This is a genomic window from Phaeovulum veldkampii DSM 11550, assembly GCF_003034995.1.
GTDB classification, from domain to species: domain Bacteria; phylum Pseudomonadota; class Alphaproteobacteria; order Rhodobacterales; family Rhodobacteraceae; genus Phaeovulum; species Phaeovulum veldkampii.
The window spans coordinates 1-55,768 of record NZ_PZKF01000009.1; the positions used below are offsets into that span (position 1 = coordinate 1).

Here is a 55,768-nt window from a genome sequence, read left to right on the forward strand (position 1 = left end):
GGGACCCAGACCGGGTCGTCAATGCCAAGGCCCACGAACCAGCGGAACAAGAGGTTGTATTCCATCTGCTCCATCAACTGCCGCTCGGAGCGGATGGAGAACAGGATCTGGATCAGGCTCGCCCGGATCAGCCGTTCCGGCGGGATCGAGGAGCGACCGAAATCGCTGTAGAGCGCCTCGAACTCGGCATCGAGACTGGCCAGGGCCTCGTTCACCACCTGCCGGATCTTGCGCAGCGGATGGCGCGCAGGGATGCGCCCCTCAAGATCGACATAGCTGAACAGCGACCCGCTCGTCTCGTCCGCCCCGCGCATTCTCACCCCCCAAAGCCTGCGGACGGTGAATCATGTTCCTCAAATCAGGCCAAGCGCCAACTTCTTCAGCGGCCTGCTAGGGGGCGGGGTTCAGCGTGGTTGGCGGATCGGGGGCGATGCGCGCGGCGGCGAACTGGGCGGCAAGGTCGATGGCGTTGCGCGCGTTCATCTTGGTCAGCACGCGTGCCCGGTGCACCTCGACCGTGCGCATCGCAATCTCCAGACGGTCAGCGATTTCCTTGTTCATCAGGCCCTGAAGCATCAGGGTCAACACCTCGCGTTCGCGCGGGCTGAGCGCGTCGCGCCGCGCGATCATCTCGTGCCGCTCGCGCCTCTCGGCGCGGCCATCAGCGTGCTTGGCCAGCGCCGCCAGCGCCAGATCGACGATCTGGTTGTCGTTGAACGGCTTTTCGACGAAGTCGAAGGCTCCGGTCTTGAGCGCCTGCACCGCCACCGGCACATTGGCATGGCCGGTCAGAAAGATCACCGGCGCGTCGCAGCCCGCCGCGCGCAGCCGTTCGAACGCTTCGGGGCCGGAAAGCCCGGTCATCCGTACATCCAGCAAGACGCAGGAACAGGCGGGCAGCGGAAGCGCGGCCAAAAACGCCTCGGCGCTGTCCCATTCCCGTGCGCCGATTCCGCGCGATGAAAACAGCCACGACAGTGCATCGCGGATCGCCGGGTCGTCATCGACGATATGCACGACGGCAGAGCCTAGGTCGAACGGGGTCATGCGGCCTCGGTGTTTGCGGCGGCGGGCAGGGTCAGGACAAAGACCGTGCCACCGCCGTGGTTGGGGTGAAAGACCAGATGGCCGCGGTGCAGTTCGGCAATGGTGCGGCAGATTTTCAGCCCCATGCCCATGCCGTCGGTCTTGGTGCTTGCGAAGGCGTCAAACAGCGTGTCGGAGATGGCAGGCTCCACCCCCTGGCCCTGATCGGCCACCGCAATCTCGCAGCCGCCCGGCAGGGCGCGCAGCGACACCGTCAGCACGTCGCCGCTGCGGCGACCGGGTGGCATGGCCTCCATCCCGTTGCGGATCAGGTTGATCAGCACCTGTTCCATCAGGATGCGGTCGGCATCGACGGCGGGGGCCGGCTCGATCCGGGTGGCAAGGCGCAGCCTGCGTTCGCGCGCATCGGCGGCCAGAAAGCCCACCGTATCGGTCACCACCTCTGCCAGCGACAGGCGGCTGAAGTTCGGCTCGCGCTTGTTCACCAGATCCTTGATCCGGCGGATGATCTGCCCGGCCCGCCCCGCCTGATGCGACAGCTTTTCCAGCGCCGGGCCCAGTTGCGCAGGGTCGGCCTGCCCGCGTGCCAGCAGGTTTTGCGCCCCTGCGGCGTAGCTTGCGATTGCGGCCAGCGGCTGGTTCAGCTCATGCGCCAGCGTCGAGGCCATTTCGCCCAGCGTGACCAGCCGGGCGGTGCGCCCAAGGCTTTCTTCCTGCGCGCGGGCCAGTCGGGCGGCGCGGCGGGCCTCAGTGGTGTCGATGATCGACCCCATCCAGCCGCGATGCTGGCCCTGCGCGTCGATCAGCGGGGCCTCATAGACCTGCACGTCAATCAGCCGCCCGTCGCGGTGGCGAAACCGGGTTTCAAAGCTTTGCGATCGGGCGCCGCCTTCAGCCAGACTGCGCTGGCGGGCCAGCGTTTCGTGCAGATGATCCTCGGACCAGTAGGGCATCGGCGGGCGCTTGCCCACCAGATCGGCGGCAGGCCAGCCGACCAACTGACAAAAGGCGGTGTTGACATAGAGCACCCGGCCCTGATGGTCCTTGGCGCGCAGGCCCACGGTCAGGCTTTCCTCCATCGAGCGGCGAAAGGCCATCTCGCCGCGCAGCCGCGCCTCGGCCCGGCGGCGGCGGTCGGTGTTGCGGTAAAGCATACCCAACGCCAGCACCGCAAAGGCCGAAATCGCCGCGATCCCCGCCAGCAGCAGGGTATTGGCGCCGGTTCCGCTGTGTTGATGCGGGCGAATGCGCAGCAGGATGCCGCGCAATGGCGGATCAAAGCTGATCGTATGGCTGGGCGTGTCGGCCCGGCTTTCGGTACGCGACCGCGCCACCAGCGCCGCGCCCCCGGCATCGACGAGTTCGACGGCGTATTGTTCGGCGATCCACCACGGAATGTGCCGTTCCAGCAAAAGCGAGAGCGAGACTGTGGCAACGATCAGCCCCTGCCCGCTGCCGCTGCGCAGCCCCAACGCGACGATGGCAGACCCGTCATCGCGGCGGATCACATCGCCATAGACTGGCCGCGACGAGGGCGCGGCGGCCAGCGCGCGCAGCGCCACATCGGCGGAGACGGCATCGCGCGGCACGGCGCGCAGCGGCCCCCCCCCAGCGTCTTGCCACACAAGCGACAGCACTTCGGGGTTGGTGACGATATGCAGCCGCGCGCGCTGATCCAGCGTCGCAGGCGCCACGCCGCCCGCCTCGTCCAGCGCCAGACGGGCCAGCATGTCTTCGTCGCGTGACAACTGGAACCGCAGTGTCTGTTCCACCCACAGCGCATCGGTGGCCAGTTGCGCCCGCACCTGCGCCGCTTCGCGCCCCTCCACGATCCAGGCCAGCGCGCCGACCAGACCGACCAGCGCCACGATTGCCACAAGGGGGATCACCGACAGCAGGTCGATCCGCCCTCGCGCGGCGGCTTCGGCGGCCCAGGCTTCGTTGCGATCCACCGTTTCGCCATCCCTCGTTGCGCCCGCCATTGCGGTTTTCCACAATAGCAAGGCAAGCCACGACATGACAAGAACGGCACAGTCCGCCCCGCAGGGGCAGCGGATATTTGAGGAGGATATCATGCTTACCCGTCGTTCTCTGGCCGCTCTGGCCGGCACTTGCGCCTTGGCGCTGTCGTTCGGGCTGCCCGCGCAGGCCGCCGACCCGATCGTGATCAAGTTCAGCCATGTCGTCGCCCCCGATACCCCCAAGGGCAAAGGCGCGGCCAAATTCGAGGAACTTGCCGAAGCCTATACCAATGGCGCGGTGGATGTTGAGGTTTACCCCAACAGCCAGCTTTACAAAGACAAGGAAGAGCTTGAGGCGCTGCAATTGGGCGCGGTGCAGATGCTGGCCCCCTCGCTGGCCAAATTCGGCCCGCTGGGTGTGCAGCAGTTCGAAATCTTTGACCTGCCCTTCCTGATGAACGGCTATGATGACCTGCGCAAGATCACCGACGGCGCGGTGGGCGCGGGCCTGATGGCGCGGCTGGAGGACAAGGGCATCACGGGGCTGGCGTTCTGGGATAATGGCTTCAAGGTGATGTCGGCCAACAGCCCGCTGCATACCCCCGATGATTTTCTGGGTCTGAAGATGCGCATCCAGTCGTCCAAGATCCTGGAGGCGCAGATGCAGGCGCTGAACGCAGTGCCGCAGGTGATGGCGTTCTCCGAGGTGTATCAAGGGCTTCAGACCGGGGTTGTCGATGGCACCGAAAACCCGCCGTCAAACATGTATACCCAGAAGATGCACGAGGTGCAGAAACACGCCACCGTGTCAAACCACGGCTATCTGGGCTATGCGGTGATCGTCAACAAGGCGTTCTGGGACGGCCTGCCCGAAGACGTGCGCGCCGGGCTGGACAAGGCGATGGCCGAGGCCACCGTCTATGCAAACTCCATCGCCAAGGAAGAAAACGAAAAAGCGCTTGAGGCGATGAAGGCCGCCGGGACCACCGAGTTTCATGACCTGACCGAGGAAGAGCGCGCCGAATGGGCAGCCACCCTGCGCCCGGTGCATCAGCAGATGGCCGACCGTGTGGGCGCCGATCTGATCGCGCAGGTCTACACCGAACTGGGCATCACGAACTGAACGGCGCGGCGGGGTCGCCCGCCGCCCGTTCCTTGCGTCGCGGGCCGCCCTTGTGTGCCCGCGGCGGTTTCCTTTCTCCTGCATCCGAGGGCGTGACATGGTTCTGCGCATCCTCGACCGCCTCGAAGAAATCCTGATCTCGGCGCTGATGGCTGCAGCCGTTGTGCTGATCTTCGTGGCGGTCGTTCACCGTTTCTCCATCGGCTTTGCAGCCGATCTTGTCGGCTGGGCCCGTGCCAACGATTACCCCGAATTGCAGGCGATGGCGCGCAGTGCCTTCAAATGGGTCAACGGCTTCAAGCTGACCTGGGCGCAGGAGTTGTGCATTTACATGTTCGTCTGGATGGCCAAGTTCGGCGCCGCCTATGGCGTGCGGTTGGGTATCCACGTGGGTGTGGACATTCTGGTTGAACGACTGTCGCCCGCCACCCGGCGCCCGATAACTCTGCTGGCCTTTGGCGCCTGTGTCCTGTTCACCGCCATCGTGGCCTGGATCGGCGCCGATTTCGTCTGGCATGTGAAGGTGAACGGCCAGACCTCGCCCGACCTCGAGGTGCAGATGTGGATCGTCTATCTGGCGGTTCCTGTCGGGTCGGCGCTGATGTGTTTCCGCTTCATGCAGGCGACCTGGCTTTATGCCACCACCGGCTTCATCGCGCACCATGACCACAGCCGCGTCGATGGGCTTGAGGAAGAAGCCGAAGACCTTGCCAGGGGTGGCCACGCATGACCGCGCTTGTCATCTTTGCCATTCTGGCGGTTCTGCTGCTGACGGGGATGCCCGTGTCGATCGCCCTGGGGCTGACGGTGTTCAGTTTCCTGTTCGCCATGACCGACATCCCGCTCGATTCCATCGCGCTGAAGCTGTTTACCGGCATCGAAAAGTTCGAGATCATGGCGATCCCGTTCTTCATCCTCGCCGGGAATTTCCTGACGCATGGCGGCGTGGCGCGGCGGATCATCCGCTTTGTCACCTCGATGATTGGCCATTGGTATGGCGGCATGGGGCTGGCTGCGGTGGTGGCCTGCGCCATGTTCGCAGCCATTTCCGGCTCGTCGCCCGCCACGGTGATGGCGGTGGGCTCCATCCTCATTCCGGCGATGGTGGCGCAGGGCTATCCGGTGAAATTCGGCACCGGGGTCATTGCCACATCGGGGGGGCTGGGCATCCTTATTCCGCCATCGATCGTGATGGTGATGTATGCGGTGGCCACCTCCGGCATGGTGGTGACAGGGCCTGACGGCGGGCCGATAATGTCGGCCTCAATCGGCACCTTGTTCATGGCAGGTGTGATTCCAGGGTTGATGCTGGCTACGATGCTGGGCGCCACGACCACCTACCGCGCGTGGAAGAACGACTATCCGCGCATGCCGCGGGCAAGCTGGCGCGAACGCTGGCGGGCCTTCCGCGAAAGCGTATGGGGCTTGATGCTGATCGTGATCATCATGGGCGGCATCTATGGCGGTATCTTCACGCCGACCGAGGCGGCAGCGGTTTCGGCTGTCTATGCCTTCGTGATCGCGGTCTGGGTCTACAAGGACATCCGCCTGCGCGAGGTGCCCAAGGTGCTGCTGACCTCGGCCGCGATGAGCGCGATGCTGCTCTACATCATCACCAACGCGGTGATGTTCGCCTTCATCCTGACCTCGGAACAGATCCCGCAGGCGGTCAGCGCCTGGATCGTGGACATGGGGCTGGGCAAGATCGGCTTCCTGATGGCGGTGAACATCATCTTGCTGGTGATCGGCATGGTGATGGAACCTTCGGCGATCATCCTGATCATGGCGCCGATCCTGTTTCCGGTGGCGATGAAGTTGGGCGTCGATCCGGTGCATTTTGGCATCATGCTGGTGGTCAACATGGAGGTGGGGCTGTGCACGCCACCTGTGGGGCTGAACCTGTATGTGGCCTCGTCGCTGTCGAAACTGGGGTTGACCGATGTGACCAAGGCGACCTGGCCCTGGCTGTTGACGGCGCTGATCTTCCTGATGCTGGTGACCTATATCCCCGACATTTCGTTGTTCCTGCCACGTCTGCTGGGAATGATGTAGCGCTTAGGCGCCGTGGCTGCGGTCATAGCCGTTCGGGGCCGGGGAAACCCAGCCCCGAAGCGTTTGCGGATCGGGGGCCAGGATTTCCACCCGCAGGGGATGGCAGGCGGCGGCATCGGACGAATGTTCCGCCGAACAATCTCCGCCGGGGCAGGCCGACAGCGCGCCCAGCAGGTCGATCTCGGCAAAGAATTCAAGGTAATCGCCGGGCCGCACCGGGCTGGCCTTCATGAAATATTGCCCGGTGTCGCGGGTAAAGCCGGTGCACATGAAGACGTTGAGAACGTCATGCACATGGCCCTCGGCCTCGGCCAGAGGCAGGCCGGTTTCGCGGGCCAGTGCGCGGGTCAGGTTGGAATGGCAACAGTGGTGATAGGTGTGCCCGCCTGACAGAAGATTGTGGGTGTAGGGGTCGCAGCGGGTGCCGATCACGTCATGGACGGACCCGCCGAAGGCATCTTTGCCATACCAGCCCAGCGTGTCGTGGGTCAGGGTCGCCATCGGTCGCAGAAAGGGGAAGGCTGACCACATCCGGTGCGCGGTCGTCAGATGTGTGCCGTGCAAGGCGCGGGTTTTGCCAGAATAGAAGCGTTCGCGCAGGTCGTGCGCGTTCCACAGGTTCAGATCGCCGACCTGCGGCCCTTCGACCGAATGGATGCGGAAGAAATGCCCCGCGGGCACACGGAAACAGGCGGCGTCGCGCGCGGGCACGATCACCTGCCTCACCGGGCGCAGGGTGGCGCGGGCGCTGGCCAGCAGGCCCATGTCGGGCTGCGGCAGGGTTTCGACCGGATAGCAGATCACGGGGTGAACGGCCCGGCGCCGGGCGGCATCGGCGGGGGCGGGGGCCTGCGCGGCAAGAGCGGCAGGGTCTGCGATCCAGCCTTCCAGCGGGTCGGCGCCGGCGGGGCCTTCGGGCCGGGTTAGCCCTGCGCGGTGTGCCCAGGCCGCCTGCGCGGCGCAGATCAGCGCATCGAGTGCATCACCCGTGGGGTCATCGGCCAGCGTCTCGGGCGCCTCGACGCGCAGCCCATAGTGCGCGGCCCCCTGCGGGCCGCACAGTGCGGCCAGAAGCCGAAGGCGCGCCTGCGCCTGCGCCGGGCTTTGCTTGCGGCGGTCGTCGGTCTTGTAGCTGTCCTTGCCGATCAGCCTGCGCGCCGCAGCCCCGGGATAGGCCTCCAGGGCCACCCGCGCCGGATCGCCTGCCGCAAGGCCCGGCAGGCTGACACCCGCCGCCCGCAATCGCGGTGCGCCCTCGGCAAACATCAGCCCCACGGGGGTATAGTGAAGGGTCTGCGGGCTGGCCGCCCCGCAGGCCCGGTCTGCGGCACGAAAATGCTGCCGGTCGCCTGCGGGGCGGTCGGCCTTGTAGGCCGCCAGCGCCGCGGCAAAGCCCTTGCGGCCAAGGGTTGCGACATGGTCCACATAGCCCACCCAATCGGTCGGCCAGCCGATGGTTTCGATCAGCCGCCGGGGCTGGCCAAAGGGAAAATCAAACCCCGCGACCCAAGGGCCGGGGCGGGCCAACAGCGCCTCAAAGGCGGCCAGATCTGTCAGTCGCTCCAGCCGCTGAAACTGCAGTCGGTCATTCTCCAGCCCACAAAAGGCCGCCGTGATCGGCTTGTGCCGCCCCGGCGCAGAGGTGAAATCGACCCCGATGATCTGCATGGCGCCCCCCTAGTGCTGGGGGCGTTCGGCCCATCCGGCAAAGACCCGCTCCAGCACCACAACGCCATAGTAAAGAACGATGCCCAGAAAGGCCAAGGCGATCAGAACCCCGAACATCAATGGATAATCCCCATTCGTTTCGCCCGATTTGAACAGCGCCCCAAGGCCCCGCCCGTGCGGTGAGACGATTTCCACCAGGTTGGTGCCAATGAAGGCCAGCGTGACCGAAACCTTCAGTGCCCCAAAAAATTCGGGCAAGGTCTTGGGCAGCGCGATCTTGCGGAAGATTGTCAGACGGCTTGCCCCCAGTGCACGCAGGATATCGCGGTATTCGGGTTCCAGCGTTGACAGCCCGATGCCGACCGACACCGCGATGGGGAAAAAGCTGATCAGAAACGCCATCAGCACCGTGTTGAAATCGTGCTGGCCGATGAACAAAAGCGCGATCACCGGCACCAGCGTTGCCTTGGGGATCGCGTTGAAACCCACCAGAAGCGGATAGAGTGCTGCGCGAGCCAGTGCCGAAAACCCCATCAACATGCCCAGAAACGTGCCGAAGGCCACCGCCAGCGCCAGCCCCGCCACCGTCCGCCACAGCGTCTGCCAGCCCATTTCCAAAAACATCGCCCGGTATTTCCAGAACGCCGGCCCCAGGTCTGATGGCGAGGCCATCTTGTAATTCGGCCAGCCGTTGACCCAGACGATAATTTCCCACAGACCAAGAAAGGCCAGAATGGCGGCAAAGGGCACCAGAATTTGCTGTGTCCGGCTCATCTAATGCGCCTCCCTGCCCTGGGCGATGCGGATCTGGTCGCGCAGCAGGTGCAGCATGTCGGTGGCTTCGGGGGTGAACAGCACGTCGATGCTGCGGTCTGCGGGCAGATCGACGTTCAACACATATTGCAGCCGCGCGGGCCGCCCCGACAGCACGATCACCTGATCGCCCAGAAACACGCTTTCGCGCAGATCATGCGTGATAAGCACGCAGGTAAAGGGTTCGGCCGCGCGCAGATCGCGCATGGTCTGCCACAGGTCTTCGCGGGTAAAGGCATCCAGCGCGCCGAAGGGTTCATCCATGATCAGAACATCGGGCTTGTGCACGATGGCGCGGCACAGGCTGGCGCGCTGCCGCATCCCGCCCGACAACTGGCTGGGGCGCTTGCCCTCAAAGCCCATGAGGCCCACCATTTCCAGCAGATGCAGCGCGCGCGCCTCACGGTCTGCCCGCGGCATCCGGGGGGCCACGATTTCCAAGGGCAGCATCACGTTTTCAAGGATGGTGCGCCATTCCAGCATCACGGGGTTCTGGAAAGCCATACCCACCGTCTTGCGCGGGCTGGTGACGCGTTCGCCATGCAGCCACACTGCGCCGGTGTCGGGTTTCATCAGCCCCGCCACCAGCCGCGTCAGCGTTGACTTTCCGCAGCCCGAGGGGCCGACGACGGCGCAGAATTCGCCCTCGGGCACCGAAATCGTCAGGTCATCCAGAACCTGAAGCGGCCCGGTCTTGGTGCGGTAGGCATGGGTCACGCCCCGGATCTCGATCAGATTCGTCATGGTTGCTCGATAGGTTCTGCCTCTGGTGGGCGTTCAGTCTATGGTCAGGCTGCCGTCTGTGGGCAGGTAGCTGGCATCGAAGTAGAGGCTCGCGTCGGGTTCGCTTTGGAAGGTGTAGACCGATTTCGTCTGCTCGATCGCCCGCGCCATGCGTTCGGCATCGATGCCGCCCATGCCGTTGGCCTTGACCCAGTCGGTCAGCACATTGTCGGCGATGGCCATTTCCAGCCGCTCGGTTTCCAGCGTCTTGTCAGCGGCGGGGTTGCGCTTGATCAGCGCATCCACAGCGGCGCCGGGGTCGGCCACGGCATCCTTCCACCCCTTGGCCACGGCGCGGATAAAGCCCGTCACCGCCGCCGGGTTGGCCTTGGCGAAATCGGTGTTGACGATCACCACGTTGCCATAGAGCGCCACGCCATGATCGGCCATCAGGATCACCGAGATATCCTCGACCGGAACGCCCAGCCGCTTGAGGTTCAGCACCGACGAAAAGCTGAAGCCCGTGACCGAGGCCACCTTGCCCTCGGCCAGCATCGGCTCGCGCACCGGAAAGCCCACGGGTTCGACGGTGATCGTAGCCATGTCCAGCCCGTTTTCGGCGGCAAAGATCGGAAACTGCGCCCAGGCGCCATCGGGTGGCGGCGCGCCCAGCACCTTGCCGGGCAGATCGGCGGGCGCGGTCACGCCCAGCGACTTGCGCCCCACCACGGCAAAGGGCGGCTTGTCATAGACCATCATTACCCCAGTGACCGGCGCGCCGGGGTTCTGGTCAAGAAATTTCATCAGGCTGTTGATATCGGCAAAACCCACCGGATAGGCGCCGGTCGCCACCTTCGGGATTGCATCCAGCGACCCGGCGCCTTCGCTGATCTCGACCGCCAGACCTTCAGCGGCGAAATGGCCCTTGTCCACCGCCACGAAATAGGGCGCGGCGGGGCCTTCGAACTTCCAGTCGAGCGCGAAGGGCATGGCGGTTTCGGCAGCCGCGGGCAGCGCCAGCGCCAGCGTGGCCGCAAGAGCGGTGAAGGTGCGATGGAACATGTGGCCTCCAGAAGGTTGAACTTGTCCGACATGCTGCGCCAGACCATCGCGCCGGGGCAGGGGCCTTCGGCGCCACATCACGCCTTATGCAAAAGACTGCCTGCGAAATGGGCAGGTGATAAGCCTGCGCCTTGAAACCGGGCAGAAGCGGGCTGGCCAAATCTGCGCGGAGCGGCGGGAATCGGGGCTAAAGCGTCAGGCGATAACGCAGGAAGCCCTCGGCAGTCAGGCCAAGGGCAAGGGGCGACAGGTTCAGCCCGGCCACATCGTGCAGGTGGTCGCGCGCACCGGGGCCGGTGTCGAACAGAACCGAGGTGCCGGGCATCGGGCAGAACCGCCAGCCGGGCTGGGCCGGTGTGGTCACGCAATCGGTGGCGGCGAAATGGGCGATCAGGGCGGCTTCGATGCCCAGCCCGGCATCGGCCACGATCCGGTCTGGTCCGGTGCCCGCAAATTGCCCACCCCCGGCGGCGCGGTAGCTGTTGGTGGCGATGATCACCTCGGCCAGCGGGTCAAGCGGGCGGCCCAGAACGCGCAGGTCGCGGATGCGATGCGCGCCCGGTTCGGCCAGTTCACCCGCGGGGCCGAACCGGGCCGGTTGCGACAGGTCGATGGCAAAGCTGGCATCGCTGATCATGTCGAAATTGTAGATCGGGAAATCGCGGAGGATCAGCGGCTGGTCGGGCTGGCCGGGGGTGATGCGGGCAAACAGGCCCGCGGCACGTTCCAGCCAGTCGGCCAGTTCGGCCCCGGTCAGCCGCAGCGCCTGAATCGTATTGGGGAACGGGCTGAGATCGGCCAGATGGCGGCGCAGGACCGAGCCTGCGGGAATGTCGGTGAACGCCTCGGACCCGGAGCGCCCGCCGCAACGAAACGGTGCCGTCGCCGCCAGAACCGGTAGCCCCGCCAGCGGCCCTCGCGCCAGAAGCCGCGCAACGTGGGCGCGTTGCACCTCAGCCACAAGGCTCACCCCCGGGGCCGGGGCCAGCGGCGCGAAATAGCTGTGCAGCGTGACCGCGCAACGCCCCACCGGGCGGCGGATATCGGCCAGCGCTGCGGCATGGGCAGGCGCGGCCAGCGCCAGAACGCCGGGCGCATCGGCCACCGTCGGGCGGATGCAATGCTCGGCCCCGCGGCGGAAAATAGGCCGCGCCTCGGGCTGGGCGGCAGCGATCTGCCAGCGCCCGTCGCGACGATCCAGCACGAGGTCGATCAGCCCCAGATGCGAGCCTGCAAACCCCGCCATCACCGCAGGCTTGCCATACAGCGTGCCGCGCTGCGGATCGACACCTTCGCCGGGTGGAAAATCGGGGCCGGGAAAAACCCGATGCCGGTGGCCCAGCAGCAGCACGTCGATGCCGCGCAGGCGGGCCAGCGGCAGGGCGGCGTCTTCCTGCCCCGGCTGGTGGTCGGGCGCGCCGATCCCGGTATGAGCCAGCGCAATCACCAGATCGGCGCCCGCGGCACGCAGGCCGGGCAGACAGGCGGCGGCGGTTTCGGTGATGTCGCGGGTAATCGCCCGGCCGGCCAGATGCGCATGGTCCCAGATCAGGGTCTGCGGCGGCAGCAGGCCGATCACCCCGATCCGGATCGGGGCACGGTGCCCCGCGCCATCGGTCAGCACCCGATCCAGCAACACATAAGGCGGGAACAGGGGCTGACCCGCCTGTGCCCCGTCCGCAGCCAGCAGATTGGCGCAGACGACAGGAAACGCCGCCTCCGACAGAACGCGCCGCAGATAGGGCAGGCCATGGTTGAAGTCGTGATTGCCCACGGTGGCCGCATCATAGCCCAGCAGGTTCATGGCGGCGATGATCGGGTGCCGCGCCGCCGCCCCGCTGGCCGCCAGATGATCGGCCAGCGCGCTGCCCTGCAACACATCGCCATTGTCGAACAGCAGCGTATTGGGCGCCTCGGCGCGGGCGGCGGCGATCAGGCTGGCGGTGCGCGACAGGCCCGCGGTCGGCAGCGGTCGGTCGGCGTGATAGTCATAAGGCAGCAGATGGCCGTGCAGATCGGTGGTTTCCATGATCCGCAGATGGGCCTGCTTCGCCTTGGCCCCGGCCGCAAAGGGGTGAGTTCCTGGCAATGCCGATCCTCGTATCAGGCCGCACCCTTATCGGGCGCGGGAGTGGTTGGCCCGGCCCCGCGCGCGCCACAACGCCAAAGCTGTGCCAGCAGTGTAATCGGCGGACGGGGGCGATACACCCATAAAGTGCATTGCCTCTGCCATCTTGCGTTTGCGCGAAGTTGGCTTATGCGCTGAAATCTGGGCAGGACCGTGGGAACGGCAGACGGGACAGGCGATGAAACAGGAACCAGGATGGGCGTTTGCGGGGTCGGGGCTGGACCGGGCGACGGGGCTGCGCGCCGATCCTGTGGCGCTGGCCGCCGCCTTGGCCGCGCCGGGTGCGCGGGTGCTGCCGGTCTGGCAGGGGAGGCTTCTGGTCGAAGAGGGCGCGCGGCTGGGTTGGCTGTCCGCGGGCCATCCGGTTCTGGCCGGGGCTGCGGCGGCGCCGATGCTGCTGGGGCTGGAGGCGGGGGCTGCGCGTTTTGCCCAGGACATTGCGCCTTGGCAGCCTACAGCGGGGTCTGCGCCCGCACCCGGTTTTCTTGACCCGTTCGAGCCGGGGCACCCGGCGCTGCCGGAAACCTTCCGCTTTGCCGATCTGCGCGGGGTGATGGGCCTCCTAAGCCCGCGCGCGGCGGAACTGGCGGCGATGGCGCGGGCGCTGACCGGCTGGCACGCCAGCCACCGCTTTTGCGCGGCCTGCGGCGCAGCCTGCCTGCCTGCGGAGGCCGGTTGGCAGCGGCTGTGCCCGGCCTGCGGGGCCGCCCACTTCCCACGCACCGATCCGGTGGTGATCATGCTGGTCACTCATGGCAATGCCACGCTGATCGGCCGCAGCCCCGGCTGGCCCGACGGGATGTATTCCTGCCTTGCGGGTTACATAGAGCCGGGCGAAACCGTCGAAGCCGCCGTGCGCCGCGAGGTGGCCGAGGAAACCGGTGTGCAGGTGGGGTCGGTGTGCCAGGTCGGCAGCCAGCCCTGGCCATTCCCCGCCTCGTTGATGCTGGGTTGCCATGGCCGCGCCGAAACCACCGCCATCACGCCGGACCCGGCCGAGATCGAGGATGCCTGCTGGATCACGCGTGAAGATCTGGCCCAGGTCTTTGCCGGGCACCACGCCACGATCCGCGCACCGCGGGTTGGCGCGATTGCGCATGGTCTGATGCGCCGCTGGCTTGCGGATCGGCTGTAATCACGCCAGAAGGGGCGCCAGCTTGCCTTGGGGGGCCCGGCGATGAAATTTTCCACCCGTGTTGATATCGAGGCGCCGATCAGCTTTGTCTTTGCCGCGTTGACCGATGTTGCCGCGCTGGAGCGCGCCGCGATGCGCAGCGGGGTCGAGGTGCACAGGTTGGACGAAGGCGCCCTTGACCCCCGCCGTGGCATGTCCTGGGATCTCCGCTTTCGGATGCGGGGCAAGATGCGGCGCGTCGTGGTCACCATTGCAACCATCGAGCCGCCCGAAACGCTGGCCTTCACCGGAGAATCCTCGAATTTCGAGATTTCGGCCGAATTTTCGCTGTTGGCACTGGCCAGGCACCGCACGCGCCTGTCGGTCGCGATGGAAGTGCGCCCGCGCACGCTGGCTGGCCGGGTGATGTTGCAATCGGCGCGCTTTGGCAAGGCGACGCTTGATCGCCGCTATGCCGACCGGATGCGCCTGTTCGGGCTGGAACTGGAAGACCGCTACAGCCGCGGCGGTCACTGAAACCGATCAGGGGCGGCGCGGGTCGGCCGGATAAACCCCCAGAATCGACATCGTCGAGGTGAAATAGCGCAACTCTTCCAGTGCCAGCTTGACGTTGGCATCCTCGGGGTGACCCTCGATGTCGGCATAGAACTGGGTCGCGGTGAAATTGCCGTCCACCATATAGCTTTCCAGCTTGGTCATGTTGACGCCATTGGTGGCGAATCCGCCCATCGCCTTGTAAAGCGCGGCCGGAATGTTGCGCACGCGGAACACAAAGGTCGTCATCATGCGATCAGCGCGGCGCGTTTCGTCGGGCGCGGGCGACATCACCAGAAACCGGGTGGTGTTGTTGCTTTTGTCCTCGATGTGGCGTGCCAGCACGTCCAGCCCGTAAATCTCGCCCGCCAGCTCCGAGGCCAGGGCAGCCAGTTTCGGGTCGCCCTTCTGTGCCACGATCTGCGCCGAGCCGGCGGTATCGGCGCCAGTCACCGACCGCAGGCCATGCTGGCGCAGAAAGCCGCGGCACTGGCCCAGCAGCACGGTGTGACTCATTGCCGCTTCCACTTGATCCAGCCGCGTTCCGGGCAGGGCCAGCAGGTTGATGTGAACCCGCACGAAGGCTTCGCCGACAATGTGCAGCCCGCTTTCGGGCAGCAGGTGGTGAATATCCGCCACCCGGCCATAGGTAGAGTTCTCGACCGGCAGCATCGCAAGATCGGCTTCGCCTTTGCGCACAGCCTCGATCGCATCTTCAAAGGTGCGGCAAGGAAGCGCCTCAAGGTCGGGGCGCGCCTCGCGGCAAGCCTGATGCGAATAGGCGCCGGGTTCCCCCTGAAAGGCGATACGGCCGGTTTTGTGGGCGGTCATCGGTAACGGTCTCCGAAGCTTGCTGTGCGCGGTGCTGCGGCTAACTATACCTTGATCCGACGCAGGGGAAGCGGATACATCCACGCAACAGCAGGGCAAACCGGGGAGTGCCATGTCGATTTTCGAAGTGTTCAAAGGCGCCGACGTCTTCACCAAGGTCTTGATCGGGCTGGCCGGGCCACTTGTTCTGTTCCTGGCCATCAGTCTGGTTGCCAACAACATGTATCAGAACAGCAACACCAAGCCGCGCCCGGTGCCCGCCGCCGAGGCCGAGGAATAAGCGCGGCTCTCACTGGCTGCGCGACGTCACGGCACAGGCCGCAGCCTTTGGTTGCGGCTCTTTGCTTTGGCGCGTTCACGAAATCGCGGCTTGAAGCCTGAGCCTGCGCATCATTACCTAGCCTGATCAGAAACGGGGAGGGTGATGCATGATGATCGGGCAGCGGGCGATACGGGCGGTAGCGGCAATCGGGCTCGCGACAGCCCTTTGGGCCGGTGCCCCGGTGCAGGCCCAGAATACCATTGTGTCGCACGGCATCTCGACCTTTGGCGATCTGAAATACGCCGCTGATTTCCCGCATCTGGACTATGTGAACCCGGAGGCGCCGAAGGGTGGCGAAATATCGGTCTGGACGGCGGGAGGGTTTGACAGCTTCAACCCCTATACGCTGAAAGGCCGGGCTGCCGCGTTGGCAAGCGTTGTGCATGAATCGCTGCTGACCAGCACCGCCGATGAGATCGGGGCGGCCTATGGGCTGCTGGCCGAAAGCCTTGAATATCCCGAAAGCCGGGATTGGGTGATCTTTACCCTGCGGCCCGAGGCCACGTTTTCCGATGGCAGCCCGGTGACCGCCGAGGATGTGCTGTTTTCCTACGAAACCATGCGCGACAAGGGTCTGATCAGCTTTCGCGCGGTTCTGACGCAGCAGGTGGCGGGCGCCGAGGTGCTGGATGCGCGGCGCATCAAATTCACCTTTACCCCAGACTATCCGCGCCGCGACGTGATCCAGTCGGTGGGCGGTCTGCCGGTGTTTTCCAAGGCCGACTATATCGCCAAGGGCCGCGATCTGGAAAACAGCTCTGACACACCGTTTCTTGGCTCGGGGCCTTATGTCTTTGACACTGCCGATATGGGGCGCCGTGTGGTCTGGCGCCGCAACCCCGACTATTGGGGGGCCGATCTGCCGATCAACCGGGGCCGCAGTAATTTCGACAGGATCAGGGTTGAATATTTCGGCGACTATGAGGCAGCTTTCGAGGGGTTCAAGGCCGGGGCCTATACCTTCCGCACCGAGGCCTCGTCGCTGATCTGGGCCACGCGCTACAACTTCCCCGCGCTGGACAAGGGCTGGGTGGTGAAACGCACCCTGCCCAACGGCCAGATCGGCACGGGGCAGGCGTTTTCCATCAACCTGCGCCGCGACCGGTTTCAAGACCCCCGCGTGCGCGAGGCGCTGGGGCTGATGTTCAACTTTGAATGGGCCAATGAAACGCTGTTCTACGGGCTTTACACCCGCACCAATTCGTTCTGGGACAACAGCGAACTGGCCGCCACCGGCACCCCCGGCCCCGATGAGCTGGCGCTGCTGGAGCCTTTGGCCGACCAGCTTCCCCCCGGCGTTCTGACCGATCCGGCGGTGGTGGCGCCGACCTCGGGCCCGCGCCAGTTGGACCGCGGCAACCTGCGCAAGGCTGCCGCGCTGCTGGATGCCGCGGGCTGGCCGGTGGCCGATGACGGGATGCGCCGCAACCCGCAAGGCCAGACGCTGCGGGTGGAAATCCTGAACGACAGCCAGACCTTTGACCGGGTCATCAACCCCTATGTCGAAAACCTGCGCGCGCTGGGTGTGGATGCTGTGCATACCCGTGTGGACGACGCGCAATTCACCAACCGCGAGCGCAGTCACGACTTTGACATGATCACCGACCAGTTGGGGCAGGATTACATCCCCGGATCGGGGTTGCAGCAGTATTTCGGCTCTGGCTCGGTGGGGGATGTGTTCAACTCGATGGGGCTGGCGCATCCGGCGGTGGATGCGCTGATCGCGCAGGTCGAGGCGGCCCATACCCGCGACGAGATGACAACCGCGGTGCGCGCGCTGGACCGGGTTCTGCGCGCGCTGCGGTTCTGGGTGCCGCAATGGCACAAGGCAGAACACACCGTCGCCTATTACGACATGTATGAACACCCCGAGGCGCTGCCGCCCTATGCGCTGGGCGAACTGGACTTCTGGTGGTACAACGCCGAAAAGGCCGAAAAACTGAAGGCCGCCGGCGCGTTCTAGGTGGCAGGGGCAGGGGGGTATGGGCGCCTATATTTTCAGGCGGTTCTTGTTGATCATCCCGACACTGGTCGGGATCATGCTGATCAACTTTGCGCTGACGCAATTCGTGCCCGGCGGGCCGATCGAACAGATCATCGCGCAGGTCGAGGGCGAGGGCGACGTATTCCGCAACATCTCGGGCGGGGGCGATGCCGGGGCGCAAGGGGCCGCAGGTGCGGGCGGGGAAGACCGCTACATGGGTGCGCGCGGCCTGCCCCCCGAAATGCTGGATGCGCTGGAGGTGCAGATGGGCTTTGCCCGGATCGTCTGCACCGAAGGTTTCATGGGCGAGCCATCGCTGAAATCGCCCGATTGCATGAAGCAAGCCATCCCCGCATGGGAACGGTTCGTGATCATGCTGGGCAACTATCTGCGCTTTGATTTTGGCGAAAGCTTCTTCCGGTCGGTTTCGGTGATTGATCTGGTGCTGGAAAAGATGCCGGTGTCGATCACGCTGGGTCTGTGGTCCACGCTGTTGGCCTACCTCATCTCGATCCCGCTGGGCATTCGCAAGGCGGTGAAGGATGGAACGCCGTTCGATACATGGACAAGCGGGGCCATCATCATCGGCTATGCGATCCCCGGCTTTCTGTTTGCGGTGCTGTTGATGGTGCTGTTTTCGGGCGGCAGCTATTGGAAGATCTTTCCGCTGCGGGGCCTGACCAGTGACAACTGGGAAGAATTGACGCTTTGGGGCAAGGTGATCGACTATCTGTGGCACATCACCTTGCCGGTGATAGCCTCGACCATTTCCAGCTTTGCCACGCTGACGCTGTTGACGAAAAACAGCTTTCTCGACGAGATCAACAAGCAATATGTGATGACCGCCCGCGCCAAGGGCCTGACGGAACGCGCGGTGCTGTATGGCCATGTGTTCCGCAACGCCATGCTGATCGTGATCGCGGGGTTCCCGTCGCTGTTTCTGGGCGTGTTCTTTGGTGCCTCGATCCTGATCGAAACGATCTTTTCGCTGGACGGTCTGGGTCGGCTCGGGTTTGAGGCGGCGGTGGCGCGCGATTATCCGGTGATCTTCGGCACGCTTTATGTGTTTGGGCTGATGGGCCTTGTCGTCGGCATCCTGTCAGACCTGATGTATGTTTTCGTCGATCCGCGGATTGATTTCGAGCGGAGGGCTGGCTGATGCTGTCGCCTCTGAACCAGCGCCGCTGGCGCAACTTCAAGGCCAACCGCCGGGCCTATCTGTCGCTGTGGGTGTTTCTGGGCCTGTTCGTGGCTTCGCTGTTTGCCGAGGTGATCGCCAATGACAAGCCGGTGGTGGTCAGCTATCGGGGCGATCTGTATTTTCCGGCCTACCGCTTTTACCCCGAAACCACCTTCGGCGGCGATTTCCGCACCGAGGCGATCTATAAAGATGAGGCGGTGCAATGCCTGATCGTCACCGGGGGCCGGCAGGAATGCTGGGATGACCCCGATGGCGTTATGGCCGAGGCAAAGGCCGGCACCGTGGCGGGTGACGCGATCGAAAAAGGCTGGATGATCTGGCCGCCGATCCCCTACCACTACCGATCCATCAACAACGTGGGGTCTGCCCCCTCGGCACCGGATGCCGCGCATTGGTTGGGCACCGACGATACCGCGCGCGACGTGCTGGCACGGGTGATCTATGGCTTTCGCACCTCGATCCTGTTCACGCTGATCGTGACCTCGGTCGCCTCGGTGATCGGCATCGCGGCGGGGGCGGTGCAGGGCTATTTCGGTGGACGGACCGATCTGATCTTTCAGCGCGCGCTGGAAATCTGGGGATCGACACCCTCGCTTTACGTCATCATCATCTTGTTCGCCATTCTGGGTCGCAGTTTCGAGTTGCTGGTGGTGGTGTCGATCCTGTTCGGCTGGCCTGCGCTGGTGGGTGTGGTGCGGGCCGAGTTTCTGCGTGCGCGCAACTTTGAATATGTCCGCGCCGCCCGCGCGCTGGGCGTGTCGGACCCGGTGATCATGTTCCGCCATATCCTGCCCAACGCCATGGTGGCCACGCTGACGCTGCTGCCCTTTGTCGTCACCGGGACCATCGCTTCGCTCGCCAGTCTTGATTATCTGGGTTACGGCTTGCCGTCGTCGGCGCCCTCACTGGGCGAATTGGCGTTGCAGGCAAAGCAGAACCTTCAGGCGCCCTGGCTGGGCTTTTCGGCGTTCTTCACCTTTGCGATCATGCTCTCGCTTCTGGTGTTTGTCTTTGAGGGCGTCCGCGACGCCTTTGACCCGCGAAAGACCTTTCGATGACCGGCGTTCTTGAAGTGGAAAACCTGTCGGTCGCGTTTCGGCAGGATGGGCAGCGAACGCTGGCAGTGCGGGGGGTCAGCTTTGCAGTGGGGCGGGGGGAAACCGTCGCTCTGGTGGGCGAAAGTGGCTCGGGCAAGTCGGTGACGGCGCTATCCACGGTAGGGCTGCTGGGTGGCAGCGCCGAGGTGTCAGGCTCGATCCGATATGAGGGGCGGCAGATGGTGGGCGCCCCCGAGGCGCAGTTGCGCGCGGTGCGCGGCAACGACATCAGCTTTATCTTTCAAGAGCCGATGACATCGCTGAACCCGCTGCACACGCTGGAAAAGCAGATCGGCGAAAGTCTGGCACTGCATCAGGGCCTGCGGGGCGAGGCGGCGCGGGCGCGGATCGTCGAATTGCTGACCAAGGTCGGTATCGACAACCCCGAGCGGCGGCTGGCCGATTACCCGCACCAGTTGTCGGGTGGGCAGCGCCAGCGGGTGATGATCGCCATGGCGCTGGCGAACGGGCCGGACCTGCTGATCGCCGATGAGCCGACCACCGCGCTGGATGTGACCATTCAGGCGCAGATCCTTGATCTGTTGGCCGATCTGAAGCGCGCCGAAGGCATGAGCCTTTTGTTCATCAGCCACGATCTGGGCATCGTGCGGCGCATTGCCGACCGGGTCTGCGTGATGCAGGGGGGCGAGATTGTCGAACAGGGGCCGGTGGCCGAGCTTTTCGCCAACCCGCAGCACCCCTATACCCGCAAGCTGCTGGCCGCCGAACCCAAGGGCCTGGCCGATCCGGTGGCGGGCGATGCGCCCGAACTGGTGCGCACCGAAAACCTGCGTGTCTGGTTCCCGATCCAGCGGGGGCTGCTGCGCAAGACGGTGGGTCATGTCAAGGCCGTCAACGGCGCCAGCCTGTCGGTTCGGGCCGGTGAAACGCTGGGGATCGTGGGCGAGTCGGGGTCGGGCAAGACCACGCTGGCGCTGGCGATCATGCGGCTGATCGGGTCTGACGGGCCGATCGTCTATGCCGGGCAAGACATTTCACGCTGGACCCCGCGCGAATTGCGCAGGCTGCGCCGCGACATGCAGATTGTGTTTCAAGACCCGTTCGGCAGCCTGTCGCCCCGGATGACGGTTGAACAGATCATCTCCGAGGGGCTGACGGTTCATGGCGTGGACCCCGGCCATGACCGGCGCGACATGGTGGCCGGGATCATGGCCGAGGTGGGGTTGGACCCCGCCACGATGGCGCGCTATCCGCACGAATTTTCCGGCGGCCAGCGCCAGCGCATCGCCATTGCGCGCGCAATGATCCTGCGCCCAAAGGTCGTGGTGCTGGATGAGCCGACCTCGGCGCTGGACATGACGGTGCAGGTGCAGATCGTGGATCTGCTGCGCGATCTGCAACGGCGCTATGGGCTGGCCTATCTGTTCATCAGCCATGACCTGCGCGTGGTGCGGGCGATGGCGCACAAGGTGATCGTGATGAAATCGGGCGATGTGGTCGAGGCCGGCCCCGCCGCGCAGGTCTTTGCCGCGCCGCAGACCGCCTATACCCGCGCGCTGATGGCCGCAGCACTGGGCGCATGAAAAAACCGGCGCCTTGCGGCGCCGGTTTCCTGTTCTGCCCCGCGATCAGATCGCCGAGGAATGGCCCGCCTTCGACAGGTCGTAGGCATCAAAGATACGCGCGATCATCCGGGTCAGCGGGCGGCCCTTTTCGGGCACATACAGCCCCTCGGGCGTGATCTCGACCATGTCGCCGAACACCTTGGCAGCATCATCGAACATCTGCGCCAGTCGGGTCGGCGTGACATCAAAGCTTTGCACCATTTCGGCCGCGTCGATGCGGAATTCGCACATCAACTGCTCGATCATCCGCGAACGCAGCTTGTCTTCGGCGGTGAAGACATGGCCCCGATGCGTCGGGAAGCGCCCATCGCGGACCGCGCGGGTATAGTCGGACGTGCCCGAGACGTGCTGCGCAAAGCCCTGCGGGAACTTTGACACCGACGAGGCCCCAAGCCCCACCAGAACCGGTGCCTGATCGTCAGTATAGCCTTGGAAGTTGCGCTTCAGCTTGCCCGCCTTGAGCGCGACCGACAGACCGTCATGCGGCCGGGCAAAATGGTCGATGCCGATTTCGTCGTAACCATCCCAGACGAACAGCTTGCGCGCCGTATCATAAAGCCCCAGGCGTTGCTGCGGGGTGGGCAGTTGATCGGTGGGGATCATGGTCTGGCGACGCGCCATCCACGGGACATGCGCATAGCCATACAGCGCGACCCGGTCGGGCGACAGCGACAGCAGTTTTTGCACGGTTTCCGAGATGCGGGCATTGGTCTGGTTCGGCAAGCCATACAGGATGTCGGCATTCAGCGAGGTGATTCCCCGCTCGCGGATCATTTCGACCGCGCGCTTGGTATCCTCATAGCTTTGCTCGCGGCCGATGATCTGCTGAATCTCGGGGTCGAAATCCTGCACCCCGATCGACGCGCGGTTCATCCCCGATTGCGCCAGCGCGTCCAGCCGGGCCGCGTCGCATTCCATCGGGTCGATTTCCACCGAAAATTCGGCGCCTTCGCCCATCGGCACGACCTCGAACACGGCATCGGCCAGACGGCGCATCATGTCAGGCGGAAGCATGGTCGGCGTGCCGCCACCCCAGTGCAGGCGCGACAGCGTGACCCCAGGCGCCAGCCGGTCCTTGAGCATTTTCAGTTCCGCCAGCAACACCTCGGCATAGGCGCGCACCGGGTTATCCGATTGCGTACCCTGCGTGCGGCAGGCGCAGAACCAACACAGGCGCCGACAGAACGGCACATGCATGTAAAGCGAAATAGCCGACCCTGCGGGAATGGCCTCGATCCAGTCGGAGAACTGGGCCGGACCCACCGCTTCCGAAAAATGCGGCGCTGTCGGGTAGCTGGTGTAGCGGGGCACCCGCGCATCAAAAAGACCGAGCCGGGTGAGTTGCGATTCCTGTTCCATGCGGGTATCATTAAGGGACGACGCGCAACAGAACCTTGACCCAAATCAAAGAGACCGATGCCTGCCGAGGACATCCAGCAATTGTCGCTGCATTGCAGTGACTGCCCGATCCGGCACCGAGCGGTCTGCGCCCGTTGCGAAAGCACAGAACTCGACCGGCTTGAGGAAATCAAGTATTATCGCAGTTTCGAGGCGGGTCAGACGGTCATCTGGTCGGGCGACAAGATGGATTTTGTGGCCTCGGTCGTGTCGGGTATCGCCACGCTGACCCAGACGCTGGAGGATGGTCGCACCCAGATGGTGGGGCTGCTGCTGCCGTCCGATTTCGTGGGGCGGCCGGGGCGTGATTCGGCGGCCTACAACATCACCGCCACCACTGACATCGTGATGTGCTGTTTCCGCAAGAAACCGTTTGAGGAGCTGATGCTGCGCACCCCGCACATCGGCCAGCGGCTGCTGGAAATGACGCTGGACGAGCTGGATGCCGCGCGCGAATGGATGCTGCTGTTGGGCCGCAAGACCGCGCGCGAAAAAATCGCAAGCCTGCTGGCCATCGTGGCGCGCCGCGATGCGGCGATCCAACTGCGTGTGGCGCAGGGGCAACTGGCCTTTGATCTTCCGCTGACGCGCGAGGCGATGGCCGATTATCTGGGCCTCACGCTGGAAACGGTCAGCCGCCAGATTTCTGCGCTGAAGCGCGACGGGGTGATCGAGCTTGAAGGCAAGCGGCATGTCACCGTGCCCGATTTCGACCGCCTTCTGTGCGAAGCGGGCGACGACAGCGACGGCGGGTTTCTGGTCTGACCTTTTTGGGGGTCGGGTGGGCACTCTGCCCACCCTGTCAACCGTGATAGCCGTACCCCGTCAGTGCGCCATGAACACCGGCACTTCGGCCATTTCCAGCATATAGCGCGTGGCGCCGCCCAGGATCGCCTCGCGGAACCGCGAGTGGCCATAGGCCCCCATCACCACCATGTTGGCACTGGTGTCTCGAACGTGACGGTTGATCACGTCGGACACGCGCGGCATCGTCTTGGCCAGAACCGACACCTCGGCATGAACGCCGTGGCGGGCCAGCATCTGGCTGAGTTGCCCGCCGGGGTCCGACCGTTCCGGGCCGTGGGCGGGCGGGTCGATGATGGTGATGTCCACCAGATCGGCGGCCTTCAGGATCGGCAGCGCCCGGCGGATCGCGGTCAGCGCCTCGGTGCTTTGGTTCCAGGCCACGATGACGCGGCGCGGCGCAGGCAGCGGGCTGTCCTGATCGGGCACGATCAGAACCGGTGCGTGGCCGTCGAACATCGCCGCCTCCACAACAGTTTCGGCATCCTGGGTGCGGCTTTTTCCATAGGGTCGGGCCTGCACCACCAGATCGGCAAAGCGGGCGCGCAGCCCTACGATGGTGCTGATCGCGCCCATCTGCGCCACAACACCCTCGACTGCCCAGCGAATATCTTGTGCATCCAGCAGGTTGCGCACCTGCAACTCGGCTGCCGCGGCTTCGGCCTGCGCCCGCTCGATCGTTTCCTGATGCACATAGGCCGAGGCTCCGGCGTAATAGTAGCCCGTCTGGGTGCGGTCCACGCCAAGGCAAAGCACGTCGAGATGGGCGTCCTCCCGCCTGGCCATGGCAATCGCGGTCTCCAGTTGGACCTCGGATGCCGCTGGATCGGTGACAATGGTGAGGATGGATTTGTATGACATGCGCATATTCCCTGTCTGATCCCTCGACTGCGACCGGGCGTAGCGGCTGTGCCGCCTTCCTGTCGCCTCGAGTCGCATTTCAAAACATTAACTGCATAGAACGGGAACGACCTTGACCGGGATCAAGGCCGCCGACTGCGACCAAAAAGACCGGCGGCGGCCCGGTAACGTAGAATTGATACAGATCAAGACATATTGCCACGGCCTGCGACATAACGGCATAAGTCAATATGTCCCCGCCTGTCTTGAGTCGGGGCCGCGACGAGACGAAGGGACGCGAAAATGTGGGATGTTATCAAGCTGGTCGTGCTTGGCGCTGTGGCGGTTCTGGCCGCCTATGCCGCCACGCAGGCGCGCGATCTGGCCTATATGGTGAACGCGGCAACCGTGATGCTGGCGGCGGGCATTGCGTTTGCCTGGATGCTGCGGGCGCGGGGTCAATCGGTGTCCGCCTCGCCACTGGAATACAATGACGGCGTGATCCGGGCTGGCGTGATCGCAACTGCGGGCTGGGCCATCGTCGGCTTTCTGGTCGGCACCACGATCGCCTTTCAGTTGGCATTTCCCTGGCTGAACCCCGAATGGGCGCAGGGTTATCTGAACTTTGGCAAGCTGCGGCCCCTTCACACCTCGGCGGTGATTTTCGCCTTTGGTGGCAACGCTCTGCTGGCGACCTCGTTCTATGTCGTGCAACGCACGTCGGCGGCGCGCCTGTTCGGTGGCAACCTCGCCTGGTTCGTGTTCTGGGGCTATCAGTTGTTCATCGTGCTGGCCGCGACCGGCTACATTCTGGGCGCAACGCAATCCAAGGAATATGCGGAACCGGAATGGCACGTTGACTGGTGGCTGACGTTCATCTGGGTGCTGTATCTGGTCGTCTTCCTCGGCACGATCATGAAGCGGCGCGAGCCTCATATCTATGTGGCCAACTGGTTCTACCTGTCGTTCATCGTGACCATCGCGATGCTGCATATCGTCAACAACCTGTCGGTTCCGGTGTCGTTCTTCGGCTCGAAATCGGTGCAGCTTTTCGCCGGTGTGCAGGATGCGATGACGCAATGGTGGTATGGCCACAACGCGGTGGGCTTCTTCCTGACCGCGGGTTTCCTCGGCATGATGTATTACTTCGTGCCCAAACAGGCCGAACGCCCCGTCTACAGCTACAAACTGTCGATCGTTCATTTCTGGGCGCTGATCTTCCTCTATATCTGGGCCGGTCCGCACCACCTTCATTACACCGCGCTGCCCGACTGGGCCTCGACGCTGGGCATGGTGATGTCGATTGCGCTGTGGATGCCCTCTTGGGGCGGCATGATCAACGGCCTGATGACGCTGTCGGGCGCTTGGGACAAGCTGCGCACCGACCCGGTGATCCGGATGATGGTTGTGTCTGTGGGCTTTTACGGCATGTCGACCTTTGAAGGCCCGATGATGGCGATCAAGGCGGTCAACTCGCTCTCGCACTACACCGACTGGACCATTGGTCACGTCCATTCCGGCGCCTTGGGCTGGAACGGGATGATCACCTTTGGCGCGCTTTACTTCCTGGTGCCGCGGCTTTGGGCGCGGGAACGGCTGTATAGCCTGACGCTGGTGTCCTGGCACTTCTGGCTCGCCACCATCGGGATCGTGCTCTACATCTCGGCGATGTGGGTGTCGGGGATCATGCAGGGCCTGATGTGGCGCGAGGTTGACGATCAGGGCTTCCTGGTCAACGCCTTTGCCGACACCGTTTCAGCGATGCATCCGATGTATCTGACGCGGGCTCTGGGCGGGGTGCTCTACCTCACCGGCGGGCTGATCATGTGCTACAACCTGTGGGCCACCGTCGCCAAGCAACCGCGTGTTGCCAGCGCTTCGGTTGCCGCCGTTCCGGCTGAATGAGGAGGGCAGGCAAATGGCTCTGATCGACAAGCACTATATCATCGAACGCAACGCGACGGTTCTGCTGATCTGTTCGTTCCTTGTGGTGACGGTGGGCGGCATCGTTGAAATCGCCCCGCTGTTCTACCTTGAAAGCACGATTGAAAAGGTGGAGGGGGTTCGCCCCTACACCCCGCTGGAACTGACCGGGCGTGATGTCTACATCCGCGAGGGATGCTATCTGTGCCACAGCCAGATGATACGCCCGATGCGCGACGAGGTGGAGCGCTATGGCCACTACAGCCTTGCGGCGGAATCGATGTATGATCATCCGTTCCAGTGGGGGTCAAAGCGCACCGGGCCCGATCTGGCGCGTGTGGGCGGGCGCTATTCGGATGAATGGCACGTCCAGCACCTGATCAACCCGCAATCGGTGGTGCCGGAATCGGTGATGCCGAAATACGGGTTCCTGATGAACCGGGTGATCGACGCCGGATACATCGAAGACCGCCTGAAGACCGACGCGATGGTGGGTGTTCCCTACACCTCTGAGATGATCGAGTTGGCCAAGGCCGACTTTGCCGTGCAGGTCGAACCGGATGGCGATTACGAAGAGATGCTCGCCCGCTATCCCAAGGCGCAGGTGCGCAACTTTGACGGTCAGCCCGAAATCACCGAGATGGACGCGTTGATCGCCTATTTGCAGGTGCTGGGCACGATGGTTGACTTCTCGACCTTCGAGCCCTTGGCAAGCCGGTAAGGGGGCAGGGATGGACACCTATTCCCTGATGCGGGAATTCGCCGACAGTTGGGCCATGCTGGCGCTGTTTGCAATGTTCATCGGCGTCGTTTTCTGGGCCTGGCGGCCCGGAAGCCGCAAGATGCACGATGACAGCGCCAATATCCCCTTCCGGCACGAAGACAAACCCGCCTGTTCTGGCGACGGCCCCGGCGGTCGCGGGAAGGACGGCGCCATGGCCAAGGAGGCCTGGAAATGAGCAAGAAACCTGTGAAGTCGCCAAAAAAAGAGGTCCAGACCACGGGCCATTCCTGGGACGGGATCGAAGAGTATAACAATCCGCTGCCGCGCTGGTGGCTGTGGACGTTCTACATCTGCGTGATCTGGGGTGTGGGCTATTCGGTGCTCTATCCGGCCTGGCCGCTGATCAACGGCGCAACGCCCGGCCTGCTGGGCCATTCGACCCGCGCCGATGTGGCGGCCGATATCGCCCGGTTCGAGGCTGCCAATGCCCCGATCGTCGAAAAGCTGGTTTCGACCGAACTGACCGAGATCGCCAACGACCCGGAGCTGATCAACTACACCCGCAACGCGGGTGCGGCGGTGTTCCGCACATGGTGCGTGCAGTGCCACGGTTCGGGGGCTGCGGGCAACCCCGGCGGTTATCCCAACCTGCTGGATAACGACTGGCTGTGGGGCGGCGATGTCGAGACGATCCACACCACGATCACCCATGGCATCCGCAACACCGACGACCCCGACGCGCGCTATTCCGCGATGCCGGCCTTTGGCCGTGACGAGTTGCTGGAGCCTGCGCAGATCGCCCAAGTCGTGCAGCATGTGCGCGCGATTTCGGGGCAAGAGCATGACGCGGCGCTTGCCGCCGATGGTGCCGTGGTCTTCGAGGAAAACTGCGCCTCGTGCCACATGGAAGACGGCACCGGCGACCGCACGCAGGGCGCGCCGAACCTGACCGATGCGATCTGGCTTTATGGCGGCGATGTTGCGACGCTGACCGAGACCGTCACCAATGCCCGTTTTGGCGTGATGCCGAACTGGGGCGGGGAATTCGGTCGTCTGACCGAGGCCGAGGTGCGGGCAGTTGCACTGTATGTCCACAGCCTTGGCGGTGGCGAGTGACTGATCAAGGGGGGCCTTCCGGCCCCTCTTGCGCCCGGTGCCACGGTCCCGCTTTGCCATTGCACCGCGGGGCAGGCACACAGAGAGATGACGCAAAAATGTCTGCCCGACGCAGTGTCGAATCAATGTCCAGACCGTCCAGGGATTGTCTCTGGGCGGAATTGTTCTATTAGAAATCTGTATTTTTGACGCATGTCAAAGCACCGCGCCCCGGCCCCGTCAGGACTGATGAGACCAGGACTCAGCCAACGGAGTATGCCGTGAGTTCTACCGAACCCAGCCAGCTTTATGCCGCCCGCGAGCCGATCTTTCCGCGCCGCGTGTCAGGTCGTTTCCGCAACCTGAAATGGATCATCCTCGCGATCACGCTGGGCATTTACTACATCCTTCCTTGGGCCCGCTGGGATCGTGGCCCCGGAATGCCCGATCAGGCGGTGCTGCTGGATCTGGGCGGGCGGCGGTTCTTCTTCTTCTCGATCGAGATATGGCCGCACGAATTCTATTTTGTCGCGGGCCTGTTGATCATGGCGGGTTTGGGGCTGTTCCTGTTCACCTCGGCGCTGGGGCGGGTCTGGTGCGGCTATACCTGCCCGCAGACGGTCTGGACCGATCTGTTCATGCTGGTTGAACGCTGGGTCGAAGGCGACCGAAACAACCGGTTGCGGCTGTGGCGCCAGGGCTGGACCTTGCAGAAGATCCGCCTGCGGCTGGTCAAATGGACGCTGTGGCTGCTGATCGCGCTGGGCACCGGTGGGGCGTGGGTGTTCTATTTTGCTGACGCGCCGACGCTGCTGAAGGATTTGCTGACCGGTCAAGCGCTGCCGGTGGCCTATATCACCGTGGCGGTTCTGACGGCGACGACCTTTGCCTTTGCCGGGTTCGCGCGCGAACAGATCTGCGTCTACGCCTGCCCCTGGCCCCGCATTCAGGCCGCGATGATGGACGAAGATACGATCACCATCGCCTACCGCGAGTGGCGCGGCGAGCCGCGAGGCAAGTTGCTAAAGGGCGAACAGTCGCCCGATGCCACGCATCAGGGCGACTGCATCGACTGTATGGCCTGCGTCAATGTCTGCCCGATGGGGATCGACATCCGCGACGGCCAGCAACTGGAGTGCATCACCTGCGCGCTGTGCATCGACGCCTGCGACGAGGTGATGGACAAGATCGGCAAGCCGCGCGGCCTGATAGACTATATGGCCCTGAAGGATGAGGCCGCCGAGCGCGCGGGCGCCCACCCCACCCAGATCTGGCGCCATGTCTTCCGGCCGCGCACAATGGTCTATTTCACGCTTTGGGCCGGTATCGGCGTGGCCCTGATCGCGGCGCTTTTGCTGCGCTCGCCGATCGACTTCAACATCTCGCCGGTGCGTAACCCGATCTATGTGACCCTTTCCGACGGGGCGATCCGCAACACCTATGAAATGCGGCTGCGCAACAAGCAGGGCGAGGCCGCGCCATTCCGCATTTCGCTGACCTCGGACGATCCGGCGGTGGCGGGCGGGCTGACGCTGACGCTGGAGGGCCAGATCGGTGACACTGTCGAGGTGCCCGCCGACGAAACCCTGACCCAGCGCATCTATGTTGTGGCCCCGGCGGGCAGCCCGATGGCCACCGCCGCCCGCACCGACATCTCGATCTGGGTGGAGGATATGGCGACATCAGACAAAGTGTCGGCCGAGACGATCTTTAACGGAAAAGGAGGCTGAGGCATGGGCAAGTCGCTGACCGGGCGCAAGGTTCTGTTCATCACGCTGTCGGCTTTTGGTGTCATCATCGCGGTGAATCTGGTGATGGCCTTTCAGGCAGTCAGCACCTTCCCTGGCCTTGAGGTGAAAAATTCCTACGTCGCCTCGCAGACCTTTGACGCCGACCGGACCGCGCAAGAGGGGTTGGGCTGGACCGTGACGCCCGAATACAGCGAGGGCACGCTGAGCCTGATCATCCGCGACAAGGCGGGCCTGCCCGCCCGCGTTGCCGCGCTTGACGTGTTGGTGGGCCGCGTGACCCATGTGCGCGAGGATCAGCGCCCAAAACTGAGCTATGAGGGGGGCATGTTCAGCGCGCCGGTGACGCTGGCCCCCGGCAACTGGCTGATCCATCTGGATGCCCGCGCCGCAGATGGCACCCGGTTTCGCCAGCGGCTTGATTTTGTGGTCAAGGGTTAGCGCATGACCGTTGCGCCCGCCTCCGGTCCCTCGGCCTCGGCTTGCCCCGCCTGCCTTGCCGCGCCGGCAGCCGAAAGTCTGGCGGGCGATCTCAAGGGCGCGCGGCTGACCCTGTCGCTGCCTACGGCGCATTGCGCCGTCTGCATCACCGATGTGGAACGTGAACTGGCCCGCCATTCCGGGGTGCGGGCGGCGCGGGTCAACCTGACGCTGCGCCGCGTGGCAATTGAGGCCGATGCGGGCATTGAGGCGGCCGATCTGATCGCACGGCTCAAGGCCATCGGCTATGAGGCGCACGAACTTGACCCCGGCTTGCTGACCTCGACCGAGGCCGACCGCCGCGGTCGCGATATTCTGATGCGGATCGGCGTTGCCGGTTTTGCGATGATGAACATCATGCTGTTGTCGATCGCGGTCTGGTCGGGGGCCGAGGCCGCAACGCGCGATCTGTTCCACTGGATTTCGGCGGCCATCGCCCTGCCGACCGTGGCCTTTGCGGGCCAGCCGTTCTTTGCCAGTGCGTGGAATTCGCTCAAGGCGCGGCGGCTGGGGATGGATGTGCCAATCTCGCTGGCGATCATCCTTGCATCGTCGATCTCGGTCTACGAGACGATGCATTCGGGCCACCACGCCTATTTCGACGCCGCCGTGATGCTGACCTTTTTCCTGCTGGTCGGGCGCTATCTGGATTACCGCACCCGCGCCGTGGCGCGCTCGGCCGCCGAGGAACTGGCGGCGCTGGAGGTGCCGCGCGCGACCGTGCTGCGCGACGGGGCCGAGGTGGTGGTGCCGGTGGGCGATCTGGTGCCCGGCGATCTGATCCGGGCGCGCCCCGGTGGCCGCATTCCGGCGGACGGGGTGGTGGTCGAGGGCACGTCTGAAATCGACCGTTCGCTGCTGACGGGGGAAAGCCTGCCGGTTTACGCGGGGCCGGAAACCGTGCTGAGCGCGGGCGAGGTCAACCTGACCGGCCCGCTGACGCTGCGGGTGACGGCGGCGGGGCAAGACAGTTCGCTGCACCGCATGGCCGATCTGGTGGCCACCGCCGAAAGCGCCAGGAACCGTTACACCTCGCTGGCTGAACGGGCGGCGCGGCTCTATTCGCCCGGCGTGCATCTGTTGGCGTTCGGCTCGTTTCTGACGTGGCTTTATCTGTCGGGCGGCGATGTGCGGCTGGCGGTCAACATCGCGGCGGCGGTGCTGATCATCACCTGTCCCTGCGCACTGGGCCTTGCGGTGCCTGCGGTGGTGACGGCGGCCAGCGGCAAGCTGTTTCGCGCTGGCCTGCTGGTAAAGGACGGCACCGCGCTGGAACGTCTGGCCGAGGTCGATACCGTGATTTTCGACAAGACCGGAACCCTGACCATGGGCACGCCCGAGGCCGCGAATCTGCACGACCTGCCTGCCGATGATCTGGCCGTGGCGGCGGCGCTGGCGGGCGCCTCGTCGCATCCGCTGGCGGTGGCGTTGGCCGAGGCGGCGCGCGGCCTTGGCATTATGCCCGCGGCCGTCACCGATCTGCGCGAGGTGCCGGGCTATGGCATCGAGGGGCAGTGGCAGCGTCAGCCTGTGCGGCTGGGCCGCGCCGACTGGATCGGCGCCGCGCCGGGCGAGGTGACGGCGACGCATCTGCGCATCGGCACCGCGGTGCCGCGATCCATCACCTTTGCCGACCGTCTGCGCCCCGGCGCCGCCGAGGCGGTGGCAGCGTTCCAGCGGCAGGGCCTGGCGGTGCATCTGCTGTCGGGCGATGTGCCGGGCGCGGTGGGTGCGCTGGCCGGGCGGCTGGAGATTGCCAACTGGCACGCCGGCGCGCTGCCTGCCGAAAAGGCGGCGCTTGTGGCCGACCTGACCGCGCAGGGCCGCAAGGTTCTGATGGTGGGTGACGGGTTGAACGATACCGCGGCGCTGGCGGGGGCGCATGTCTCGATCTCGCCCGCCTCGGCGTTGGATGCGGCGCGCACCGCGTCGGATATCGTGCTGCTGGGCCAGGATCTGGCCCCCGTGGCCGAGGCCGTGCGAATGGCTGCAAAAGCCCGGCGCCGGATCAAGGAAAACTTTGCCATTTCGTTCGGCTATAACGTGGTGGCGGTGCCCTTGGCGCTGGTCGGTCTGGCCACGCCGCTGGCTGCGGCGCTGGCGATGTCGATCTCGTCGATCACGGTATCGCTCAATTCTCTCCGGCTGAAGTGAGGCGCCGATGGAAGCCTTGAGCTATTCGATCCCGATCTCGATCTTTCTGGGGGCCGTCGGGCTTGCCGCCTTTTTCTGGGCACTGAGGGGCAAGCAATACGAAGACCCCAAGGGCGATGCCGAACGCATCCTGTCCAAGGAATGGGACGATCACCCCAAGCCCTGAGGTCTGGCCCAGGGGCCGCGTCAGGGGCCGATCACGGTGCAGTCGGTGGCGCGCGCGGCCAGCCTGCGGCAGGCAAGCTCGGCACCCTCTTTCGACAGGCCCACAAAGTTCGCCTCGAATCCGCCCTTGCGGTTGGCGACCTTGCGCAGCGCATCGCCCAGCGTGTCGCTTTCCATCAGCGCTGTCTGCAACAGCAGCCGTTCGGCCTGATAGCTGGAGGCATATTTCCCCAGACTGATCCCCCAATGCCGCCCGCCCGACGATGACACGCGGGCGATCACCTCGGGTTCGGCCCGCGCCGGGGCCGCCTCGGGCGTCAGCGCGGCCAGAATGATACCGCTCTGCCACGGTTTCGCGGCCGGCTTCGCCTCGGGGGTCGGCGCCGGGGCAAGCGCCATGGCCAGGGTTTCGGGCTGCGCCGGTGTGGCCTGGCGAAAGCCCGGCGTCGGTGCCGCCGCCAGTTGCACCGTTTCCGGTTGCGGTGTGCTGACCTGTGCAAAGCCGGTGACGGGCTCGGCGGGTTCGGGGGCCATTTCGGCGGCAATCTCGACCGGCGGCTCTGCCGGTGCTTGCGGCGCTGCCGGTTCGGCGCGCGCCTCCAGACTGACCGCGTCGCGGCCGGGGCTGGCGACGGGGCGGGGCGCCTCGGCCAGCAGCAGGCTTTCGGGTTTGGCTTCCGGCGCCGGAACTTCGGTGATGGGTTTCTCGGCTGGGGGCGTGATCGCCTGGGCCAGTGCCACCGGCTCTGCCGGGGCGGGCGTCTCTGCCGTGGGCGTCATGGCAGCAGCCATGCTTTCTGCGACGGCTTCGGCTACGGCGGCGGCCAGCGCATCTGCGGCGGGGTCAGGTTCAACCGCGGCAGGCGCCGGCCGAACCGGCGGGCGCGGGCTTTTCACCACGGCGGCCACCAACCGGATCGTCTTGCCTGCGCCGCCTTCGCGATCCTCGGGGGCGGTGTCGGCCTCGGCCAGATATTGCGGGGCAGCGGGTTTGGTTTCCTTCACCCGGCCCGGCGCCTTGCCAAAGCCCAGATCCAGCAGCTCGGCCACCTTGGCGTTGCGCTGTGCGGTCGAGGTGCCGCCGAACACCGTGGCGATGATGCGCTTGTTGCCGCGCTGCGCGGAAGCGGTCAGGTTGAACCCCGCAGGGTTGGTGAAGCCGGTCTTGATCCCGTCGGCGCCTTCGTAGGCGTCCAGAAAGCGGCGGTTCGTGTTGGCCACTTGCGCAATGCCGGCATCGGCCGTCCGGCGTGAGAAGAGGCTGTAATACTGCGGAAAGTCGTAAAACAGACGCCGCCCCATGATGGTCATGTCGCGCGCCGTGGAAAGGTGGCCCTTGCGCGTCAGCCCGTTGGCGTTTTGAAAGGTGGAATTCCGCATCCCCAGCGCGCGGGCGGTGCGGTTCATGCGCTTGGCAAATTCAGCCTCTGATCCGCTGATCGCCTCGCCGATTGCGGTGGCGGCATCGTTGGCCGATTTGATCGCCGCGCCACGAATCAAATAGCGCAGCGCGATCTTTTGCCCGGCGCGCAGGCCCAGCCGCGAGGGCGGCTCGTTCGCGGCATGTGCCGAGACGGTGACCTTGGTATCAAGGCTGATCTCGCCACGCTCGATCGCCTCGAAGGCGATGTAGAGCGTCATCATCTTGGTCAGTGAGGCGGGGTGCAGCCGCGTATCGGCGTTGGTGGAATACAGCACCTCTCCAGTGCGCGCATCCATCACCAGCGCCGCATAGGGCGCGGCCAGCGCGGACACGGGCGCGATTGCCAGAAGGATACAAAACAGCCCGTAACGGACCCAGCGCCCAAGCGTGGTCACGGTCTTGCCCCTTTTACTGCCTCAGGTGCCCCGGTTTTTGGTGGGGCTTCATTGCTCTTGGGCAGCGTAGCACGCAAAACCGGCACTGAAAACCTCCTTGTTTCAAAGGCTTTCGGTGCGACTTTCGCGCAACGACAAGATTTGGTGGGCGGTGTCGCGGCCCCCCCCCAGATAGCCGGTCAGCCGGTCAGCCGGTCAGCCGGGCCAGCAGATGCGGCAGATCCCCCAGATCGGGCAGGCTGGCAAAGCGGGCATGGCCCACCGGTTCCTCGTCATGTTCCAGCGCCCAGGTCAGGCCGTGGGGCACATGCACGCCCCAGCCCCCCGCTGCCAGCATCGGCACCACATCCGACCGCAGCGAATTGCCCACCATCATCGCCTGGGCTGCGCCCGTGCCGTGGCGGGCAAAGATCGTGGCATAGGTCTGGGGCTGCTTGTCCGACACGATTTCCACGGCGTCGAACATGTCGCCCAGCCCCGATTGCGCCAGCTTGCGTTCCTGATCCAGCAGGTCGCCCTTGGTGATCAGCACCAGCCGATACCGCCCCGCCAGCGCCGTCACGGTTTCGGCGGCATGGGGCAACAGTTCGATCGGATGGGCCAGCATCTCTTGCCCGGCGGCGATCAGTTCGGCGATCACGGCTGCGGGAACGCGCTGATCTGTCACCTCGATGGCGGTTTCGATCATCGACAGCACAAAGCCCTTCACCCCGAAACCATAGCGCCCGATATTGCGCCGTTCGGCCGCCAGCAGGCGTTCGGCCAGATGGTCAGGGGCGGCGTGATCGGCCAGCAGAGTGGCAAAGCGTGCCTGCGTCATCTGGAAAAACCGTTCGTTGTGCCAAAGCGTGTCATCGGCATCAAAGCCCAGCGTGGTCAGTGTGGTCATCGTGGCCCCCTTTCGCCTCTTGTGCCGTCTTTGCCGCAGCCCTGCAACGGGCGCGCCTTCGGACCGCGGCGGCGGGGTGCATTGCTGCCCCTTTTCTCGGCGGCGAATGGGTCTATATTGCCCCTAACCCCCAACCTTGCGCGAATCTTGCAGGAGAACCCGTGACCCAACGCCCGCAAATGATGGCCGACCGCAAGGACGCGCCCGAGGGCGATGCGGGCGTCGCCACCAAGACGCGCCCCAAGACCCAACGCCCGCCGCTGTACAAGGTCTTGCTGCTGAACGATGATTACACGCCGATGGAATTCGTCGTGCATATTCTTGAGCGGTTCTTCGGGATGAACCACGCGCAGGCATTTGAAATCATGCTGACGGTGCACAAAAAGGGGTTGGCGGTCGTTGGTGTGTTTTCCTTTGAGGTTGCGGAAACCAAGGTTGCGCAGGTGATGGATTTTGCCCGCCGCCACCAGCACCCGTTGCAATGCACGATGGAAAAGGAATAGGGCTGCACGCCCTTTGCCATGACCGATAGCCGTATCACGCTTGCGCTGGAAATTCCCGGCGCCCTGCCCGCCGAAGGTCGGATCGTGCTGTTCAACCCGACCTCCGGGGCCGACCTGTCAGCACTGCCGAAAGACAGGCTGCATCTGGTGCAGGGCTTTCGCCCCGATCATGACGCATGGGCTGCGCGCGGCTATGCCGTGGCCCCCGAGGCGCAGGGCGACTATGCCGCCGCCATCGTCTTTCTGCCCCGCGCCAAGGCGCAGGCCCACGCGCTGCTGGCCGAGGCCGCCGTGCGGGTCGCGCCCGGCGGGCCGATCTGGGTGGACGGGGCGAAAACCGACGGGATCGATTCTGTCCTGAAAGACCTGCGCAAGCGGGGTCAGGTGGGCGAGCCGATTGCCAAGGCGCATGGCAAAATCTTTTGCCTGCCCAATCCGGGGCCTGCGGTCTTTGCCGACTGGCAGGCCGCGCCCCTGACCCCTGCGCCGGGATTTACGACGCTGCCGGGGGTGTTTTCCGCGGATGCGGTTGATCGTGGCTCGGCGCTGCTGGCGGCGGCGCTGCCTGCCAAGCTGCCGGGCCGCGTGGCCGATCTGGGCGCAGGCTGGGGCTGGCTTGCCGCCCAGATCTTGACCCGCGCGGGCGTTGAACACCTGCATCTGATCGAGGCCGATCATACCGCGCTGGCCTGCGCGCGCCGCAACGTCACCGACCCGCGCGCGCAGTTTCACTGGGCTGATGCCACGCAGTTTGTGCCCGAGGCGCGCTTTGGCGCGGTGGTGATGAACCCGCCTTTCCATGTAGCGCGCGCCGCCGATCCTGGCCTTGGCGCCGCTTTCATCCGCGCCGCAGCGGGAATGCTGTCGCTGTCGGGCACGCTGTGGATGGTGGCCAACCGGCATTTGCCCTATAAGCCCGTCTTGCGCGGGCTGTTTCACGAGATCGAGGAGATCGGCGCCGATCCCGGCTTCAAGCTGTTCCGCGCTGCCCGTCCGATTGTGGGGGCCGCGTCCCGCGCGGCGCCGCCCCAGCGCTGAGTTTCGCTTTCCGTCCAACAACATCCAAGGGCTACCATGACGCTTTCCATCTCGGGCAAGACCGCTATCGTGACCGGCGCGGCCAATGGCATCGGGCTGGCCATCGCCCGCCACTTCGTGGACCGCGGCGCCAATGTGATGTTTGCCGACATTGACGAGGCCAAGCTGGCCGCCGAGGTTGACGATGCCGCGCATGACGGGCGCCAGCGCCATTTCGCGGGCGATCTGTGCCAGAAGCTGACCGCGCAAAACCTGCTGTCGGCCACAATCGACGCCTTTGAGAGGATCGACATTCTGGTGAATGCCTCGCGTTCGGTCGCGCGCGCCGATCCGCTGAGCATTGATGACGATGTGATCAGTGACATGCTGCGCCAGAACCTGATGGCCAGTCTTCGGCTCAGCCAGATGACCGCAAGGCGAATGATCTCGCAGGCCGAGAAAGACGGCCGCACCGGCCAGCCGATCGGGTCGATCATCAACATCTCGTCGATCGCGGCGCGGCTCGCGCAGCCCGAGTTGATGGCCTATTCCATCGCCTGCGCAGGGCTGGATCAGGCGACGCGGTCGCTCGCGGTGGCGCTGGCGCCGCAGGGCATCCGGGTGAATGGCGTGGCCTTCGGCAGCTTGATGAGCGCCTCGATGCAGGCCGCGCTGAAAGATCACCCCGGCTGGCGCGATGAGATCACCGCCAACACCCCGATGGGCCGAATTGCTGCGCCGGTAGAACTGGCCGAGGCGGTGCAGTTTCTGGCCGCCGACGGTTCGGGCTTTGTGACCGGCCAGATTCTGACGGTCGATGGTGGCCGAACGCTGATCGACCCGGTCAACGTGCCGATCTTCTAGCCCACCCTATTCGGGATACTGCTGTTTGCAGATGCGAATCTCGGCCTCGGCGGCGCTCGCCAGTTCGCGCCGCTTGGCGATCAGCCCGTCGCGCTTGCGCCGTTCGGATGCCGGGTCGATTGCGACGCGGCGGGTATAGGTTTCGGTGTAATCCTCAAGGCACATCCGCGGCGGCGGTGGCGGCAGCGGCTTGCCATCAGGCCCCGGCCGCATCGGATAGCGCGGTTCACAGCGCACCCAGCGGCTACGCGTGACCTCATACTCCTCCAGCGCATAGCCGCGGGCCAGATTTTGCTGCACCTCGGCCAACAGGCTTTCGACCGTGCGCAATTCCTTGGTGGCGCGGTAGATGCAGCGTTCCTGCGGCGTGCCGCAGGCGGCCAGAAGGGCCAGCAGGACAAGGGGGGCAAAGAGGCGACGCATGGCGGACTCCGGTCTGGTTACGGCCAGAATGGACCCGGCGGGGGCAAAAGGCAATTCCGGTGCTCGCCCGGTGCTGTTAGGACAGAGGCGGGAGATGTCAGGGACGCGAAAGGGAGCCGCGATGACCGAGGATTTCACCGGAAAGAAGGAAACCGCCGCCGCGTGGTTCCGCACGCTTCGCGACCGGATCGTGACCGCCTGCGAGGCGCTGGAAGACGCCGCCGACAGCGATGCGCGGTTTGAAAGCACCCCCACAAGGCGCACTGCCCCCGATGGCAGCGACGCGGGTGGCGGCCTGATGAGCGTGCTGCGCGGCGGCAAGGTGTTTGAAAAGATGGGGGTTGCGGTGTCTGCCGTCCACGGCACGCTGAACCCGCGGGCGCAGGCGGCGATGGCGGCGCGCGGGGTGCCGGGCATGGCCCAAGACCCGCGGTTCTGGGCGTCGGGGATCAGCCTTGTGGCGCATATGCAAAACCCGCATTGCCCGGCCGTTCACATGAACACCCGCATGTTCTGGACGCCCGGCGCATGGTGGTTCGGCGGCGGCTCCGACCTGAACCCCTGCATCGTCTACCCCGAGGATACGATACATTTCCACGCGGTGATGAAGGCCGCCTGCGACGCGCATGCGCCCGACTACTACCCCCGCTTCAAGGCCTGGGCGGATGAATATTTCTTTGTCCCCCACCGGGGCCGCGCGCGGGGCGAGGGGGGCATTTTCTTTGACGATCTGAACACCGGCGACTGGGAGGCCGATTTCGCTTTTGTGAAATCGGTGGGCGAGGCGTTTCTGCCCGCCTTTCTGCCGCTGGTTGCGCGTCGTCAGGCCACGCCCTGGACCGAGGCCGACCGTGAAACCCAGCTCGTCCACCGCGGGCTTTATGCCGAATACAACCTGATCATTGATCGCGGCACAAAATTCGGGCTGGAAACCGGACATGATGCCAATGCGGTGCTGATGACCATGCCGCCCATCGCGAAATGGCCCTGAACCGGGGCGCGGGGCTATACAGGCGCGGGATTTTGCGCTAGGGCAGGGATAACTTGCGCGCGGCTTCCCGCGCGCTGTTCGCCTGCGCATCCCGCGCGGCCTTCCCGGAAAGACAGACGATGACCAAGTTCGACGGCGTGCATGAGGCTTTGGCCGAAGCCCTCGCTGCAAAGGGCTATGACAGCCTGACCCCCGTGCAAGAGGCGGTGATCGACCCGGCCCTTGGCCAGGCCGACCTGCTGGTGTCGGCGCAGACCGGATCGGGCAAGACCGTGGCCTTCGGGCTGGCGATGGCCGCGGGCCTGCTGGGGGCCGAGCGCCGCCTTGGCCTGCCCGGCGCGCCCCGCGCGCTGATCATCGCGCCGACGCGCGAATTGGCAATGCAGGTCCGGCGCGAACTGGATTGGCTGTATGGCTCCACCGGGGCCGTTCTGGCTTCGTGCGTGGGGGGGATGGACGCGCGCAGCGAACGCCGCGCGCTGGAACGCGGCGCCCATATCGTGGTGGGCACGCCGGGGCGCATTTGCGACCATATGCGGCGCGGCGCGCTGGATGTGTCTGCGCTTGAGGTGGCAGTGCTGGACGAGGCTGACGAGATGCTTGATCTCGGCTTTCGCGAGGATCTGGAATATATCCTCGACGCCGCCCCCGAAACCCGCCGCACGCTGATGTTTTCGGCTACGGTGTCAAAAGAAATCGCGCGGCTGGCGGGCAGCTATCAGCGTGACGCGCAGCGGATTTCGACCATTGCCCACCGCGAACAGCACAGCGACATCGAATATCGCGCGCTGCTGGTCGATCAGGCCGACCGTGAAAACGCCATTGTCAACGTGCTGCGGTTTTACGAGGCCAGGAATACGCTGGTGTTCTGTTCCACCCGCGCCATGGTCACGCATCTGACGACGCGATTTCTGAACCGCGGCTTTCAGGTGGTGGCGCTGTCGGGCGAGTTGAGCCAGGCCGAGCGCAGCCACGCCTTGCAAGCGATGCGCGACGGGCGCGCGCGGGTCTGCATCGCTACCGATGTGGCTGCCCGCGGCATTGACCTGCCGGGGCTGGAGCTGGTGGTCCATGCCGATCTGCCGGTGAACAAGGAGGCGCTGCTGCACCGTTCGGGCCGCACCGGGCGGGCAGGCTCCAAGGGCGTTTCGGCGATCATCGTGCCGTTCTCGGCCCGCAAGAAGGCCGAGCGCCTGCTGGGGCTTGCCGGGATCAGCGCCGAATGGGGCAGCGCCCCCAGCGCCGAAGAGGTCAGCGCGCGTGATGTGGACCGGCTGTTGTCGGACCCGGTGCTGACACAGCCGGTCAGCGAAGATGAAACCGCGCTGGTCACCCGCCTGATGCAGACCTATGACGCCGAGGCGCTGGCCGCCGCAGTGATGCGACAATACATGGCCCAGCGGTCGGCCCCCGAAGATCTGGTGCCGGTCAGCCCCGACGGGGCCAAGCCGCGCGCACGGGTCGAATTTGGCGAAAGCCTGTGGGTTGCCCTGACGGTGGGCGTGACAGGCCGGGCCGATCCGCGCTGGTTGCTGCCGATGCTGTGCCGCGCGGGTGATCTGTCGCGCCGCGATATCGGCGCGATCCGCGTGCAGGAGGAACAGACGCTGGTGCAGTTGCATGCCGATTGCGCGCAACGGTTCCTGGCGGCCATCGGGCCCGAGCGGATGCTGGAAGATGGCATCGGCGTAACCGTTCTGGACAAGGCCCCGACCGGTCTTGAGGCCGAGTCTGCCCCGCGTCCCGCCCGCGCCCCGCGTGCAGACGGGCGGGGCGATGCGCCCAAACCCCGCGCGCCCTATGGCGAGAAGAAACCCTATCGCAAGGGCCAGACCTTTGAGGCCGAGGGCAAGCCCGCTGTGAAACCCTGGGCCAAGCCCGAGGGCAAGGCGGGCAAGCCTGCGGCCAAATTCGGCAAACCTGCGGCCGGCGCCAAACCGACCGCCGCCAAGCCCGGCAAGGGCGGCAAGCCAAAGCCCAAGGGCTGGGCATAGGCCCGGCAGCGGCCCACCAATGCAAAAGGGCGCCCCGCGGGGCGCCCTTTGTCGTTTTGGAACCGGCAACGGCTTAGCCGTTGCGTATCGTCTCGACCATCAGGCTGACGTTGTCGGGGTTGGCCTCGGGGGTGATGCCGTGGCCCAGGTTGAAGATATGCGGCCCGTTGCGGAACGCCTGCACCACGCGGCGCGTGGCCTCGATCAGCTCATCGCCGCCGGTGACCATGTGGCGCGGGTCCATGTTGCCCTGCACGCAGCCGTCGATCTGCACATTGGCCGCCGCCCATTCCGGTGTGACCGAGTTGTCGAGCGCGACACAATCGGCGCCGGTGGCCTTGGCAAAGCCGATGTAGCCCTCGCCCGCCTCGCGCGGGAAGGCGATGATCGGCAGGCCGGGGTGGCGGCGTTTCAGTTCCGCGATCATGCGGCGGGTGGGTTCCACCGCGAAATCGGTGAAATCCTGGCCCTTCAGGCTGCCCGCCCAACTGTCGAAGATCTTTACGACCTCGGCGCCGGCTTCGACCTGTTTCGACAGGTATTCGATGCTGGCGTCGGTCAGCAGGTCGATGATCGCGGCAAAGGTCTCGCGGTCGGTATCCTTCAGCGCGTGTGCAGCGGCCTGATCTTTCGACCCGCGGCCCGCGATCATGTAGGTCGCCACCGTCCACGGCGCGCCGCAGAACCCGATCAGCGTGGTTTCCTTGGGCAGTTCGCGCGACAGGATGCGCACGGTTTCATAAACCGGGGCCAGCGTGTCGTGGATGTCGTCCTTGCCCTTCAGCGTCTTCAGCCCTTCGGCCGAGGTCACGGTTGACATACGCGGGCCTTCGCCGGTCTCAAACCACAGATCGGCGCCCAGAGCCTGCGGCAGCAGCAGGATATCGGCAAACAGGATCGCCGCATCAAAGCCATAGCGGCGGATCGGCTGCAACGTCACCTCGGCAGCCAGTTCCGAGTTGTAGCACAGCGACAGGAAATCGCCTGCCTGCGCACGGGTGGCGCGATATTCCGGCAGGTAGCGGCCGGCCTGACGCATCATCCACACTGGCGGGGTGGGCAGGGTTTCGCCTTTCAGGGCGCGCAGGATGGTCTTGTCGCTCATGTCCAGTCTCCTTTGGCTCCTTCATCGCGGCCTGCGGCGCGATGTCAAGCGGGACGTGCCTTGCGCGGGCCTTTTGACGCGGTTATTCCTTGACCCATGAAACAGATGCCCACACCCAATTCGCCCCTGAAGATCGGCACCCGCGGTTCGCCGCTTGCCTTGGCTCAGGCATATGAAACGCGGCGTCGCCTGATGGCGGCGCATGGCCTGCCCGAGGCTGCCTTTGAAATCGTGGTCATCAAGACCACGGGCGACAGGGTGCTGGATCGCGCCCTGCGCGATGTCGGCGGCAAAGGCCTGTTCACCAAGGAAATCGAGGATGCAATGTATGCCGGCGATATTGATATCGCCGTGCATTCGATGAAGGACGTGCCCACGGTTCAGCCCGACGGGCTGGTGATCGCGGGCTATCTGCCGCGCGAAGATGTGCGCGATGCCTTCATCTCGCCCGGGGTTGAACGGCTGGCAGACCTGCCCGAGGGGGCCGTTGTCGGCTCGTCCAGCTTGCGGCGCCGCGCGCAACTGGCCAACCGCCGCCCCGACCTGCAACTGGTCGAGTTCCGCGGCAACGTGCAGACCCGCCTTAAAAAGCTGGAAGACGGCGTCGCCGTGGCGACCTTCCTTGCCATGGCCGGTCTGAATCGTCTGGGGATGAGCCATATCGCCCGCTCGGCCATCGAGGTTGAAGAGATGCTGCCCGCCGTGGCGCAGGGCGCCATCGGTCTGGAACGGCGTGCCGATGATGCCCGCGCCGAAATGCTGCTGGAGCCTATCCTCGACGTGCCCACCGGCCAGCGTCTGGCCGCGGAACGGGCTTTCCTGCTGGTGCTGGACGGGTCGTGCGAAACCCCGATCGCCGGTTTGGCGGTGATCGAAGGCGATACCTTGTGGCTGCGTGGCGAGATTCTGCGCCCCGACGGCTCAGAGCGGATCACCGGTGAACGCCGCGCCCCGATTGCCGAGGCCGAGGCGCTGGGCCGCGGTCTGGCCGACGAACTGCTGGCGCAGGCGCCGGCCGGGTTCTTTGACTGGAACTGAGACGGCTTTCATCATGACCAGAACGCCGCCGGGCAACCGGCGGCGTTTTTCGTTGGGTCAGAACCCCGTGCGCCGGTCCATCAGCCACAGCGCAATGGCCCCGCTGGCGGCCACGCCCGCCCCCAGCGCCGCCGCCAGCCCATAGCCCGACAGCGCGGTGCCGATGGCAAAGGCCGCAGCGCAGGTGCCTTCGCCCGCAAGCCTTTGCAACGCGATCAGCGAGGCCCCGGCGCCGGGGCGGTCGGCCATCAGATCCTGAAGGTAGGCGATGGGCAGCGTCAAGATCAGCGCGCCCCCCACCGCAGCGGGCACGATCAGCAGCCAGACAAAGGGCCCGTGCGCCAGCACTGGCAGCAGCGCCAGATGGCTGGAATACAAAAGCGCCCCGATCACGATCAGCCCGCCCTTGGGCGCCCGCGCCGCCACCAGCGGCAGGGCCAGCATGAAGGGCACCTCCAGCCCCGCGACAAAGCCCACGAACAGCGCCACATCGGCCGCGCCGCGCCCCTCGGTCGCGGCAAAGACTAGCCCGATCAGCACCAGATACAGAATCACCCCGCCATTCACCGCCCCCAGCGCCAGCACCCGCACCAGCACCCGGCCGCTCCCCAACTCGCGTAGCGACGCGGCAAAGCTCAGCCCCGAGGGCGTGTCGGTCCAGGCGGTGGCGCCATCGCGCGGCCAGGCCCGCAGGCTGATCGCCAGCATTATGCCTGCCAGCAGCAGGCAGACCGGATAGACCGCCATGATCTCGATCCCGGCGGAAAAGGCCACCGACCAGACCGGCAGAACCAGCACGAAGGGCACCGCAAACAGCGCCCGCAGTGCCGACAGAATCGCCCCTCGCGCCTCGTCGGGGTGGGTCGAGGCGGCCAGCCGGGCAAAGGCGAACAACTGCCCGAAGATTGTGGAGGACAGCGGCAACAGCAGCGCATGGGTGGCCACAAAGGCCCAGGGCGCGCGGCCCGCCAACACCAGCGCCAGCCCCGCCACCATCAGCGCCATCGAGGCGGTGGCAATCGCGCGGCGGTTGGCGCGCTGATCAGACCGTATGCCGAAGGCGACCGAGGCCGTAACCGAAACCAGCGCCGCGCAGACCAGAACGGCGGCATAGCCATGGTCACCCAGCCCGAATTCGGCCACCGCCAGCGTAGAGACATAGGGCGCCAGCGTCGCGATCAGTGCGCCATACAGCACCATCAGCGCGGCGGTCAGCCGCAGCGCCGGATCGGTCAGGATCGGGGTAAACGGGGCCAGCCTGCGCAGGATCGCCCCCTAGACCAGCGTGGCGATGATGGCACGCAGCGTCTCGATCCCGTCGCCTTTTTCCGACGAGGTCAGCACGATCTCGGGGTATGCGGCGGGGTGCTTGGCCAGCGCGCCACGAACCTGTTCAATCACTTGGGCCTGATCGGCGCGGCTGACCTTGTCGGCCTTGGTCAGCACGACCTGAAAGGTGACCGCCGAGCGGTCAAGCAGGGCCAGGATTTCGTCATCGACCTTTTTCACGCCATGGCGCGTGTCGATCAGCACAAAGGCCCGGCGCAGCGTGACGCGGCCCGACAGATAGGCCTTCAGCAGGCGTTGCCACTTTTCCACCACCGCCAGCGGCGCCTCTGCATAGCCATAGCCGGGCAGGTCCACCAGATAAGGCCCCTGCGTGGTGAAATAGTTGATCTCTTGCGTGCGGCCCGGCGTGTTCGAGGCGCGCGCCAGCGTCTTGCGGCCGGTCAGGGCGTTGATCAGGCTCGATTTGCCCACGTTGGAGCGGCCCGCGAAACAGACCTCCAGCCGGTCGGCCGGGGGCAGGCCGTCCATCGCCACTACGCCCTTGAGAAACTCCACCGGACCGGCGAACATCAGCCGCCCGGCTTCGCGGGCCTCGGGCTCTGGCTCGGGGGCGAGGGGAAACTGAACCTGCATCACATGATCTCCACCGCGGCGCCGGTGGCAATGGTGCCGCCGGTCACGACGCGGGCATAAAGGCCAAAATCCTTGTCGCCAAAGGCTGCCTCCAGCGATTCCAGCAGTTCGCAATCCTCCTGCCCGGTGGCGGGGTTTACGCAGGTGGCGCGGCAGCGGGTGATCGGCTCGGTCACCTCCAGCACGGCGGTGCCGATGCGCAGGCGCCGACCCGTCAGCGCCCGTTCGGCATCCACCGCCCAACCCTCGACCCAAAGATTGCCGCGAAAGCGATGGATCGACAACGCACGCCCGACCCGCGCCTCCAGTGCGCGCAGCGAGGTCAGCGACAGCACCGAAACCCAAGGTTCGGGCACATCGGTCAGCGCTTGGTCGGGCACCTGCACCACATGGCTGGCCGCGGGCCGCCCGGCAGGCCACAGCGGGCGCAGCCAGTCGATCAGCCGCGCCTGATCATCGGGGCGCGCCAGATCAACCGTGATCCTGCCTGCCCGTGGATGTGTCAGCGTCACCGCCGTGCCCGCAACCTGTGCGGTGATGGCCATCAGTTCCGGCCCGGCCACCCCGCGCAGAAAGTTCATCTTGGCCTGCCAGCCTACGGGCTGGCCGGTGAATTTGGCGGCCTGATGTGCAACGGCCCAGACCCGGTCCAAAGCAAGCGCGCGCCCCTCGGTCAGGGGCGCGCTGCTGATCTCCTCAACCCCGATCGCCTTGATCGGGTGCCGCAGGATATGGGCCAGATGCGGCGTCATTTCCTGGGCTTGGACGCCTCAGGCTTGCGCTTGAAGCTCTTGCGGATGTTGCCGAAGAAATCGGGCGGGTGGCCGTGCATCCGCATGATCGTGTATTGCTGGATGAAGGTGATGGTGTTGTTCGCGATCCAGTAGATCACCAGACCCGAGGCAAAGCCGCCCAGCATGAACATGAACACCCACGGCATCCAGGCAAAGATCATCGCCTGCGTCGCATCGGTCGGCGCCGGGTTGAGCTTTTGCTGGAACCACATCGAAATGCCCAGCAGGATCGGCAGCACGCCGAGCGAGAAGATGAAGAAGAGCGAACCGGGTTCCGGCACCGGGTTCGACAGGAGGCCGAACAGGTTGAGGATCGAGGACGGGTCAGGCGCCGACAGGTCGCGGATCCAGCCGATCCACGGTGCGTGGCGCAGTTCGATCGTGACAAAGATCACCTTGTAGAGCGAGAAGAAGATCGGAATTTGCAGGAAGATCGGCAGGCAGCCCGAGGCCGGGTTGACCTTTTCACGCTTGTAAAGCGCCATCATCTCGATCTGCATCTTTTGGCGGTCTTCGCCAAACCGCTCCTTCAGCTTTTCCATCTCGGGCTGAAGTTCCTTCATCTTGGCCATCGAGACGTAGGACTTCCGCGCCAGCGGGAACACCGCCATCTTGATCACGATTGTCAGCGCAATGATCGCCCAGCCCATGCTGCCCGGAATGGCAAGCGCGGCAATATTGGTGTTCAGCCAGTGCAGCAGCCAGAACATTGGCTTGGTCAGGAAGTAGAACCAGCCCCAGTCGATCGAATCGACAAAGCGCTTGATGCCCTGGTTTTTCTCGTAACCGGTGATGGTTTCCCATTCCTTGGCGCCGGCAAACAGCATCGAGCCGACCGAAGCCGAAGCGCCGGGCGCGACCTCCATCACAGGCATCCGGGCCTCGGCCTGATAAATCTCGGCCCCGGGGGCGTATTTCACCACCGAGGTAAAGGCTTGGCCGGGCATCGGCGCGAGCGTGGTCATCCAGTATTTGTCGGTGAAGCCGATCCAGCCATCGGCCGTCACAGAGACCACATCGGCCTGCCCCTCACGGTCAACCGGCGCCAGACCGGCGATGTCGTCGTAGTCGGTTTCTTGCAGTTTGCCGTCCGACATCCGCACCGCACCTTCGTGCAGCACAAAGAAATTTTGCGTGTCGGGCTGGCCGTGGCGGGCGACAATGCCATAAGGCGCCAGCCGGACCACGGCGCCGGTGGCGTTTTCAACAGATTGTGTGATGGTGAACAGGTAGTCCTCATCCACGTCCATCTGGCGGCGGAAGATCAGGCCGGCGCCGTTATTCCAGGCCAACGTGACCGGCTGACCTGGGGCGAGCGTCGTGCCGCTTTCCACCGTCCAGGGCGTTTTCGCACCGGGCACCAGCGCGGGGTCAAGCTCGCCTGCGGGCAGCCAGCCATAGACGGCGTAATAAGGTTTGGCTGCGTCCAGATCGGTTCCGCCGACCGGCGCCAGAAGCCGGACATTGGGCGAATCATCGGCCAGCGTCTCGCGGTAGCCTTTCAGCGACAGATCGTCGATCCGCCCGCCCAGAAGCGAGATCGAGCCGCTCAGCCGCGGCGTGTCGATGCTGATCCGGGGCGCTGCAGCAAGTTCGGTCGCCGTGGTTTCGGCGCCAGAAGCCGGAGCCGCGGTGCTGTCGGCCACTGCGGGGGGCGCTGCCGGGTCGGTCTGCGACTGGCTGATCGCTGTCGGCGCAACCGGGGTGCTGGGCACCTCGGGCGGGGCGACGAAGGCATACCAGACCACGATCACCAGAAAGGAAAGCACGCTCGCAAGGATGAGATTCTTGTTCTGATTGTCCATCGGGGGGGTACCGCCAGCCTGTCCAAGGGTTGGGGCAGGTTCAACAGAAGGGGCGGCCAAAGGTCAAGCAGTTTTCCCCTGCTGTCTCGCCCGCCGCTGGATTTGCCGACACTGAACCGCGGAAAACCGGCACAGTCTGGTGAAATACAGCAGGGTATGCTTCGCCACAGCGGTTGCAGCCCCGGTATGAGATGCCTCTGGCACGGCAAGTATCAGACTTTGCGGTTGCCCAGACGGGGCGTGGCCGCCAGTTTGGCGCGGTGCCGCAGGCTCCAGTCATGTGTTTCCTCCAGCGCCATGGCCGGGGCGATGGCCGGGCCTTGCACATGGTTGCAGCCCAGTTGTGCCAATATCGCGTGTTCACCGATGCTGCTGACGCCATCGGCCAGCGTCTCGACGCCCAGCCGCTCGGTCAGAGAGATGAGCGCACTCAGAACGCGCTGTTGACCGGGGTCCATATCGGCGCGCGCGACAAAGCTGCGGTCGATCCGCAGTCGCCGCACCGCGCCGCCGCGGATTTTGTTGATCGAGGCTGGCCCTGCACCAAAACCCGCCAGATCGATGTGACAGCCCATCCGTGCCAAGGCGGCCATATTGTAGCCGATCACATCCTCTCCGGCGCCAGAGACCGCGGTTTCGGGCAGTTCAAAGCGCAGTCGCCCAGGGGCGGCTTCAAAGCGGTCGATATCCCACTTCAGGCGTTGCGTCAGCTTGGGGTCGCGCAACTCTTCGGTTGACAGTGGCACGGTTGCGGTAGCGCCCCCCATCCCGGCCTGGTCCCAGTGCCGCAGCGCGGCCAGAGCTTGCGCCAGCATCAACTCAGTCAATCGGGGGCGCAGGCCCTGCGCCGTCAGCGCGTGCAGAATGTCTGCATCTTCCAGAACGCCACGTTGGGGGGGGTGCCAGCACGGCTCGACCGCAAAGCCAGAAATCGCGCCGGTATCGGTGCAGAGCTGCGGGCGGAACCGGGCGACGATCTGCCCCGCCTCAAGCGCCGCCGCCGCATTTACCAGCGCGCTGCGCGTTTCGGCGGCCTGTCGCACCTCGACCGAATAGGCCCGAATCGCCCCTTGTCCGCAACGCCGCGCCTCTTCTGCGGCGGTTTCGGCGGCGGTCAGCATGGCTGCGCCGCTATGCCCCGGATTCCGGCTGATCAAGCAGAACCCGATATGAACTGAAACATGCACCTTGGCGGCATCAAGTGAGAAGGGCGCCTCCAGCGCGGTCTGCAGCCGGTTTGCAACCTGGATCGCGCTCTCCAGATCGGTGCGGCGCACCGGGGCCAGCACCACGGCGAACCGCGGCCCGTCAAGCCGAACCGCCAGATCGCTTTCCCTCAGCGCGCCGTGCAGACGATCGCCGCACCGGCGCAAGAGCCGCCCCATGGCATCGGCCCCCAGTTCTGTTGCCAGATCGTCGGCATTGTCAAAACCCAGAACGAAGGCGGCGCTGCCGTGGCCGGTTGTGGCGGCCAGGCTGAGCGCGCGGTCAAGCAGCGCCTCGGCGGCCGGGCGCAGCGGCAGGCCGGTGGCACCGCAGCACGTCACCGGATCGTCGCGGGCGCCACCCGCCGGGGCGGCGCGAAGGGTTGGATCGCGCGCAAGCCAGGCGACGGCCAGTGCGGTGGTCGCCACAAGCGCGACCCCCTCGGCGCCATACCACAGGCCCGCCAGCACCAGCGCCGGTGTGAAGGCCAGCAATTCGAGCCGCAGGACGCCGCGCGCCCAGTGCCGGATCCTAGGTGTCGGCGCCTTTGCCCCGCCTTCGTTCGACATGCGCCCAAACCCCGTTTTCCGCCAGCCACCCGGCCGATGAAACGAAGCTAGGACCGCTTCGTCAGGATTCGGTTAATCCCGGTCACGCAGTCTTGGAGGAATTTCGCTCAAATCCGCCGGATCGGGCGCGCCAATGTGCAAGCCATTGAAATCAAAAAGCGCCGGGTCCAACAGATGCGAGGGGCGGGTGTTCATCAGCGCGCGAAACATCACCTGACGGCGGCCGGGGCTGCGCGCCTCCCATCCGTCGAGAATTGCCTTGACCTGCTGGCGTTGCAGCCCGTCCTGGCTGCCGCAAAGATCGCAGGGGATGATCGGGTAGTTCATCGCGCGGGCGAAACGATCGCAGTCGGCCTCGGCCACAAAGGCCAGCGGGCGATAGACGAACAGGTCGCCATCCTCGTTCACCAGCTTCGGCGGCATCGTGGCAAGTCGCCCGCCATGAAACAGGTTCATGAAGAATGTTTCCAGAATGTCGTCGCGGTGATGGCCCAGCACCACGGCCGAACAGCCCTCTTCGCGGGCGATGCGGTAAAGATTGCCGCGGCGCAGGCGCGAACACAGGGCGCAATAGGTCCGCCCCTGCGGAATTTTGTCCATCACGATTGAATAGGTGTCGGCATATTCGATGCGATGGGGCACGCCCATCCGCGCCAGAAATTCAGGCAGGACAGTGGCGGGAAAGCCGGGCTGACCCTGATCTAGGTTGCAGGCCAGCAGATCGACCGGCAATAGCCCGCGCCACTGCAATTCGTGCAGAACGGCCAGCAGGGTGTAGCTGTCCTTGCCACCCGACAGGCACACCAGCCAGCGCGCGCCCCGTTCGATCATGCCATAGGTGTCGATGGCCTCGCGCACCTCGCGCACCAGCCGCTTGCGCAGCTTGCGAAACTCGGTCGAGGTGGGGGCGCCATGGAACAGCGGGTGAATGTCGTCGCCGTCTTTGCTGCCGTCGTCGTCAAGCATCGGGCTTCTCCTGCGCCGGGGTCTTGACGGGGGGCACCGGGTCGTGGCCGCAGCCGCCCCACGGATTGCACCGCAAAATGCGCCAGAAGGCCAGCCAGCCGCCCTTGATCGCGCCGTGTTTTTCCAGCGCCTCAAGCGCATAGGCCGAACAGGTGGGCTGAAACCGGCACGAGTTGCCAAGCCAGGGTGACAGGATCAGACGATAGGCGCGCACCGGCAGCGCCAGAAGATGGGCCAGCGGGCTCATGCCATGTCCTTGTGAATCTGGGTCAGGGCGCGGGACAGATCGGCAAGCAGCGCGGCAAAGTCGCGTTCGGCCGTGGCACCGGGACGGCCGACCAGAACATAATCCCATCCGGGGCGGGCAGACTGGGGCAGAACCGCGCGCGCAATGGCACGAAGCCGCCGCTTGGCCCGGTTCCGCGCAACGGCGTTTCCCAGCTTTTTCGAGCAGGTGAAGCCGACACGGATCAGATCGGGGGGCACGGGTTCGTCGGGGCGGCGTGGGCGCGCCTGCAACAGAAAGCCCGGCGTGCCTTGGCGCCGGGCCTGAGCCGCGCGCAGAAACTCTGCCCGCTTGCGCAGCGTTTCGAGCGGGTACAGCGCGCAAACGGAAACCGCCGGGGCGCTTCCCGCGCTCCGGCCCTCAAAGCCAGTCACGGGAGCCTCCGGCGGTGCCATGGCGTTTGGTGCCGCTTGGCCTTATGCCGACAGCGACTTGCGGCCCTTGGCGCGGCGGGCGTTCAGCACCCGGCGGCCGCCTTTGGTGGCCATGCGGGCGCGGAACCCGTGGCGGCGGGCACGGACAAGGTTCGACGGCTGATACGTGCGCTTCATCGCAAAAACTCCGGTTCAGGCAGCCCAAATAGATCGGATTCGAGCGCCGATGTCATTCGAAGCCCGGTCTTTAGTCGGGCTTGCCTTCCAAGTCAATTCACCGGAGGGGTTTTTCTTGAACCGCTCTGGCCGGGGCGGTGGGCAGAGCTAACTGGGAAAAACAGGCGCGCGTGGCAAGGGTAAAGGGAACCGATGGCACAGGATGGGCAGGCGCGGCGGCTGGCGTTGCTGGCGCTGATGGTTGCGGTTGCGGTTTTGGGAGCCTGGGCGCTGGGCGACCGGCTGAGTTTTGCGGCGCTGGCCGACAACCGCGCCCGCCTGATCGCCGCGCGCGAAGCCGCGCCGGTGCTGACGGCGGTGGGGTTTGTTGCCGCCTATGCTGGGCTGGTGGCACTGTCGCTGCCCGGTGCGCTGGTGGCGACGCTGACCGGGGGCTTTTTGTTCGGGGTCTTTCCGGGGGTTTTGTTCAACGTCATTGGCGCCACGATCGGGGCGGTGGCGGTCTTCATCGCCGCGCGCTGGGGCGCCGGTGACCGGCTTGCCGCCCGAATCGCCGAGGGCGGGGGCCGCGCCGCGCGCGTTCTGGCAGCGATCCGCGAAAACGAATTGTCGGTTCTGTTCCTGATCCGGTTGGTGCCGGTGGTGCCGTTCTTTCTGGCCAACCTGCTGCCTGCTTTTGCTGGGGTGGCCACGGGCCGGTTTGCGCTGACCACGTTTTTCGGCATCCTGCCCGGTGCGCTGGTCTATACCTCGGTTGGCGCGGGGCTGTCCGAGGTGATCGCGCGGGGCGAGACGCCCGATCTGGGGGTGATCTTTACTGCGCCGGTTCTGGTGCCATTGCTGGGTCTGGCTGCGCTGGCGGCGCTGCCCATCTTCATTCGTCGGATCAGGGGGCGCGAGTTATGAGCGAAGCGATAGCGACGGATATCTGTGTCATCGGCGCAGGGGCGGGCGGTCTTTCGGTGGCGGCGGGAGCTGCGCAGATGGGCGCGCGGGTGGTGCTGGTCGAGGCGGCTGCGATGGGGGGCGATTGCCTGAACCATGGCTGCGTTCCGTCCAAGGCGCTGCTGGCGGCCGCGGCCGCGGCGCAGGCCGTGCGCGCGGGCGGCCCCGGCGTGGCCGGACAGACGCCGGTGGTGGATTACGCCGCTGCTATGGATCATGTCGCCGCCACCATCGCCGGTATCGCCCCGCACGACAGTCAGGAGCGGTTCGAGGGGCTGGGGGTCCGGGTGATCCGCGACTGGGGGCGGTTTACCTCGGCCAACACGTTGACGGCGGGCGGGGCCACGATTTCCGCGCGCCGCTTTGTGATCGCCACCGGCTCGCGCCCGGCGATCCCGCCGGTGCCGGGGCTGGAAGAGGTGCCTTTTCTGACCAACGAATCCCTGTTTGGGCTGCGTGCGGCGCCCGATCATCTGCTGGTGCTGGGCGGTGGCCCGATCGGCTGCGAGATGGCGCAGGCACATCGACGGCTGGGCTGCCGGGTGACGCTGGTCGAAGCCGGGCGCTGCCTTGGCCGCGACGACCCCGAGGCGGCGGCGCTCCTGGTGGCGGCGCTGCGCGCCGAGGGGGTGGAGGTGCTGGAGGGCGTGGCGGTTGAGCGCGCCGGATATGGCGAACAGGGGCTGGCGCTGTGGCTGGCCGACGGGCGGCAGGTGACAGGCTCTCACCTGCTGGTGGCCACCGGGCGGCGCGCGGCGCTAGACCGGCTGAACCTTCCTGTCGCCGGGGTTGAAACCGGCCCGCAGGGGGTGCGGGTGGATGCGGGGCTGCGCACGACGAACCGGCGCATCTTTGCCATCGGCGATGCGGCGGGGTTGGGGCAGTTCACCCATCTCGCGGGCTATCATGCCGGGCTGGTGATCCGCTCGGCTCTGTTGGGGCTGCCGGTGCGGGCGCGCGGCGATCATATTCCGCGCGCCACCTACACCACCCCGACGCTGGCACAGGTGGGCCTGACCGAGACCGAGGCGCGCGCTGCCCATGGCGCAGCCGTGACTGTGATCCACGAGCCGTTCGCAGGCAATGACCGGGCGCGCGCAATGGCCCGGACCGAGGGGTTTATCAAGCTGATGGTGGTCAGGGGCCGCCCCGTCGGTGTGACGGTGGTGGGGCCGGACGCCGACGAGATCATCGGGCTATGGGCGTTGATGCTGGCCAACCGGCTGAAGCTTTCGGCCGTGGCGGGCACGGTGCTGCCCTATCCGACGCTGGGTGAAATCTCCAAACGTGCGTCTGGCACCTATTTTTCCCCTAAACTCTTTGATAATCCTGTGGTGAAGCGGGGAGTGCGGCTGATCCAGCGTGTGCTGCCCTGACCCGCAAAGAGGGTGGGCATGTTCTTCAACACGCTTTCGGGCAGGTTCTTGTTGCTGACATCGGCCTTCGTGCTGCTGGCAGAGGCGATGATCCTGTTGCCGACCGTGGCCAACGACCGGCGGGACTATATCCTGTCGCGTCTGGAGCGGGCGCAGATCGCCTCGCTGGCGCTGCTGACCTCGGACACGATGATCGAGCCGGAGCTTGAGGCGGAATTGTTGTCGAACGCAGGCGTGTTCAACGTCGTCTTGCGGCGTGATGATCTGCGCCAACTGGTGCTGTCTTCGCCGCTGCCGGGGGCGGTCCGGGCGACCTATGACATGCGCCAGCCGACCGATTTCGAGCTTGTTCGCGATGCCGTCACCCAGCTTGCCGATCGCAGCAACAGCGTGATCCGGGTGATCGGTGCGCCGGTTCGGGCGGGCGGTCAGCAGATCGAGATCACGATGGAAACCGCGCCCCTGCGCGCCAGCATGATCGACACCGGCCTGCGTGTTCTGGCCCTGTCGGCGGTGTTTTCGCTGTCTACGGCGCTGCTGTTGTTTCTGTCGGTGCGCGGGCTGCTGCTGACACCGATCAAACGGCTGGTGCGGCACATGACCTCGTATGCCGAGGCGCCCGAGGATGCCCGACGCATCATCGCCCCGCAGGCCCGCGCCGTTGAACTGCGGGAGGCCGAGGAGGCGCTGGCCTCGATGCAGACACAACTGACCGCCTCGCTGCGTCAAAAGGAACGGCTGGCGCAACTGGGGCAGGCGGTGGCCAAGATCAGCCACGATCTGCGCAATATCCTGACCACGGCGCAGCTTTTTGCCGACCGGATGGAGGAAAGCCGCGATCCGGCCGTCAAGCGGGCGGCCCCGAAACTGGTGGCCTCGATCTCGCGCGCGGTAAATCTGTGCGAAACCACGCTGACCTTTGGCCGCGCCGAGGAACCGCCGCCAAGCCTGTCGCGCTTCATGCTGGCGGGTCTGGTGGCCGAGGTGATCGAGGGGGAAACGCTGTCGGCCGAAGCCGTGGGCGTGGATTTCGTCACCGATATCGCGCCGAATTTCGTGATCCGCGCCGACCGCGAGCAACTGTATCGCGTGCTGTCGAACCTTATGCGCAATGCGCGTCAGGCGATCGAGGCGACGGGCAAGCCCGGCACGGTGGAAATTGGTGCGGGTGAAGAGGAAACCGGGTGGTGGGTGCGCGTCGGCGATACCGGGCCGGGCCTGCCGGAACGCGCCAAGGAGCATCTGTTCCAGCCGTTTCAGGGCGGCACCCGCAAGGGCGGCACCGGGCTTGGGCTTGCGATCTCGGCGGAACTGGTGCGCGGGCATGGCGGCTGGCTGGAACTGGTCCGGTCAGACAGCGGCGGCACCGAATTCATGCTGCACCTGCCGCGCGAACTCGCCCTGGAGCGGACGCTGGGCTAAGAGTTGCCTTGCACCTGGTGCAGCCCTGACATGCGCTGCTTTGGCGTCGGAACACAGCGGCAGCGCCGTTCCACACGGGCAACCCCGCCACAAGGCCGGGGCAACCGGAGATGACAGATGACCTTGCGCAGTTGGGCAACGCCCCTTGTGATCGGCGCTTTCCTTGTGATGGCGGTCAGCGGTGTGCTGATGTTTTTCCACCTTAACACCGGGTTGATGAAGGGTATCCACGAATGGGCCGGGCTGGTCATGGTGGCGGGCGGCATCGCGCACCTGATCCTGAACTGGCGGCCGTTCATGGCCTATCTGCGCCGTCCGCTGGCGAGGGCGATCATGGCGCTGGGCGTTGTTGCGCTGGGCCTGTCGTTCCTGCCGATTGCCCCCAAGGGCATGGGCCCCGGCCCCGAAATGCGCGCTCTGGCTGGCGTTGCGGGCAAACTGCGGGTCGAGGTTCTGGCCGAACTGTCGGGCCAGACGCCCGAGGTGTTGGTCGCCCGCCTGGCTGCAGGGGGCGTGACTGACGTCACCCCGCAGCAGACGCTGGCCGATCTGGCCGGGGGCGACGCCGCACGCCAGCGCATGATCCTGGGGCTTGCCCTGCCGCGCGACTGACATTTGGCCAAGGCAATGCAGGGCCGATCATTTTAGCCCTTGCATTGCCCAGCGGCGGAGGCTAAACGGCCCA

The 55,768-nt window shown here is 65.4% G+C and carries 53 protein-coding genes; 29 read left to right on the forward strand and 24 right to left on the reverse strand.

The genetic code is table 11. The features are described from left to right. The 3 genes from C5F46_RS05330 to C5F46_RS05340 form a co-directional block, all read right to left on the reverse strand. Positions 1-314 (reverse strand): transposase (locus C5F46_RS05330; RefSeq protein WP_146160215.1); only part of this gene is annotated, 314 nt, incomplete at its 3' end. A gap of 76 nt (positions 315-390) precedes the next feature. Then, complete coding sequence (locus C5F46_RS05335; protein ID WP_107324330.1) at positions 391-1,047, reverse strand: response regulator transcription factor; 657 nt, start codon at positions 1,045-1,047, stop codon at positions 391-393. Next, the gene (locus tag C5F46_RS05340; RefSeq protein ID WP_107324331.1) at positions 1,044-3,029 is read right to left on the reverse strand and encodes a two-component system sensor histidine kinase NtrB; all 1,986 of its coding nucleotides are present in this window, start codon (positions 3,027-3,029) and stop codon (positions 1,044-1,046) included. The genes C5F46_RS05335 and C5F46_RS05340 overlap by 4 nt, the downstream gene beginning before the upstream one ends. 91 nt (positions 3,030-3,120) lie before the next feature. Here C5F46_RS05340 and C5F46_RS05345 point away from each other — a divergent pair, with 91 nt between their 5' ends. The 3 genes from C5F46_RS05345 (at position 3,121) to C5F46_RS05355 (ending at position 6,183) form a co-directional block, all read left to right on the forward strand. Beyond that, complete coding sequence (locus tag C5F46_RS05345; RefSeq protein ID WP_107324416.1) at positions 3,121-4,131, forward strand: TRAP transporter substrate-binding protein; 1,011 nt, start codon at positions 3,121-3,123, stop codon at positions 4,129-4,131. Positions 4,132-4,228: 97 nt separating this feature from the next. Beyond that, on the forward strand, positions 4,229-4,861 hold the full coding sequence (locus C5F46_RS05350) for a TRAP transporter small permease (RefSeq protein ID WP_107324332.1): 633 nt from the start codon (positions 4,229-4,231) through the stop codon (positions 4,859-4,861). After that, positions 4,858-6,183, forward strand: coding sequence for a TRAP transporter large permease (locus C5F46_RS05355; RefSeq protein WP_107324333.1), 1,326 nt, complete (start codon positions 4,858-4,860; stop codon positions 6,181-6,183). Before C5F46_RS05350 ends, C5F46_RS05355 begins: the two co-directional genes overlap by 4 nt. 3 nt (positions 6,184-6,186) lie before the next feature. Here C5F46_RS05355 and C5F46_RS17050 read toward each other — a convergent pair whose 3' ends face one another. The 5 genes from C5F46_RS17050 to C5F46_RS05380 all read right to left on the reverse strand — a co-directional run bounded on the left by C5F46_RS17050 (position 6,187) and on the right by C5F46_RS05380 (position 12,538). Beyond that, positions 6,187-7,062: an urea carboxylase-associated family protein gene (locus tag C5F46_RS17050; protein WP_235820094.1), complete on the reverse strand. Its 876-nt coding sequence runs from the start codon at positions 7,060-7,062 to the stop codon at positions 6,187-6,189. A gap of 798 nt (positions 7,063-7,860) precedes the next feature. Next, a complete protein-coding gene (locus C5F46_RS05365) occupies positions 7,861-8,625 on the reverse strand; it encodes an ABC transporter permease (protein WP_107324335.1) in 765 nt (254 codons plus the stop codon). Beyond that, positions 8,626-9,408 carry an ABC transporter ATP-binding protein gene (locus tag C5F46_RS05370; protein WP_107324336.1) on the reverse strand — a complete coding sequence of 261 codons (783 nt, stop codon included), beginning with the start codon at positions 9,406-9,408 and terminating at the stop codon, positions 8,626-8,628. A gap of 33 nt (positions 9,409-9,441) precedes the next feature. Further along, a complete protein-coding gene (locus C5F46_RS05375) occupies positions 9,442-10,449 on the reverse strand; it encodes an ABC transporter substrate-binding protein (protein WP_107324337.1) in 1,008 nt (335 codons plus the stop codon). Between the two features lie 187 nt (positions 10,450-10,636). Beyond that, positions 10,637-12,538, reverse strand: coding sequence for a bifunctional 2',3'-cyclic-nucleotide 2'-phosphodiesterase/3'-nucleotidase (locus tag C5F46_RS05380; RefSeq protein ID WP_235820091.1), 1,902 nt, complete (start codon positions 12,536-12,538; stop codon positions 10,637-10,639). 217 nt (positions 12,539-12,755) lie between these two features. Here C5F46_RS05380 and nudC point away from each other — a divergent pair, with 217 nt between their 5' ends. Together nudC and C5F46_RS05390 are read left to right on the forward strand one after the other, a co-directional pair. Further along, positions 12,756-13,712, forward strand: a complete 957-nt coding sequence (gene nudC / locus C5F46_RS05385) for an NAD(+) diphosphatase (protein WP_107324339.1) — start codon at positions 12,756-12,758, stop codon at positions 13,710-13,712. 42 nt (positions 13,713-13,754) lie between these two features. Next, a complete protein-coding gene (locus tag C5F46_RS05390) occupies positions 13,755-14,228 on the forward strand; it encodes an SRPBCC family protein (protein WP_107324340.1) in 474 nt (157 codons plus the stop codon). A gap of 6 nt (positions 14,229-14,234) precedes the next feature. Here C5F46_RS05390 and C5F46_RS05395 read toward each other — a convergent pair whose 3' ends face one another. Continuing rightward, positions 14,235-15,077: a prephenate dehydratase gene (locus C5F46_RS05395; RefSeq protein WP_107324341.1), complete on the reverse strand. Its 843-nt coding sequence runs from the start codon at positions 15,075-15,077 to the stop codon at positions 14,235-14,237. A 112-nt stretch (positions 15,078-15,189) separates the two neighbouring features. Between C5F46_RS05395 and C5F46_RS16585 the strand changes: the two genes are divergently transcribed. From C5F46_RS16585 to C5F46_RS05415, 5 genes are all read left to right on the forward strand, one after another. Further along, positions 15,190-15,357, forward strand: a complete 168-nt coding sequence (locus C5F46_RS16585) for a hypothetical protein (protein ID WP_168796776.1) — start codon at positions 15,190-15,192, stop codon at positions 15,355-15,357. A gap of 148 nt (positions 15,358-15,505) precedes the next feature. Next, complete coding sequence (locus C5F46_RS05400) at positions 15,506-17,362, forward strand: extracellular solute-binding protein (RefSeq protein WP_107324342.1); 1,857 nt, start codon at positions 15,506-15,508, stop codon at positions 17,360-17,362. Between the two features lie 19 nt (positions 17,363-17,381). Beyond that, positions 17,382-18,542: a microcin C ABC transporter permease YejB gene (locus C5F46_RS05405; RefSeq protein WP_107324343.1), complete on the forward strand. Its 1,161-nt coding sequence runs from the start codon at positions 17,382-17,384 to the stop codon at positions 18,540-18,542. Further along, the gene (locus C5F46_RS05410; RefSeq protein ID WP_107324344.1) at positions 18,539-19,642 is read left to right on the forward strand and encodes an ABC transporter permease; all 1,104 of its coding nucleotides are present in this window, start codon (positions 18,539-18,541) and stop codon (positions 19,640-19,642) included. Before C5F46_RS05405 ends, C5F46_RS05410 begins: the two co-directional genes overlap by 4 nt. Then, positions 19,639-21,225 (forward strand): ABC transporter ATP-binding protein, encoded by a 1,587-nt coding sequence (locus C5F46_RS05415; protein ID WP_107324345.1) that lies wholly within the window; start codon positions 19,639-19,641, stop codon positions 21,223-21,225. The genes C5F46_RS05410 and C5F46_RS05415 overlap by 4 nt, the downstream gene beginning before the upstream one ends. 45 nt (positions 21,226-21,270) lie before the next feature. On the opposite strand, the gene hemN is transcribed toward C5F46_RS05415, so the two are convergent. Continuing rightward, positions 21,271-22,626: an oxygen-independent coproporphyrinogen III oxidase gene (gene hemN, locus C5F46_RS05420; protein WP_107324346.1), complete on the reverse strand. Its 1,356-nt coding sequence runs from the start codon at positions 22,624-22,626 to the stop codon at positions 21,271-21,273. Between the two features lie 57 nt (positions 22,627-22,683). Here hemN and fnrL point away from each other — a divergent pair, with 57 nt between their 5' ends. Then, a complete protein-coding gene (gene fnrL / locus C5F46_RS05425; RefSeq protein ID WP_107324347.1) occupies positions 22,684-23,430 on the forward strand; it encodes a transcriptional regulator FnrL in 747 nt (248 codons plus the stop codon). A gap of 60 nt (positions 23,431-23,490) precedes the next feature. Here fnrL and C5F46_RS05430 read toward each other — a convergent pair whose 3' ends face one another. After that, entirely contained in the window at positions 23,491-24,330 is an 840-nt protein-coding gene (locus C5F46_RS05430) for a universal stress protein (protein WP_107324417.1), read from the reverse strand. 282 nt (positions 24,331-24,612) lie between these two features. Between C5F46_RS05430 and ccoN the strand changes: the two genes are divergently transcribed. From ccoN to ccoS, 8 genes are all read left to right on the forward strand, one after another. After that, positions 24,613-26,214 carry a cytochrome-c oxidase, cbb3-type subunit I gene (gene ccoN / locus C5F46_RS05435; protein ID WP_107324348.1) on the forward strand — a complete coding sequence of 534 codons (1,602 nt, stop codon included), beginning with the start codon at positions 24,613-24,615 and terminating at the stop codon, positions 26,212-26,214. Positions 26,215-26,227: 13 nt separating this feature from the next. Then, positions 26,228-26,953, forward strand: coding sequence for a cytochrome-c oxidase, cbb3-type subunit II (ccoO, locus tag C5F46_RS05440; protein WP_107324349.1), 726 nt, complete (start codon positions 26,228-26,230; stop codon positions 26,951-26,953). A 10-nt stretch (positions 26,954-26,963) separates the two neighbouring features. Next, a complete protein-coding gene (locus C5F46_RS05445) occupies positions 26,964-27,191 on the forward strand; it encodes a cbb3-type cytochrome c oxidase subunit 3 (protein WP_107324350.1) in 228 nt (75 codons plus the stop codon). Continuing rightward, positions 27,188-28,072 carry a cytochrome-c oxidase, cbb3-type subunit III gene (ccoP, locus tag C5F46_RS05450; RefSeq protein WP_107324351.1) on the forward strand — a complete coding sequence of 295 codons (885 nt, stop codon included), beginning with the start codon at positions 27,188-27,190 and terminating at the stop codon, positions 28,070-28,072. The genes C5F46_RS05445 and ccoP overlap by 4 nt, the downstream gene beginning before the upstream one ends. A 260-nt stretch (positions 28,073-28,332) precedes the next feature. Continuing rightward, positions 28,333-29,781 (forward strand): cytochrome c oxidase accessory protein CcoG, encoded by a 1,449-nt coding sequence (ccoG, locus tag C5F46_RS05455; RefSeq protein ID WP_107324352.1) that lies wholly within the window; start codon positions 28,333-28,335, stop codon positions 29,779-29,781. Positions 29,782-29,784: 3 nt separating this feature from the next. Further along, complete coding sequence (locus C5F46_RS05460; protein WP_107324353.1) at positions 29,785-30,240, forward strand: FixH family protein; 456 nt, start codon at positions 29,785-29,787, stop codon at positions 30,238-30,240. Positions 30,241-30,243: 3 nt separating this feature from the next. Then, positions 30,244-32,433, forward strand: coding sequence for a heavy metal translocating P-type ATPase (locus tag C5F46_RS05465; RefSeq protein ID WP_107324354.1), 2,190 nt, complete (start codon positions 30,244-30,246; stop codon positions 32,431-32,433). A gap of 7 nt (positions 32,434-32,440) precedes the next feature. Next, positions 32,441-32,599: a cbb3-type cytochrome oxidase assembly protein CcoS gene (gene ccoS, locus C5F46_RS05470; RefSeq protein ID WP_107324355.1), complete on the forward strand. Its 159-nt coding sequence runs from the start codon at positions 32,441-32,443 to the stop codon at positions 32,597-32,599. A 20-nt stretch (positions 32,600-32,619) separates the two neighbouring features. Here the strand turns inward: ccoS and C5F46_RS05475 are convergent, their stop codons facing one another. Further along, positions 32,620-34,416 carry a serine hydrolase gene (locus C5F46_RS05475; RefSeq protein WP_407947328.1) on the reverse strand — a complete coding sequence of 599 codons (1,797 nt, stop codon included), beginning with the start codon at positions 34,414-34,416 and terminating at the stop codon, positions 32,620-32,622. 187 nt (positions 34,417-34,603) lie between these two features. After that, positions 34,604-35,305 (reverse strand): HAD family hydrolase, encoded by a 702-nt coding sequence (locus tag C5F46_RS05480; protein WP_107324356.1) that lies wholly within the window; start codon positions 35,303-35,305, stop codon positions 34,604-34,606. Between the two features lie 182 nt (positions 35,306-35,487). On the opposite strand from C5F46_RS05480, the gene clpS reads away from it, so the two are divergent. The 3 genes from clpS to C5F46_RS05495 are packed head-to-tail and all read left to right on the forward strand — an operon-like array spanning position 35,488 to position 37,689. Further along, positions 35,488-35,808 (forward strand): ATP-dependent Clp protease adapter ClpS, encoded by a 321-nt coding sequence (gene clpS, locus C5F46_RS05485; protein WP_181317732.1) that lies wholly within the window; start codon positions 35,488-35,490, stop codon positions 35,806-35,808. 18 nt (positions 35,809-35,826) lie between these two features. Continuing rightward, positions 35,827-36,846 (forward strand): class I SAM-dependent methyltransferase, encoded by a 1,020-nt coding sequence (locus tag C5F46_RS05490; RefSeq protein ID WP_107324358.1) that lies wholly within the window; start codon positions 35,827-35,829, stop codon positions 36,844-36,846. Positions 36,847-36,882: 36 nt separating this feature from the next. After that, complete coding sequence (locus C5F46_RS05495) at positions 36,883-37,689, forward strand: SDR family NAD(P)-dependent oxidoreductase (protein WP_107324359.1); 807 nt, start codon at positions 36,883-36,885, stop codon at positions 37,687-37,689. Between the two features lie 6 nt (positions 37,690-37,695). Here the strand turns inward: C5F46_RS05495 and C5F46_RS05500 are convergent, their stop codons facing one another. Further along, positions 37,696-38,112: a hypothetical protein gene (locus C5F46_RS05500; protein ID WP_107324360.1), complete on the reverse strand. Its 417-nt coding sequence runs from the start codon at positions 38,110-38,112 to the stop codon at positions 37,696-37,698. Between the two features lie 121 nt (positions 38,113-38,233). Between C5F46_RS05500 and hemF the strand changes: the two genes are divergently transcribed. Both hemF and C5F46_RS05510 read left to right on the forward strand, forming a co-directional pair. Further along, a complete protein-coding gene (gene hemF / locus C5F46_RS05505; RefSeq protein ID WP_107324361.1) occupies positions 38,234-39,103 on the forward strand; it encodes an oxygen-dependent coproporphyrinogen oxidase in 870 nt (289 codons plus the stop codon). 119 nt (positions 39,104-39,222) lie between these two features. Then, positions 39,223-41,097, forward strand: a complete 1,875-nt coding sequence (locus C5F46_RS05510) for a DEAD/DEAH box helicase (protein WP_107324362.1) — start codon at positions 39,223-39,225, stop codon at positions 41,095-41,097. A 73-nt stretch (positions 41,098-41,170) separates the two neighbouring features. Here the strand turns inward: C5F46_RS05510 and hemE are convergent, their stop codons facing one another. After that, positions 41,171-42,202: a uroporphyrinogen decarboxylase gene (hemE, locus tag C5F46_RS05515; RefSeq protein ID WP_107324363.1), complete on the reverse strand. Its 1,032-nt coding sequence runs from the start codon at positions 42,200-42,202 to the stop codon at positions 41,171-41,173. A 105-nt stretch (positions 42,203-42,307) separates the two neighbouring features. On the opposite strand from hemE, the gene hemC reads away from it, so the two are divergent. Further along, on the forward strand, positions 42,308-43,240 hold the full coding sequence (hemC, locus tag C5F46_RS05520; protein WP_168796779.1) for a hydroxymethylbilane synthase: 933 nt from the start codon (positions 42,308-42,310) through the stop codon (positions 43,238-43,240). A gap of 57 nt (positions 43,241-43,297) precedes the next feature. On the opposite strand, the gene C5F46_RS05525 is transcribed toward hemC, so the two are convergent. From C5F46_RS05525 to rpmH, 9 genes are all read right to left on the reverse strand, one after another. After that, on the reverse strand, positions 43,298-44,440 hold the full coding sequence (locus C5F46_RS05525; RefSeq protein WP_107324365.1) for an MFS transporter: 1,143 nt from the start codon (positions 44,438-44,440) through the stop codon (positions 43,298-43,300). Positions 44,441-44,515: 75 nt separating this feature from the next. Further along, positions 44,516-45,163, reverse strand: coding sequence for a ribosome biogenesis GTP-binding protein YihA/YsxC (gene yihA, locus C5F46_RS05530; protein WP_107324366.1), 648 nt, complete (start codon positions 45,161-45,163; stop codon positions 44,516-44,518). Further along, positions 45,163-45,915 carry an MOSC domain-containing protein gene (locus C5F46_RS05535; protein ID WP_107324367.1) on the reverse strand — a complete coding sequence of 251 codons (753 nt, stop codon included), beginning with the start codon at positions 45,913-45,915 and terminating at the stop codon, positions 45,163-45,165. Before C5F46_RS05535 ends, yihA begins: the two co-directional genes overlap by 1 nt. After that, the gene (yidC, locus tag C5F46_RS05540; RefSeq protein WP_107324368.1) at positions 45,912-47,762 is read right to left on the reverse strand and encodes a membrane protein insertase YidC; all 1,851 of its coding nucleotides are present in this window, start codon (positions 47,760-47,762) and stop codon (positions 45,912-45,914) included. Before yidC ends, C5F46_RS05535 begins: the two co-directional genes overlap by 4 nt. Positions 47,763-47,974: 212 nt before the next feature. Then, a complete protein-coding gene (locus C5F46_RS05545; protein ID WP_107324369.1) occupies positions 47,975-49,537 on the reverse strand; it encodes a GGDEF domain-containing protein in 1,563 nt (520 codons plus the stop codon). 72 nt (positions 49,538-49,609) lie between these two features. After that, positions 49,610-50,503 carry a tRNA 2-thiocytidine(32) synthetase TtcA gene (ttcA, locus tag C5F46_RS05550; protein ID WP_107324370.1) on the reverse strand — a complete coding sequence of 298 codons (894 nt, stop codon included), beginning with the start codon at positions 50,501-50,503 and terminating at the stop codon, positions 49,610-49,612. Further along, entirely contained in the window at positions 50,496-50,750 is a 255-nt protein-coding gene (gene yidD / locus C5F46_RS05555) for a membrane protein insertion efficiency factor YidD (protein ID WP_107324371.1), read from the reverse strand. Before yidD ends, ttcA begins: the two co-directional genes overlap by 8 nt. Further along, a complete protein-coding gene (gene rnpA, locus C5F46_RS05560) occupies positions 50,747-51,184 on the reverse strand; it encodes a ribonuclease P protein component (RefSeq protein WP_107324372.1) in 438 nt (145 codons plus the stop codon). The genes yidD and rnpA overlap by 4 nt, the downstream gene beginning before the upstream one ends. A 21-nt stretch (positions 51,185-51,205) precedes the next feature. Further along, a complete protein-coding gene (gene rpmH / locus C5F46_RS05565; protein ID WP_107324373.1) occupies positions 51,206-51,340 on the reverse strand; it encodes a 50S ribosomal protein L34 in 135 nt (44 codons plus the stop codon). 192 nt (positions 51,341-51,532) lie between these two features. Between rpmH and C5F46_RS05570 the strand changes: the two genes are divergently transcribed. The 4 genes from C5F46_RS05570 (at position 51,533) to C5F46_RS05585 (ending at position 55,695) form a co-directional block, all read left to right on the forward strand. Beyond that, the gene (locus C5F46_RS05570; protein ID WP_107324374.1) at positions 51,533-52,246 is read left to right on the forward strand and encodes a TVP38/TMEM64 family protein; all 714 of its coding nucleotides are present in this window, start codon (positions 51,533-51,535) and stop codon (positions 52,244-52,246) included. Further along, positions 52,243-53,661 carry a dihydrolipoyl dehydrogenase family protein gene (locus C5F46_RS05575; protein ID WP_107324375.1) on the forward strand — a complete coding sequence of 473 codons (1,419 nt, stop codon included), beginning with the start codon at positions 52,243-52,245 and terminating at the stop codon, positions 53,659-53,661. The genes C5F46_RS05570 and C5F46_RS05575 overlap by 4 nt, the downstream gene beginning before the upstream one ends. 18 nt (positions 53,662-53,679) lie before the next feature. Further along, complete coding sequence (locus C5F46_RS05580) at positions 53,680-55,083, forward strand: sensor histidine kinase (RefSeq protein ID WP_107324376.1); 1,404 nt, start codon at positions 53,680-53,682, stop codon at positions 55,081-55,083. Between the two features lie 117 nt (positions 55,084-55,200). Then, positions 55,201-55,695, forward strand: a complete 495-nt coding sequence (locus C5F46_RS05585; RefSeq protein WP_107324377.1) for a DUF4405 domain-containing protein — start codon at positions 55,201-55,203, stop codon at positions 55,693-55,695. The last annotated feature ends 73 nt before the right edge of the window (positions 55,696-55,768 follow it).

Bases quoted from the DNA above. Each gene is read 5' to 3' on its own strand.
- C5F46_RS05335 (WP_107324330.1), bottom strand. From the start codon at position 1,047: ATGACCCCGTTCGACCTAGGCTCTGCCGTCGTGCATATCGTCGATGAC.
- C5F46_RS05340 (WP_107324331.1), bottom strand. From the start codon at position 3,029: ATGGCGGGCGCAACGAGGGATGGCGAAACGGTGGATCGCAACGAAGCC.
- C5F46_RS05345 (WP_107324416.1), top strand. From the start codon at position 3,121: ATGCTTACCCGTCGTTCTCTGGCCGCTCTGGCCGGCACTTGCGCCTTG.
- C5F46_RS05350 (WP_107324332.1), top strand. From the start codon at position 4,229: ATGGTTCTGCGCATCCTCGACCGCCTCGAAGAAATCCTGATCTCGGCG.
- C5F46_RS05355 (WP_107324333.1), top strand. From the start codon at position 4,858: ATGACCGCGCTTGTCATCTTTGCCATTCTGGCGGTTCTGCTGCTGACG.
- C5F46_RS05365 (WP_107324335.1), bottom strand. From the start codon at position 8,625: ATGAGCCGGACACAGCAAATTCTGGTGCCCTTTGCCGCCATTCTGGCC.
- C5F46_RS05370 (WP_107324336.1), bottom strand. From the start codon at position 9,408: ATGACGAATCTGATCGAGATCCGGGGCGTGACCCATGCCTACCGCACC.
- C5F46_RS05375 (WP_107324337.1), bottom strand. From the start codon at position 10,449: ATGTTCCATCGCACCTTCACCGCTCTTGCGGCCACGCTGGCGCTGGCG.
- nudC (WP_107324339.1), top strand. From the start codon at position 12,756: ATGAAACAGGAACCAGGATGGGCGTTTGCGGGGTCGGGGCTGGACCGG.
- C5F46_RS05390 (WP_107324340.1), top strand. From the start codon at position 13,755: ATGAAATTTTCCACCCGTGTTGATATCGAGGCGCCGATCAGCTTTGTC.
- C5F46_RS05395 (WP_107324341.1), bottom strand. From the start codon at position 15,077: ATGACCGCCCACAAAACCGGCCGTATCGCCTTTCAGGGGGAACCCGGC.
- C5F46_RS16585 (WP_168796776.1), top strand. From the start codon at position 15,190: ATGTCGATTTTCGAAGTGTTCAAAGGCGCCGACGTCTTCACCAAGGTC.
- C5F46_RS05400 (WP_107324342.1), top strand. From the start codon at position 15,506: ATGATGATCGGGCAGCGGGCGATACGGGCGGTAGCGGCAATCGGGCTC.
- C5F46_RS05405 (WP_107324343.1), top strand. From the start codon at position 17,382: ATGGGCGCCTATATTTTCAGGCGGTTCTTGTTGATCATCCCGACACTG.
- C5F46_RS05415 (WP_107324345.1), top strand. From the start codon at position 19,639: ATGACCGGCGTTCTTGAAGTGGAAAACCTGTCGGTCGCGTTTCGGCAG.
- hemN (WP_107324346.1), bottom strand. From the start codon at position 22,626: ATGGAACAGGAATCGCAACTCACCCGGCTCGGTCTTTTTGATGCGCGG.
- fnrL (WP_107324347.1), top strand. From the start codon at position 22,684: ATGCCTGCCGAGGACATCCAGCAATTGTCGCTGCATTGCAGTGACTGC.
- C5F46_RS05430 (WP_107324417.1), bottom strand. From the start codon at position 24,330: ATGTCATACAAATCCATCCTCACCATTGTCACCGATCCAGCGGCATCC.
- ccoN (WP_107324348.1), top strand. From the start codon at position 24,613: ATGTGGGATGTTATCAAGCTGGTCGTGCTTGGCGCTGTGGCGGTTCTG.
- ccoO (WP_107324349.1), top strand. From the start codon at position 26,228: ATGGCTCTGATCGACAAGCACTATATCATCGAACGCAACGCGACGGTT.
- C5F46_RS05445 (WP_107324350.1), top strand. From the start codon at position 26,964: ATGGACACCTATTCCCTGATGCGGGAATTCGCCGACAGTTGGGCCATG.
- ccoP (WP_107324351.1), top strand. From the start codon at position 27,188: ATGAGCAAGAAACCTGTGAAGTCGCCAAAAAAAGAGGTCCAGACCACG.
- C5F46_RS05460 (WP_107324353.1), top strand. From the start codon at position 29,785: ATGGGCAAGTCGCTGACCGGGCGCAAGGTTCTGTTCATCACGCTGTCG.
- C5F46_RS05465 (WP_107324354.1), top strand. From the start codon at position 30,244: ATGACCGTTGCGCCCGCCTCCGGTCCCTCGGCCTCGGCTTGCCCCGCC.
- ccoS (WP_107324355.1), top strand. From the start codon at position 32,441: ATGGAAGCCTTGAGCTATTCGATCCCGATCTCGATCTTTCTGGGGGCC.
- C5F46_RS05480 (WP_107324356.1), bottom strand. From the start codon at position 35,305: ATGACCACACTGACCACGCTGGGCTTTGATGCCGATGACACGCTTTGG.
- clpS (WP_181317732.1), top strand. From the start codon at position 35,488: ATGGCCGACCGCAAGGACGCGCCCGAGGGCGATGCGGGCGTCGCCACC.
- C5F46_RS05490 (WP_107324358.1), top strand. From the start codon at position 35,827: ATGACCGATAGCCGTATCACGCTTGCGCTGGAAATTCCCGGCGCCCTG.
- C5F46_RS05495 (WP_107324359.1), top strand. From the start codon at position 36,883: ATGACGCTTTCCATCTCGGGCAAGACCGCTATCGTGACCGGCGCGGCC.
- C5F46_RS05500 (WP_107324360.1), bottom strand. From the start codon at position 38,112: ATGCGTCGCCTCTTTGCCCCCCTTGTCCTGCTGGCCCTTCTGGCCGCC.
- hemF (WP_107324361.1), top strand. From the start codon at position 38,234: ATGACCGAGGATTTCACCGGAAAGAAGGAAACCGCCGCCGCGTGGTTC.
- C5F46_RS05510 (WP_107324362.1), top strand. From the start codon at position 39,223: ATGACCAAGTTCGACGGCGTGCATGAGGCTTTGGCCGAAGCCCTCGCT.
- hemE (WP_107324363.1), bottom strand. From the start codon at position 42,202: ATGAGCGACAAGACCATCCTGCGCGCCCTGAAAGGCGAAACCCTGCCC.
- hemC (WP_168796779.1), top strand. From the start codon at position 42,308: ATGCCCACACCCAATTCGCCCCTGAAGATCGGCACCCGCGGTTCGCCG.
- C5F46_RS05525 (WP_107324365.1), bottom strand. From the start codon at position 44,440: ATGGTGCTGTATGGCGCACTGATCGCGACGCTGGCGCCCTATGTCTCT.
- yihA (WP_107324366.1), bottom strand. From the start codon at position 45,163: ATGCAGGTTCAGTTTCCCCTCGCCCCCGAGCCAGAGCCCGAGGCCCGC.
- C5F46_RS05535 (WP_107324367.1), bottom strand. From the start codon at position 45,915: ATGACGCCGCATCTGGCCCATATCCTGCGGCACCCGATCAAGGCGATC.
- yidC (WP_107324368.1), bottom strand. From the start codon at position 47,762: ATGGACAATCAGAACAAGAATCTCATCCTTGCGAGCGTGCTTTCCTTT.
- C5F46_RS05545 (WP_107324369.1), bottom strand. From the start codon at position 49,537: ATGTCGAACGAAGGCGGGGCAAAGGCGCCGACACCTAGGATCCGGCAC.
- ttcA (WP_107324370.1), bottom strand. From the start codon at position 50,503: ATGCTTGACGACGACGGCAGCAAAGACGGCGACGACATTCACCCGCTG.
- yidD (WP_107324371.1), bottom strand. From the start codon at position 50,750: ATGAGCCCGCTGGCCCATCTTCTGGCGCTGCCGGTGCGCGCCTATCGT.
- rnpA (WP_107324372.1), bottom strand. From the start codon at position 51,184: ATGGCACCGCCGGAGGCTCCCGTGACTGGCTTTGAGGGCCGGAGCGCG.
- rpmH (WP_107324373.1), bottom strand. From the start codon at position 51,340: ATGAAGCGCACGTATCAGCCGTCGAACCTTGTCCGTGCCCGCCGCCAC.
- C5F46_RS05570 (WP_107324374.1), top strand. From the start codon at position 51,533: ATGGCACAGGATGGGCAGGCGCGGCGGCTGGCGTTGCTGGCGCTGATG.
- C5F46_RS05575 (WP_107324375.1), top strand. From the start codon at position 52,243: ATGAGCGAAGCGATAGCGACGGATATCTGTGTCATCGGCGCAGGGGCG.
- C5F46_RS05580 (WP_107324376.1), top strand. From the start codon at position 53,680: ATGTTCTTCAACACGCTTTCGGGCAGGTTCTTGTTGCTGACATCGGCC.
- C5F46_RS05585 (WP_107324377.1), top strand. From the start codon at position 55,201: ATGACCTTGCGCAGTTGGGCAACGCCCCTTGTGATCGGCGCTTTCCTT.